Source organism: Labilibaculum euxinicum (assembly GCF_009795715.1).
In the GTDB taxonomy this organism is placed as follows: Bacteria; Bacteroidota; Bacteroidia; order Bacteroidales; family Marinifilaceae; genus Labilibaculum; species Labilibaculum euxinus.
In genome coordinates this window covers 57672-115342 of sequence record NZ_WTCR01000001.1, presented here as the reverse complement: position 1 = coordinate 115342, position 57671 = coordinate 57672, and the positions used below count along the sequence as shown (strand labels likewise).

The following is a 57671-nucleotide window of genomic DNA, read 5'->3' as shown; positions in this document are numbered from 1 at the left end:
ATACGTACTTGATTTTTCAGATAACTTAAACGAGCCAACCCTTTGGCCATACCTTCGTTTATCGGAATTATATCTAACATATGCCGAAGCGTTAATGAAAACCGGAAATTTTGGGGAAGCGATTGCTAAAGTGGATGAAGTTAGAGCCCGGGTTGGACTAAAAGGATTGGTAGAATCAAATCCTGATAAGAATATGTTTAGCGAAAGTGTACTAATGGAAGAAATTCTTAGAGAACGGGCTTGTGAATTAGGTTTAGAGGATGTACGTCTTTTTGATATGACCCGTAATAAAAGGGCGGATCTTTTTTCCAAGCAACTTCATGGTTTAAGAATTTATAGAGCTGACGGAATAGAAGATTCATGGTCTGATAAAAGTTCAGATACACGAGGCGATCGTCCTAGCGAGTTTACTTATGAAGTTTTTGAACTAACAAATGCAACCCGATCTTGGTGGACAAGTTTCTCTCCAAAATGGTACTTGTCAGCTTTTCCTCCCGAAGAAGTGAACAAAGATTATGGGTTAACACAAAATCCGGGATGGTGATAAATCAAAACTGCACATTAAAAAAGATGATTATGCGAATACAATATAGATATATCATACTGAGCTTGTTTGTGCTTTTGACCATGAAAGGATGGTCGCAAACAGGAGACACAACAGGAAAAATTATTGATCGGAATGGAAATCCAGTTTCAGGAGCTGTTGTTTCCATCGAAAGTAATCCGGAAAATAAAGTATATACAAATACTAATGGTGAGTTTAATATTTTTGTTCAAGATTCAGCAGGCTTAGTTGTTCAAACCTCAAATAATGGATTTAAAAAGGTTTCCGTTAAAAACAGGGAATCTATAACAATACAGATGGATTTTTTCTCTGAGGCAGTAGAATTAGGTTATGGAATTCATCAAACAATTGGGGAGTCTACAGGAGCTATTTCTTTAACTACTCATGAGCAAGTAAATCAGCGTTCTGCGTTTAGTGTGTCCAATGCATTATATGGTAATGCACTGGGACTAACAGCAATGCAAAATAGCGGACCTGTTTGGGATACAGGAGCTACTCTGTCAATCAGGGGCTTACAGACCTTATCGAATAATGGTATTTTAGTTGTGGTTGATGGAATAGAGCGAGATATTCAATACGTTGTACCCGAGGAGGTTGAATCGGTATCGGTATTGCGTGATGCTGCAGCTGTTGCATTGTATGGCTATAAAGGTATTAATGGAGTCCTTTCAATCACCACTTTGCGAGGTAAATACCAGACCAGCGAAATAAATGTTAGTTATGATCATGCCTTTAACTGGCAGTCACGCCTGCCAAAGTTTGCAGACTCATATACATATGCAAGTGCTGTAAATGAAGCATTGAGCAACGATGGTAAATCAGCTCGGTATTCTGAAAATGAACTTGGTGCTTTTAAAAGTGGAGAATATCCAAATTTGTATCCGAATATTGATTGGATGGACGAAGTGTTTCGCGAGAACGGTTGTTCGAATATGTATAATGTGAATTTTCGTGGAGGAGGTAAAAAAGTACGCTATTTTACTATGCTTAACTTACAGGGAAATCAGGGGTTTATTGATAATTCTGAACTGAACGATGGATATTCTACCCAAATGAAGTATTCAAAAGGTAATATTCGAACCAATTTGGATATTGATGTAAGTTCAACAACTACTGTTCAGGTTAATCTTATGGGAGTGTTAAATGAATTTTCACGTCCAGGGCTTGGATCTGATAATTTAATATCCAAGTTATATTCAACTCCATCTGCAGCTTTTCCAATTAAAACAAGTGAAGGAATATGGGGTGGAAGTGAAACTTGGGGAAGTAATATGAACCCTGTTGCATTAACACAGGCTCGTGGATACTCTAAAGGACATACTCGTTCATTATATGCTGATGTAAAATTAACGCAGGATCTTAAAACAATCACTGAAGGTTTAAGTGCTTCGTTGCGTGCAGGATATGATAATGTTGCGGCTTATTGGGAAGGACATACTAAAAATTATGCCTATGCCAGCGAGAATGTTGGCAGTTGGGTAGACGGTAAACCATCTGATGTTTCTACTTATTCTGCAGGAGCGGATAGTGGTATTGACTTTGGAAGCAAATTAGATTGGCAGGATCGTCATTCAAACTTGTTTGCAAATGTAGATTACCAAAAGGAATCAGGAAAAAACAAGATTTTTTCGTCTTTAATGTATTCGTACGAGCATCATGTGAAAAATAGTCAAAATCATACCTATTATCGCCAAAATGTTGCGGGATATATACATTACGTTTATAACAATCGTTATGTGGCTGATCTTACTTTGGCAACTTCAGGTTCTAATAAATTGGCTCCCGGCGAAAAATGGGGATTTTCACCAACAGTTTCAGCAGCATGGATTATCTCAAATGAGAATTTTATGAAAAATGTAAAGCCTGTTGATTTTCTTAAATTAAGAGCTTCCTGGGGAATTATTAATACCGATTATATTCCAACTGAAGATTACTGGGAACAAACTTTTGGCAGCGGTGGCTCATATCCTTTAGGAGGAAGTTACTCCGATTATGGTGGTATGTGGGAAGGACGTTTAGCTTCAACCAATACCAGTCGTGAAAAAGCGATAAAATATAATTTAGGTATAGATGCCGGTATATTAAATGGTGTGGTTATTACAGCGGATACTTACTTTGAAAAAAGAAAGGATATTTGGGTATCGGCCGGAGGAGCAAATTCTGCTGTTCTGGGAATATCATCGCCTTATACAAATGCAGGGATTGTTGATAGTTGGGGACTTGAAACCGGGGTAAATTATAATAAACAATTGGGTGATTTTAAAATATCTTTGGGTGGTAAATTTACTTTAGCTAAAAATAAAGTAAAGGAAATGCTTGAGGAACCAAAAGCCAATGAATATTTGAGACAGACAGGAAAATCTGTCGATCAGATTTTTGGACTTCAGGCTATAGGATTCTTTGTCGATCAGGCAGATATTGCTAATAGTCCGGCTCAACAATTTAATGAAGTAAAACCCGGAGATATTAAGTTTAAAGATCAAAATAATGATGGCGTAATTAATGACTACGATAATGTGGCGATGGGCTATAATACAAGCGTTCCTGAAATTTATTATTCTTTCGATTTGGGTTTTGAATGGAAAGGTTTAGGTCTTAGTGCTACTTTTCAAGGGGTAGAGCGATATACTGCAATATTGAATACACAAAGTGTGTATAGGCCATTGGTTGATAATACGACTATTTCAGAGCATTATTATAATAATCGCTGGACACCGGAAAATCCATCCGCAAAGTATCCTCGCCTGACAACAGAAAGCAACGACAACAACTTTCAAACTAACTCAGTATGGCTCGCAGATGCATCTTTTCTAAAACTAAGAAACTGTGAAATTTACTATAAACTGGCTGAAACTTATCTTTCAAAACTGAGATTGAAATCAGCTAAATTTTATGTGCGTGGTATTGATTTGCTCTGCATTGATAATATCAATTTGTCAGACCCTGAATCTGTAGGAGTGGCATACCCGATGACTCGTTCAATAAATGTAGGTTTAGCCATTGGGTTTTAATAATTCATTATTTAAATTTTTTCGAATTATGAAAATTAAATATATATTAATTGCTTTAGGTTTTCTCATAACGTTTAATGCGTGTGATGATGAAATGAACTATGACGAATTTGTTAGTTTAGATGAAGAGCAAGTGTTTTCAAGCTTCAGTCGTACGATGAGCTTTGTTTCCAATATTTATAATTATCTCGATTATGATTTTGGAAATTATGGAGGCGCTATGTTATCCTCGGCCTCCGATGAGTCTGATTATGTGTGGACTTCTTCTGATATTCATGATTTTTATAATGGTGCGTGGAGTGCCGGTAATGCTAAATCAAATATATGGAATAAGAGTTACGAAGCTATTCGTGCTGTCAATTTTTATCTGGATGCTTCAGAGGGGCAAACGTTCTCTGACTTTAAATACAATGAAGATTATAATGAGCAAATGGAACGTTATGAGCGTTACCAATATGAAGTACGTTTTTTGAGAGCTTATTTTTATTTTAATCTTGTGAGACAATATGGCGATGTTCCTTTGGTAACAAAAGTGCTGACGGAAGATGAAGCTAATTCAGTTCTTCGCACCGATAAGTCAGAAATATTTGATTTTATTGTTGCTGAGTGCGACAGAATTGTGAATAATTTACCTGTTACATATGAGGACTTATCTTACACTGAGACTGGTCGTGTTAGTAGAGCTGCAGTATTGGCATTGAAAGCTCGTACGCTTCTTTATCAAGCAAGTTCACTTTTCAATACGAGCAATGAGTCGTCTTTATGGTATAAGGCCGCTTTGGCGAATAAGGCCGTAATAGATTCTTGTTCACAATATGGTATTGTATTGGGCAAATACTCTGATTTATGGGGAACAGATAATTATAAAAATTCAGAAATGATATTCGTTCGCAGGGTAGGTTCATTAAATTCTTTGGAGTCTTATAACTTTCCTATTGGAGTTGAAGGGGGAAATTCAGGTAATTGTCCTACTCAAACTTTAGTGGATGCTTATGAAATGAAATCTACCGGATTATTGTGGAATGAAGATGGTAGTGGATACAATTCTAATAAGCCCTATGAAGGGAGAGATCCACGTTTTAATATGACTGTCGCTAAAAATGGAGATACTGGCTGGCCTACTTACTACAGTTCTGAATTGCAGATTTTTGAAGGAGGAGCAAATGGATCACCTATTTCAGGCGCTTCAACTACAGGCTATTATTTAAAAAAATATATGGATGCTTCTGTAGATTTGCGTTCAAATCATGTGACGGACAAGCGCCACTCATGGATTACATATCGCTTGGGTGAATTTTACTTAAATTATGCCGAAGCTGTTTATCATTATTTGGGATCTCCGGATGCAACAAGTGCTGATTTTGATATTTCTGCTGTTGATGCAGTAAATGTAATCCGACATCGATCAGATGTGAACATGCCTTCTTTGTCTGCAGGTTTAACAAATGTTGAGTTTGAAGCTAAATATAAAAATGAGCGCATGGTTGAATTAGCCTTTGAAGGACATCGGTTTTGGGATGTAAGACGATGGAAAGAAGGAGAAGTTTTAAAAAGTGTTACCTGTATGAAGATAGAACAAAAAGAGGATGAATCTTTTAAATACAGCAGATTTGAGAAAGAAAGATCTTGGGATAACAAGATGTATCTTTTTCCTATTCCAGATTCTGAAATTAGGAAGAATCCAAATCTAACTCAAAATACAGGATGGTAGTGCTAAGTATAAAAATTATAAACTAGTATCAATATGAAACGTCCGTGCCAAGGTGATTTTTACACACAGTGGGATGATTATTCCAGCATGGTATGTTCCATATAGCAACTAAAACAAATTATAATTATATGAAACAACAATCGTTTATATATGCAACAATATTGCTTGCAGCTGTTTTTTTTAGCAGTTGTGATAAAAAATTTGAGGTTTTTGAAGATACAGTGGATGGAAATGATCTTCCAACTAATGTTGAGTCTGTTACCTCGGAGGCATTGCCGGGTCAAATTTTGTTAAAATGGGATGTCCCTTTGGATTCCAATTATTATTATCTTCAAATGAGTTATTATGATCACTTAACTGAAAAAAAGGTATTTGAAGTGATATCTGTTTATGCTGATTCGATATTAATTGATAATACAAGAGCTAAATATGGAGATTATGAATTTGCATTTCAGGCGTTTAATAAAAACGGACAAGGAAGCGGTAAAATAAATGTTGTGGCTAAATCTGGTATTGCTCCAGCAACAGAAACCATTACAGCGACTAAAATAGAGCTGGAAGCATCTCAGTTGAGTACGAATAATCAAGAGCCAAAAGAAGGGCCTATTGCCAATTTAATTGACGGCAATTCAAGTTCTTTTTTTCATACTCGATGGAGTTCTCCGCAGATACCAATGCCACAGTACATTCAGATTGATTTGAATGAACCTATTGACGATTTTCAGTTTTATTTGGTGAACAGAGAATGGTCTCAGCAAGCGCCAAAAATAGTAGAGATACAAATTAGTAATGACGGAGTTAACTGGGAAACTGTTAAAACTATTTCTTCAGGGTTACCTTCTGCAGGAGGTGCTGATTATACTTCTGAAATTTTTAGACCTGGTCGTACGTTCTCTCATTTTAGATATAATTGTTTAGAAACTTTTAATAATAGAAATTATTTTAACTTAGCGGAATTTGTATTGTATGATGTCGATATTGATACATACGATCCTGAGTTGTAGTTAAAATTTGTATTATCAGCCTACTGCTATATTAATTTATAGCAGTGGGCTTTTTATGGTTATGAGTGGGCGCTTTTTATATGGAACGTTGGATTGTTTTTTGAATTCACTGTTTTAATTTGATTATTGATTCTGTTGGAGAAGAGAAAGAATCTCAAGTTATATTTCGTTAGATATATAATTGATGATTTTACTCTTTCCTAAAAAACGATAATGAGTTAGGTGCAGAAAGATGTTTAGGTGTGTTTTGAAGATTTAATAAAATAATAATGAAGAAATATGTTTTAATATTCCTGTTAGGATTGATACAGGTTCAATTGGCAACAGGACAAATTAACGATTGGGAAAATCCACGGGTTTTTGGCATTAATAAGGAAGCTGCCAGAGCTACTTTTTTGCCCTATCAAAGCAAAGAGGCTGCTATTGCTGATGATTGTCAAAAATCAGATTGGTATTTGTCTTTAAATGGAACTTGGAAATTTAACTGGGTGTATAAACCAGAAGACAAACCAAAGGATTTTTATACAGAAGAATATGATACTTCGGATTGGGGTGAGATGCCTGTACCGGGAAATTGGGAGTTAAAAGGGTATGGTACTCCAATTTACACCAATATTAACTATCCTTTTCCTAAGAATCCTCCGTTTATCGACCACAGTCACAATCCGGTTGGAAGCTATAAGCGAAATTTTACATTACCGGAAGGGTGGAAAAACCGCAGAGTGTATATTCATTTTGAGAGTGGAGCCGCGGCTATGTATGTGTGGGTAAACGGACAAAAGGTTGGATACAGTCAAAATACCAAAAGTCCTACCGAGTTTGATATCACAAAATACGTAAGAAAAGGGGAAAACAGCATAGCCATAGAGGCTTATCGATGGAGTGATGGATCTTATTTGGAAGATCAGGATTTTTGGAGGCTATCCGGCTTCGACCGAAGTATTTACATGTATAGTCCGGATCAAATTCGTATTGCAGACTTTTTTGCGAAAGCAGCTTTGGATGCAAATTATAAAAATGGATTACTGGATGTAGATATTGATCTTGCGAATAAGCTTTCCGAAACAAAGTTAGTTCGTGTAAATGTGAATTTGATTAATAACGCAGGCAAACAAATTTTATCGACCAGCTCTTCAGTTGAACTGAAAAGTGAGAGTGAACAACAAATTCATATTAAAGATAAAGTAAATAAACCGTTGCAATGGAGCAATGAGACGCCAAATTTATACACACTTTTAATTACATTATCGGATCGTGATGGAAAGCTAATTGAAGCTGCATCGTGTAAAGTTGGTTTCAGAAATGTAGAGATAAAAGATGCTCAGTTAATGATTAACGGAAAGTCCGTTTTGGTGCGTGGAGTTAATTTGCACGAGCACAATGCATACAATGGACATGTTGTTGATAAAGAAACGATGTTGAAAGATATCAAACTCATGAAACAGCATAACATTAACGCGGTGCGTATGAGTCATTATCCTCAAAGTCCTTTATGGTATAAATTATGCGACGAGTATGGACTGTTTTTAGTTGATGAGGCGAATATCGAGACTCATGCGATGGGTGCAGAATGGCAAGGTTGGTTCAATAAAGATGTACATCCGGCATACTCACCAGAGTGGGCGCCAGCACATAAAGACAGAGTGGAACGTTTATTTCAACGTGATAAAAACCATCCGTCGGTAATTATTTGGAGCATGGGGAATGAATGCGGAAACGGCCCTGTCTTTTATGATATTTACGATTGGTTGAAAAAGGCAGATCCAACCCGTCTGGTTCAGTTTGAGCAGGCCGGGCAGAATCGGAATACAGATATTGTTTGTCCAATGTATCCAGGCATGGAAAGTATGAAAAAATATGCTGAACGTACTGATGTAACCCGACCTTATATTATGTGTGAATATTCACACGCAATGGGGAATAGCAATGGGAACTTTCAGGAGTATTTTGATATTATTACTTCAAGCAAACAAATGCAGGGTGGTTTCATCTGGGATTGGGTAGATCAAGGTTTGCATGCTGTAGATGATTCAGGTAGAGATTACTGGGCTTATGGTGGAGATATTGGAGGTTACAAATATACAAATGATGAAAATTTTTGTGCCAACGGTCTTGTTTCTCCTGATAGAATACCACATCCAGGTTTAGAGGAAGTTAAAAAAGTATATCAGGACATATTATTTTTTAATCAGGATATTGAAAATGGTATTGTAACCATTCAGAATCGATTTCTAACTCGAAACTTAAAAGAATATGCTTTTAAATGGATACTGAAAAAGAATGGTGAGATTAGTGCAGAAGCTCCGTTTAAAGTCTCTTTAAATGCCGGGAAATCAAAAGAAGTTAAATTAAAGCTTCCTAAAATAGTTCCATCAAAAGGAACAGAATATACATTGGGTATTTATGCTTTTACGGCAAAAGAAGAAGCTTTACTTCCCGTTGGATTTGAAATTGCAAGGGAACAATTTGTTTTTAAAGGCAATGATTATTTCGAAAAAGAGCATGCAGTAACAGGAGATATCTCCTATGAGGACAAAAACAACCGGATTGTGATATCAGCTTCAAATAGTAAGATTACTATCGATAAATGGAGTGGTTTGTTGTCAGGATATCAATACAAAGAAACAAATTTGTTGAATGGAAGTGTTGAACCTGATTTTTGGAGAGCTCCAACCGATAATGATTTTGGAAATGGAATGCCTTCGAAATTAAATATATGGCGAAATGCAGGACAAAACAGAACCGTAAAAGATGTAAAAGTAACGCAAACGGATCATTTTGTTACGGTTGAGTCTGACTTGTGGTTAAATGACGTTGCAAGCCCATATCAATTAACTTATACCGTGTATGCAGATGGCAAAATCAAAGTAGATGTTAAATGGGTTGCAGGCAGAGAGGGACTTCCGGAAATTCCCCGTTTTGGTATGCAGTTAAAATTAGACAATCAGTTTGATCAGTTTAGCTATTATGGCAGAGGTCCATGGGAAAATTATTCAGATAGAAATACTTCAAGTTTTATTGGAATCTATTCAAGTACTGTAGCTGATCAGCAAGTTGATTATATCAGACCTCAGGAGAATGGAAACAAAACGGATGTGAGGTGGTTGACATTGACAAATAACGAGGGAATAGGATTAGAAATTAAAGGATTACAGCCTTTAAGCGTGAAAGTGTCTCATAATCCGGTAGAAGATCTTGATTCAGGTTTAACTAAAAAACAAAGACATCCAAGTGATGTTACTCCTCGACATCAGGTTTATCTGAATGTTGATTTTAAACAACGTGGATTAGGAGGTGATGATAGTTGGGGACGTTATCCGCATAAACCATATTTATTATTGGATAATACGTATAGCTATAGCTATACAATTAGTGCCGTAGAAAAGGCGAATTAAATCTATTGTTTGATCTCCCATATCTGCTTGCAAATATGGGAGACAACTTTAAATAGAAATTTTTGTAGAAGATAATTGTATTATCTGGAATAATTCATTTAGAAGTATTATGAAATTTAAAAATAAAAACATTTTACTGATAGGACTTGCAGCATTGTTTGTTGCTTGTTCTGCCACAGGTTCAAAGAGTAAGGATAATGCAGCAACTTTATCTAAAATTAAAAAAAATGATGTCGTTTCAATTATCAAAAAGGTAAATGATCATTGGCAATTGACCCATCAAGAATCTGGATGTGCTTTTTGGGACAATGCAGCTTACCATACTGGCAATATTGCGGCTTATAAGCTTACAGGAATAGAGAAATATAAAGCTTATTCTGAGGCTTGGGCGAATAAGAATGAGTGGAAAGGCGCAAAATCAGATAATAAGGCGAATTGGAAATATACATATGGAGAATCACATGAGTTTGTGTTGTTTGGCGATTGGCAAATTTGTTTTCAAACCTATATCGACTTATATAATCTTTCTGAGGAAAAGGATTCTTTGAAAATAGCCCGTGCCATCGAAGTAATGGAATATGAAATGAGCACAGAAAATAACGATTATTGGTGGTGGGCCGATGGTTTGTATATGGTAATGCCTGTAATGACTAAACTTTATAAAGTTACCAGTAATGAGCTTTATCTGGAGAAGTTATACGAATACTTTAAATATGCGCAAAGCATTATGTACGATGAAGAAACCGGATTGTTTTTTAGAGATGCAAAATATGTATATCCAAAACACAAATCTGTTAATGGATTAAAAGATTTTTGGGCAAGAGGCGATGGATGGGTATTTGCCGGATTGGCAAAAATAATTCAGGATATGCCTGATAGCTATGCACATAAAGCTGAATTTATTGATATTTATAAAAAGATGGCATCAACTTTAAAAGATTCTCAACAGCAAGAAGGTTATTGGACCCGAAGTATTTTAGATGCAGAGCATGCGCCAGGTCCTGAAACCAGTGGAACAGCATTTTTTACGTATGGCTTTTTATGGGGGATGAACAATGGAATTCTTTCAAAAGAGGAATATAGCTCAGTTGCTGCTAAATCCTGGACTTATTTAACCACGGTTGCTTTGCAGGATGATGGAACGGTAGGATATGTTCAGCCTATTGGTGAAAGAGCGATTCCAGGTCAGCAGGTTGATGAAAATTCAACATCAAATTTTGGCGTTGGTGCATTTCTTTTAGCTGCTTCTGAATTGGCAACTTATATCGAAAATTAATACAAATAATGCCCTGCCTGTTATGATTTATCTATATAGGCGGGGATTTTTAATGTAAATTGCATTTTTCACTTTTATTGAAAATGACAAATAAACCTTATTAAATGTTCCGTTATTATATACCCTTATTAAGTGTTTTTCTTTTATTTGCGAGTTGTAATGTTTGTGCTCAGAAATTAATTCCGGTTTCGAAGGGATGGTCTAAAAATTCGGTTAATGCAGTTGTATTTCGGCAGAATTCGTTGGTGACTCAGAACGGGATGCAGTTTATAGCTTACTATAATTCTGAAGGATTTTTAGAATTGGGGAAGAGGAAGTGTAAAACGGATCAATTTACAACCTATACTACCTCTTACAAAGGGAATGTAAACGATGCGCATAATTGCATTAGTATTATGCTGGATGGTGATGGTTATCTTCATGTTTCCTGGGATCATCATGGGAATCCTTTACGATATGCCAAAAGTATACAGCCCTATTCGTTGCAGTTAGGCCCTAAAATAGAAATGACTGGTAGTAATGAAACGAATGTAACTTATCCACAATTTTTTAGAATGCCAAATGGCAATCTCATATTCATGTTTCGTGACGGGCAATCCGGAAAAGGTAATTTAGCGATGAATTCCTATGATTGTAAAACTAAAATATGGGTTCAAATGCAAAGTAACCTTATTGACGGCGAGGGACAGCGAAATGCTTACTGGCAGGCTTGTGTCGATCAGCAAGGTATTATTCATGTTTCCTGGGTATGGCGCGAATCTCCTGATGTGGCTTCCAATCATGATTTGTGCTATGCACGGTCCAAAGATGGAGGAATAAGCTGGGAGAATTCTCAAGGCCAAAAATACTCACTTCCCATTACAGCAGCTACAGCAGAATATGCCTCACATATACCTCAAAACAGCGAGCTGATAAATCAAACATCAATGACAACTGATGAAAGAGGACAGCCGGTTATTGCAAGCTATTGGCGTGAGCAGAATTCTGATATTCCACAATACCATATAGTTAATTGTAGTAATGGTAAATGGAATACAATCAACCTAAACTTTAGGAAAACGCCGTTTTCATTAAAAGGAGCCGGAACCAAACGTATTCCTATTTCCCGACCTCAAATTTTAGCAAAAACAAAGCATAAAACATCCACCTTTTATCTGATTTTTAGAGATGAAGAAAGAGAGGCAAAGGTGTCAATGGCGATTGGGAATACATCAGAACAAGGAAATTGGAAAGTGGTTGATTTGACTGACTTTTCGGTTGGATCATGGGAGCCGTCGTTCGATACGGAATTGTGGAAAAATAAAGGAATAATTAATCTTTTTGTACAAAAGGTGGAGCAGATTGATGGAGAAGGAAAGGCTGATTATGAACCTAAGATGGTGAATGTTCTGGAAGTAAAGAAAATTGACAGATATTCAAAATGTGATACTGTGCCGGTAAAACTTAGAAAGTAAATAAGTTAAAAAAAGCATTGATTGATTGATTTTAATGAATTTGTCTTAAAAAAATCAGCAAACCTGCTTAAACCGAAACGTTATAATGTTTTAAAAATAGCTGCAAGTGTTGGCTTTAACGATTTCTTATACATTTCAAAATAAAAGCGATTCATACTTAAATATGAATCGCTTTTAATATTTATCTGTGTTTTTGTTTTACTTCGTGTTCTGATCGATAATCAGCTTAATAGCCCGTTGACAAGCCGGACAAAATTTATCGTGACGGGTAAACATGATACAATTGGGAGCGCTTCGGTATAAGCCTGTTGACTTGTATTGAGCTCCTTCAAAAGCACCAACTTTACCGCTGTATTCCATGTTTGCTAAAAGCTCATCATCCCACGATCTTTGCTTCATAAAGAAATTTTCCATTATTTTTTCATCAACCTTTGCTTTTCTTAGCTCAACTCTTTTTTTCTGAACAGCAATGCTGTGTTCATCGTACTTCTCCTTTTCCCAGGGAGTTGGTATTGGAGTGTCTGGTGTTACAATATCCTTCCATTTTATAGTTTCAGGATTCGTATTCGCAGTTACATTTAGTTCCCAAGGCTCCAAATGCTTGGCATCCATTTCGTAAGCCGTTGCCGAAGTGTAGTATTCATCAGCCAAATCAGCAAAATGGTGTCCGAATTCATGTACGAATAAATATTCCTGAAAAGCATTGTCAACAGCTGCTGTGATATACAAGTTATAGATACCGCCACCGCCATAAATAGAATCATTCATTAAAATAGCTGTAAATTCGTAAGGAACTGCCGCCGCCGCATTGCGAATTGTTTTGTTGTCGAAACCTAAAGCGTATCGTTCCGAATCGAAAGCACCGTAAGTAACCGAAAGTGCCGAACGTTTATGAATATCCTGATGAGGATGATTTACTCCTGAATCGGGAGATGGTGTTTCCACAGCTCTGATCGAAAATTTATCCTTAAAGGAAGCATATGGCTCTGTACTTAAAAGAACTTCCGCAAAACGTTGTGCGTCCTTTTTAAATTTACCCATATCTTCTTTGGCGTATCCTTCTCCCAAAACAACAATGTCAACTTGATTTTCAGGCTTACCATTCACAACAATATCAATCGTATTATAGTGATTTTTTACTGGGCTGGAGAAAGAACGGTAATGCTTTGGATTTACTTTATAGGTCCATACAGGATCAAAACCATTATTAATATTGCGTTTAAATACAGTGATGTCTACTTCATTTTTCGGCCATGGAAAACGAAGTGATTCCTGAAAACTTCCCCATTCGGTTTTTGCCTCGGGCGTAGTTTCCCATTCGCCGTAGATGCTTGCAAATCCTCGGGAATAAAGCAACTTACCTGTTATTGGATCTTTTACTTCGAAACAATATTTCCCCAGATTTAGTTCGTCGATTAGTATGGTTTTACTGCCAGACCATTCACCATCATTTACCATTTGATCGAAGGCGAAGTGTTCTTCACCTGAATTCCCTACATGGTTATAGTCAAGGCGCATAGTAGCACTCGTAAAATAATCAGCATATTGAGCCATTGATGAGAAGGAGATGCCAATTAGCATAAGAGTAAATACAAAAATCTTTTTCATATGATTATAATTTGTTTTTTTAGTGTTTCGCAGATGTTGCAAGTTAATGATTATCTGTTTTCCGAAAAATGCGATTCGTCATATCTGAACGGAGGTCTTAAATTTGATAATAAATTAGGAATTAAAAGCTTTCTTGTTTCAAATCATTGACTTTACTGATTTTCTATTAAATTTAGTTTTTCAAAAATAAAATCATTTTATGATAGGAACACTGGTTAATGTAATTGCCATATTGATAGGGGGAAGTTTGGGACTTTTGTTTCGGGCCAGGATTCCCGATCGAATGTTTAAAATTGTTTTTCAAGCCATTGGTATTTTTACACTTTACCTTGGCGTAAACATGGCTCTAAAAGCGAACGAGCTGTTGCTGATGGTGTTCAGTTTGGTGGTTGGATCATTAATTGGCGAGTTTTTACGTTTAGAGGATCGGGTTGAGTATTTGAGCGAGTTGTTGAAACGGAAAATAGGAAGTAAGGATGATAAATTTTCAACCGGATTTGTTACATCATTTATGCTGTTCTGTTTGGGAGCAATGACAATATTGGGAAGTATGGAAGAGGGAATGGGCAAGGAGCCGACTCTGCTGTTAACTAAATCGATGATGGATGGATTTTCGGCTGTGGCTTTAGCCGCAGTTATGGGAGTGGGAGTTTTATTTTCGGTAATTCCTTTGCTGATTTATCAGGGAGGATTAACCTTGTTGGCGGCCTTGTTTGGGGGAGTAATACCGGAAGCCATAATCACCGAAATGGCAGGTGTTGGCGGCGTTTTAATCATCGGATTAGGCATTAGTATTTTAGAAATAAAAAAAATAAAGGTTTTAAATATGCTTCCTGCCTTATTAGTGGAAGTGCTGCTGTGCTATATCTTTTTAACTTAGAATAAGTTTGATATTTGTACGGATAGGTTTTGAAAGATTAGAAGAGTAGCATATACCAGTCGGTATAAGATCTTTTCGTAGATTTGTAATCAGAAGAAAACGCTTTAGGCAATCAAAATACATACGATTTGAAAGAAGAAATAAAAACTGCTCTAATTCAGTTATTTGAAGAATGGGCTGATGACAGAGTAATTGAAACGGAAATTTTACCTCAATCAGGTTCCTATCGCGAATACATCCGGTTAATAGGAGAAAAGAGAACGGTATTGGGAGCTTTTAATGCTGATAAAAAAGAGAATGCTGCTTTTCTTAGTTTCAGTAGGTTTTTTGCAGAAAAAGGTCTTTCAGTTCCGGAAATTTACTGCGAAAATAACGAACAGGATATCTATCTTTTACAGGATTTAGGCAATACAACTCTGTTCGATTATATTTTGCATTTAAGAGTTGGAGAAGGTTTTGCCAACGATTTGGTGCAGATTTATAAAAAGATCATTTCTCAATTGATACGTTTTCAACTCGAAGGAGAAAATGGATTGGATTATAGTGTTTGTTATCCTCGGGATAGTTTCGATAAACAATCTATGATTTGGGATTTGCACTATTTTAAATATTACTTTTTAAAATTGGCAAAAATTCCATTCGATGAGCAGCTGCTCGAGAACGATTTTCAAAAATTCTCGGATTACTTGTTGGATGCTCCCCGTGATTATTTTTTGTATCGGGATTTTCAGTCAAGAAATATTATGCTGGTAAATGGTGAGCCTTGGTTTATCGATTATCAGGGAGGAAGAAGAGGAGCCCTGCAATACGATTTGGCTTCCTTGTTATATGATGCTAAGGCAGATCTTCCGCAGGATGTTAGAGATGAACTGTTAGCCTTTTATCTAAAGGAGATTCAGAAAGTACAGACAGTAGATCCAAAAGCTTTCACTTCCTTTTTTCAGGGATATGTGTTGGTTCGCATCATGCAGGCAATGGGAGCTTATGGATTTAGAGGTTTTTACGAAAGAAAAGATCATTTCTTAAAATCGATTCCATTCGCATTAAAAAATTTGGAAACCATATTGGGACGAATGAGTATTCCTGTTGAATTGCCTGAATTGGTGAAAGCACTAAAAGCTGTTATTTCTTCAGATTTTTTGAAAAGCGTAGGTAAGGAAGAAAAACCAAAACTTCATGTTGAAATAAATAGTTTTTCGTACCGAAGAGGAATTCCATTAGACAAAACAACCAATGGCGGAGGTTTTGTTTTCGATTGCAGAGCCATTCATAATCCGGGGAGATATCAGGAATATGTTGAGATGACGGGGAAAGATCAGCCGGTAATTGACTTTTTCAAGGAGCGCAGCGAAATGGATGAGTTCTTAGGTTCAGTATATAGTATTGTCGACATGAGTGTTGATAAATACATCAGTCGAAATTTTGCCAATTTACAGGTGAATTTTGGCTGTACCGGAGGAAGACATCGTTCCGTTTTTTCGGCAGAGAGTTTGGCAAAGCATTTACGGGAAAAGTTTGATGTGAATATCAGTTTAAGGCACATTGAACGAGAAATAGAAGGAAGTTAATATGGGCAATAAACGTTGTAAATTATCACCGAGGGAATACGCAGAAAAAGTATGCAATTCGGAAAATTTTGTTTGCAAAAAATGCAATCGGGTGGCTAAAAAAGCCAAAAGTTTGTGTGATGCGAAAAAGAAAAAGTAATAACTCTTCACTGATAATTGAAAAGATGTTGAATGCAATGATTTTTGCGGCAGGTTTGGGAACCCGCCTAAAACCTTATACCGATTCGAAACCAAAAGCATTGGTTGAGTTGGCAGGAGCACCTCTTTTGGAAAGAGCAATATTAAAATTAATTGAACTTAAGGTAGATCGTATCGTTATTAACGTGCATCATTATGCAGATATGATTGAGGGTTTTCTCCAAAAGAATAACAATTTTGGTGTTGATATTCGTATTTCAGACGAACGAGAAGAACTACTGGATACAGGAGGTGGATTAAAGAAAGCCGCTGATTTATTTATTCCTGACGCACCCGTTTTAATCTATAATGTAGATGTTTTTTCTTCCTTGAATTTATCTGAATTAATCAATTTTCATAAACTGACCGGGGCATTGGTAAGTATGGTTATGCGCGAAAGAACCAGCAGCAGATACTTGTATTTCAATAAAGATAATCAGTTAACAGGTTGGAAGAATTGTAAAACCGGTGAGGTTAAAGTTGCCAGGGAAGAGATGAATGAATCTGAACCAATGGCTTTTAGCGGAATTCATTTGATTAGTCCGAAACTATTTCCCTTAATTACAGAGGAAGGTAAATTTTCCATTATCGATTTGTATTTACGCTTGGCAAAGAATGAAAAGATTCTGGCTTTTAAAGACAGCTCAAAAATCTGGACAGACCTTGGTAAACCTGAAGATTTGGCTTGGGCAGAAGATCATCTGAAATAATTTGTCTATTTTTGGGCTCAATTTAATAAGAACTGGAATATCGATATCACTTCCTAACAGGAGATACTAGAGCCGTGCACCAATAATTTATATGGAAAAAATAAACTTACAGGATATCATTTTTGTTATCAATCCTCACTCCGGGACCAATTCGGGTAAGATTCTTGAGAAATTTAAAGAGCTTGCTCCTAAAGTTGATTATTTTGTCAGTAATTCTTTGGAGGAATTTGATGTTTTTTTGACCGCTAAAGCGGAAAAATACAAAGTACTTATTATTTGCGGAGGCGATGGTACCATAAATACGACACTTAAATATCTGATTAAATATTCCAAGCTAAAATTAGCTGTTTTACCTAATGGTTCAGGCAATGGTTTCGCCCGTGAGTTAGGTTTTGATGGCAATATTAAAAAATTACTGGATCAGATTTTAAAAGGTGGAACTGAAAAAGTTGATGTCATAAAGATAAACAATGAACTATGTGGCAACATGGCTGGTTTAGGCTTTGATAGTTATGTGGCAACTGAATTTGAAAAGATGCCTGCACGAGGACTAAAGACCTACGTGTATTGCACCATTCAAGCGCTTTTAAAATACAAACCCATACAGGCGAAAGTCAATGTTAATGGTTCTGTTATTGAGGGCAAATATCATATGATCAACATTGCTAATACCCGGCAATTTGGGAACAATGCTTTGATTGCTCCAAAGGCTGTCTGCAACGACGGCTTGTTCGATTTGGTTTTGATAAAAAAAATTCCTTTTTATGTAGTGCCAAACTTCGTAGTTCGTTTGTTTTTAGGAAAGTTGAAGAATTCAAAATATGTGCAGTTTGTAAAAGCCAGTAGTTTGGTAATTGATTCAAATTCTGAAACTTATCATGTAGATGGCGAGCCTAAAAAATTGAAGGAGACTCTAAGTATTGAAATTTTGAAACAGATTGAAGTGGTGAAAATGAAAATGTAACATTATAAAATAGAGAAGCATGTTAGATTGGTTGCTTAGTTTAGACAAAGAATTGCTGTTGTTTTTCAATGGCCAGCACAATCCTTTTTGGGATACATTCATGATGTTGACATCGGGGAAAGTAATTTGGTTTGTATTCTATTTTGTGATAGTTGCTGCTGTAATCAACACATTTGGCTGGAGAAAAGGAGCTTTAATCATCCTAAGCATACTTCTGGTAATTGTTTTAAGTGATCAAATTGCTTCGGGAGTGTTTAAACCTATTTTTAAACGATTCAGACCTTCCAGAGATCCATCATTTAGTCATTTAGTGCATATTGTAAAAGGATATACGGGTGGAAAATATGGTTTTGCATCATCGCATGCATCAAATTCATTTGGCTTGGCGGTGTTTGTTTCCTTGTTGTTTAAGAATCGGGTAACAAGTGTATTTGTAATTTTCTGGGCAGTTTTGGTATCCTATTCGCGAATTTATTTGGGGGTTCATTATCCTGGAGATATAATTGTTGGCGCATTAATAGGAACTTTATCAGCCTATTTTGTGTATTCATTGCTGCAAAAATATTCTAAGCCTAGTTTAATTTGCAAACCGAAGCAGCGAACTCATCCTATTGCGGGAATTCATCAAATTGCACTGTTGGGCAGTCTGCAAATTATAGTAATGCTTTTGTCGGTTTTTTATATCCTAAAATAACCATAAGCATATTTTTAAGTTGATTAATTGAATGATTTCATGAAAAATAGATTGTTTTATTTACTGTCAGCCGGATTGTTTTGGATGGCGTTTTTCTTTGTTTTCCGATTGCTGTTTGTATTGTATCAATGGGATTTGCTGGAGGGGCAGTCTTTTTTCGAAATAGCAAAGGCTTTCGTTTCCGGTGCACGTCACGACTTATCCTTAATGGGATATATTCTTCTTTTGAGCGGACTGATTTTGACTGTAACATTCTGGTTGCCGGCGAAAAAGTTAAAAGGTCTGTTTACCGTTATCTATTCGGTAGTTGGTCTTATTTTCATCATGATTTTGATTCCTAATTTGGAGTTGTATCGAAATTGGGGCTTTCATTTGGATGCAACAGTGTTAAGTTATCTGAAAACTCCAAAAGAAGCGATGGCTTCAACTACACTTTCAACACATTTACTGCTGTTTGTTCTGTTCATTCTTACATCAACAGCCTCATACATCTGTTTAAGGAAGTTTGTAATTGTAAACCTTGAAAAGATCAAACCGATCAATTACAAATGGATTCCCGTTCTATTATTCATTACCGCCGGTATGATTATCCCGATAAGGGGAGGTTTTGGTATTGCTCCTATGAATGTTGGATTTGTATATTTCTCTCAAAGTACTTTTGCGAACCATGTAGCGGTAAATCCGGTATGGAACTTTTCTTACTCATTAAAGAAGATTGGAAAAGATGGGAAACAGTTTAAGTTCCTGAACGAAGATCAGTTGAAAAGTACGATTGCCGGCTTAAAATGCAATCCCAATTCTGAACGGCTGCAGGTGATTAAAGGCAAGAAACCTAATGTTGTTGTGGTAATGCTCGAGAGTTTTACCAGTAAGGCAATTGGTTCATTGGGAGGATATCAGGGAGCAACGCCTAATTTCGATGAATTGACCAAAGAAGGTGTTTTGTTTTCTAATTTTTATGCAATTGGCGATCGTTCAAAAATCGGAATTGTTGGATTGCTGAGCGGATACCCATCCTTGCCGCAGCGCAGTGTTATTTCCTATACCAAGAAAACTCAAAGCATTCCAAGTTTATGCCGGAAGTTTACGAAGCAAAATTACTCTTCAGCATTCTATTATGGCGGCGATATTCGTTTTGCGAATATAAATTCATATCTCATGAATACCGGCTTTGATCGATTGGTTACCATGTTTGATTTTTCGGAGGATTTATACAATTCAAAATGGGGTGTGCATGACGAATATGTATTTGAAAGATTGCTAAAGGATATTAAATCGGAAACGAAGCCATTCTTTAAAGTATACTTCACCTTAAGCAGTCATGAGCCATTTGATGTTCCTATGGAAAAGGTGATTAAAGGAAACAGCGAAGATGAGCGGTTCTTAAATTCGGTTAATTATACCGATAAATGTTTGGGTAAATTCATTGCTGATTTCAAAAAAACAGAAGCCTGGGAGAATACAATACTGATATTGGTTGCCGATCATGGTACCAGATACATTGATAAAAGTGTACCAAGTGATTTTATAAAGTATCAGATACCCATGTTGTGGTTAGGTGGTGCTTTAAATCAAAAAAATCTTGTTGTTGACAAATTTGGATGTCAGCCGGATATGGCAAATACTCTCTTGTCTCAGTTAAATATAAATGCCGATGAGTTTATTTTTGGAAAAGATTTATTGGCCGCAGATCAGAAAGGATATGCCTATTTTGATTACAACAACGGTTTCGGTTACATCGACGAAAATGAAAGAAGTGTATTCGATTTAACTTCGAATAAATACATTCATGAAGAAGGTGAAAGTGCAGATAACAGAGAAAATTGGAAAGCCTTACTGCAGTATCTGAATGAAGATTTTCTGGCTAGATAGTAAGCCATACAGCAAACAAAAAAGCCGTTCAATTTGAACGGCTTTTTTTGTGTCTTATACCAGCTTAACTTTTGCCAACCGCCTGTTTCCGAAAGCTGTTTCCCAAAAAAAAATAAGGAAGAATTGGCCGTTGCTGAAAATCCTGCTTAAAATATCAGCTTGTCATGCTCTGACTATATACAAGCCGTTCTTGTCAGAGTATGAATTGATTTTAAAGGGACTATTTTATAAGATGAGTTTTGATCTGGATTTGGTATTTCGCATAGCTTGTTTCCCTAATGTTTCTATGTGTTGAATGTCTTTTAATGGATGATGAATTGACTTTTATTTCGCTTAAGTTGATAATTTGGAATTAATATTCGACCTGCATATTTGCATGTTAAATAAAGATGTATTAAGTTTAGGGGTGATCATAAAAATAATTAGTAGATAAGTAGGGGAGAAGGAGGATAAAGATTATTTGTAAGAGTTAAGAGGCGTGAGATGGATCGGATTAAGAGATTGGGATTACAAATCACTCACATAGGTGAGATTTTATTAATAATTTAAATCAGATAACAATGGCAGGTAAATTAAATGATGCGATGTCCTCCGAAGTGCACATAAACAGTGCGCTTCGTCATTCCCGAAGATGCAAACAAACAAAAGGAGCCACTGAATTGGCTGGTGCAATTGATCCTTTTATCACCGATTTGGAAACAAAAAGCAGCGAAACCAAAAAGGAAAAATTATTGCACGACAACTCTTATGATGATTTGGTGTTTAATTCGGGTGGGTTGGATGATCGGATCAGAACCATATCGGATACGGCCAAGCAATACGACAGGGAAAATCCAGGTCGTCCGGTTCATAAGCTATTATTTCCCAACGGAGGATATTCCACTATTCTTCGCTTTCCGATCACAAAAAAGGTAGATGCAGCAGAAGAAATACAAGAGCGCATCAAATCGTTGGGCGAAGAACATGTTTTGGTTGCTCAATTGCCTCTTTTAAGCGAAGCTATAAGCAAAGTGCGAACTTCCATCGCTGCATTACAGCAGGCCAATACCAAAGTGCGAACTGCTGTTGCCAACGAAGAAGTGGCACAGGCCAACTTGCGCAGGCAATATGAATTCAATTACCTCGATGCCATAAAGATGTTTGGCAAAACTTTTGCCAACCGCCTGTTTCCGAAAGCTGTTTCCCGAAAAAAAATTAAGGAAGAATTGGCCGTTGCTGAAAATCCTGCTTAAAATATCAGCTTGTCATGCTCTGACTAAATACAAGCCGTTCTTATCAGTGTATGACTTGATTTTAAAAGGGACTATTTTATAAGATGAGTTTTGATCTTAATTTGGTATAAGCTCTCAGAAAAAAAGAAAAGTATGCCGTGTAAACTTGCATGGCATACTTTTCAAAAATAAAATACCTCTTGCAAGTTTTCATAGCATACTCTCAAAAGTAAAAATGGCTCGTGCAGCATTACAAAGCCTATTTTAAAAATACAGAATGTTCGATGTAAGCTTACACGTTATACTTTTCAAAAAAAAAATAGTGCATGTAAGCTTGCACAGCATACTTTCCAAAATGAAAATGCACTGTGTAAGCCTACAAGTATAGCTTGATAAAAATAAAATGTGCTTTGTAAGCTTGCAGTTGGTGTTTGATAAAAAAAGATATTAATAATTAAAACAACTTAATGATGAAAAAATTATACTTGATACTAAGTCTCGTACTGTTTAGTTTTATTGCTAATGCTTCTATTACAGGCGAGAGTCAAGCTCGTTGTCCCAATTATAGTTATTTGTACAAATGCAATTATCAAAATGATGATTTATATGAATGGGTATGGACGATTAAGGGAGGCACTATTATTAGTGGCATGAACGATTCAGATGCTTGGGTTTCATGGAATGACTCCAATGAAGAACATTATGTAAGAGTAAGAACATATAGGATTGCGTACGATAATGATGGCAATAAGACTTTGCATGAAATAGGTAACAGTAAAAAGATAGTAAGAGTTATGTCGCTAAAAGATGTGCTTCCTGCGGGTTTCACAAAAGGCGACTTTAGCATTAATCCCGGTGATAATACTCCTGTTACATACACAATTCCACTTTTGTATTATCCTGAATGTTATGAAAATATTGAGAAACCAGTAAATGATTATGAATGGATAATTCCGGCTGGTTGGGAATACAACGGTACAATTAGCGATGGAACTACTCCAATAAAAACTCATAATATTAGTATTACAGTTATTCCAGATAATTGTACTGGAGGTAAAATAAAGGTTCGTGGTGTTCCTGAATGTACTGGCCAGTCTAAATCGGAATATAGATCAAAAACAATTATAAGAAGTGATAACAATATTGTAAGTTCCATCTCCACAACCGTATGTGGCAAACCAAAAGAAATTACTTTAAATATTGGAAGCGTTCCAAATGCAACATACCAATGGACAAAACCTGCAAGCTGGACTTGGACAAGTGGTACTAATTCAAATGTTGTTAAAGTAATGCCTGATGGTCTTTCAGGAGGAACTATATCGGTTATTGTGAATGGTTGTACTAGTTTGAAAGAAAGTAAAACAATCACGCTATATAATTGGGATCCAAATGAACCAGATCCATCGCTCTCAGGTTCTAATATGGTTTGTTCTTCTGGCTCAATATATAATTTAAATAATTTGCCTTCAGGAACAAGTGTAACATGGACTTCCAGTCCTACAATAAATTTTCCAAATGGTAATGTGGGAGAGACCGTAACTGCCAAACAAGTTGGTTTTAGTGGCACTGGTTGGATTGAGGCTACAATTAACAGCGCATGTGGTGAAGTTACTCTACCACGGAAAGAAGTTTGGGTTGGATCACCTTTAAAGCCATACGATATATCATTTTATCCCAATGAACCTTGTTTAAATCAAATTGCATATGCCATAGTAAGGGCAAATAATCCTCCAGAGTCCCAAGTTCATTACAATTGGCGTAATTACCATATTTATGTTGATCAAAATTCAACTGGTTCAGAGGTGCATTTTCAAACTAAAACGCGAATTCATTATACTACCTATGTAAGAGTGAAGGGTACAAATGAATGTGGATCCTCTCAAGAATATTCAAAGCTTTTGAGAGTAAAAGATTGTGGTGGCGGAGGAATAGAGCCAGTTCCCCTAAGCATTAATTCAGATCCATTAATTGTATCAAAAGTTGGCTTGTCTGAAGAAGGAAACTCTAAGCAACTTGCCGATACCCAAATGAATGTTGGATCTGCAATTACGAGTATTACAATTTTTCCTAATCCAGTAGAAGATATAGTTAATATTCAAATCCCTGGAAATTTAATTGCAGACAATAATTGCTCCATTGAAATTTACAATTCAACAGGAAAACTTTTACTTAAGAAAAAAGTTACAAGTACCACAAATTCTATAGATTTGAGTAATTCGCCATCTGGTACCTATGTCGTTAAATTAATCACAGATCAGGAAATCATTACAAAAAAAATAATAAAGAAATAATAGATTATACTATATTTAAAGAGGCTGTCCATTATTTTGGACAGCCTCTTCTGTATGTAATTGTTTTCAATTCTTTAGTCAATCACTCCTGAACCAATCAGTTCCCCTTCATCGTACCAGGCAGCAAATTGTCCTGAAACAACAGCTCTTTGTGGCTCATCAAAAAGTATGTACAAACCTTCTTGTTTGAAGTAGATGGTTCCTTTTTGCAAAGGCTGTCGGTATCTTATTCTGATATCGTATCTTCTTTCGCATTCCTCAGTTGGCCTTAAATCTTCACGAATCCAATGCACTTCATTTTTAGGAATAAATAAAGCCTTGCGGGTTAGTAACGGATGTCCGTGTCCCATGCCAACGTACACAATGTTTTTCACCACATCGGTTCCAATCACAAATAATGGCTCTTTTTTTCCGCCAACATTAAGTCCTTTTCTCTGACCAACAGTAAAGAAATGGGCGCCGTTGTGTTCTCCAACAACAGTTCCATGTTCCGGTTTAAATTGATAAGGAGCAGAAATAGCAGCCAAAGCTTCTGATTTTGGAATGATCTCATCAGCTTTGTCAGGCATAATTTCAATGATCTGTCCCTTCATGGCTTTCAGCTTTTGCTGCAGGAAAACAGGCAGATCAACTTTCCCAACAAAGCAAATGCCCTGAGAATCTTTTTTCTCGGCAGAGGCCATTTTTTCGCGACGGGCAATTTCCCGAACCTCAGGTTTTATAATGTGTCCGATAGGAAACATCGCTTTTGACAATTGTTCCTGCGATAACTGACAAAGGAAATAAGACTGATCTTTATTGTTATCAGCTCCGGCAATTAACCGATGAATCTCTTTTCCATCCTTTATAATGGTTTCCTTTTGGCAGTAGTGTCCGGTAGCCACATAATCAGCTCCCAGTTCCAATGCTTTTTTCAGGAATACATCAAATTTTATTTCGCGATTACAAAGTACATCCGGATTGGGAGTACGCCCTTTTTCATATTCCGAGAACATGTAATCGATAACTTTTGCACGGTATTCCACACTTAAATCCACAAAATGAAATGGAATTCCCAATTTTTTAGCCACCATTTGAGCAAACAGTACATCTTCTTCAAATGGACATTCTTCGGATTTTAACCCAACCGTATCGTTCCAGTTCTGCATAAAAAGCGCTTCCACCTCATATCCCTGCTCAATTAGTAAATGCGCAGCAACACTGGAATCCACTCCACCCGACAATCCGATTACAACTTTTTTCTTCATTCGTAATTTCTCCTTCTTTTCAGAGAGCAAAAGTATTCAATTTTTGGCTTAGTGCCAATTGTGCCTGATGAATTGCCTGTAATTTAACGCCTAAATTTAGTTATGTATTTTTTTCTGATAAAAAAATAAATTAATTTCGATATCGTGTTATGTATGGGGGTCTATTTTATAAATCCGCATTTATTTAGAATAATAAAAGTTAAAAAATATGAAAAAACTAAGCTTTACTTTACTGCTGATTTGTGCCGCTATATTTGTTTCCGCACAGGAAAAACAAGATACTTCTTACTGGAAAAAAGGCGGTCTTGCTGCAATTTCTCAAACATCTCTTACCAATTGGTCGGGAGGTGGTGATAATGCGATCTCAACGAATGCGCAGCTAAATTTGTTTTCGAATTATAATAAAGGAAAAAACAGTTGGGAGAACACTCTAAACCTGGAATACGGTATGGTTAAGCAAGGCGACCAAGGTATGCGGAAAAGTATCGATAAAATTGATTTTACAACCAAGTATGGTCACAAGAATGGTGGTGAATGGTATTACAGTGCTTTGTTGGATTTTAAAACACAATTTGCAAAGGGCTACAATTATTCAAATACTGAAGGAGAACCAGATGTGAAAGTATCTAATTTTTTGGCTCCGGCATACATTACTCTTTCTTTGGGTATGGATTACAAGCCAAGTGATGTGTTTTCGGCTTATTTATCTCCTGTTACTGGAAAAATGACGATTGTTAATGATGATGAATTATCTGCAGAAGGAGCTTTTGGTGTTGATCCGGGCGATAAATTCAGAGGAGAGTTTGGTGCGTTTACCAAGTTGGCTTTGAATAAGGATTTGGTTGAAAATGTAAATTTGAAGAGTACCTTGGGTTTATTTACAAATTATTCTCAAGACTTCGGAAATGTTGATGTTTTATGGGATGTGATGATTAACATGAAGGTGAATGATTTTTTAACAGCAACAGTTAATACTTCTTTGGTTTACGATGATGATGTAGAATATGTGAATAAGGATGGCGTAAACAAAGGTCCAAAAATTCAGTTCAAGGAAATTATTGGAATCGGATTGGCCTACAAATTTTAAGCTGAACTATTAATAGGGAGTACACTTCTTAAATGAGTAAAAAGCGGAAGAATCATTATTTGGATTCTTCCGCTTTTCTTATCGGCGAACTAATGATATGCCGGTTTTTTCTTCTACAAACTGAAAGTAATTGTACAGCTTGTAATTAATTTCGAAACCATAATCTTCCAAAGGATCATACTCTATATAATTGTCCATATTAGGATTCCCTAGCATGTATTGCTGATTCCACTCCAAAACGTAAATCTGATTCCAGTTTTTGTAATAGTTATTTGTATGTGCCGTTGCCATCATGTTTCTGGTTGTAAACCACGATTCAAATCCTGGATCTAAAATCAGTAATTCGTACTCTACACTATCCGTTACGGCAATTTCATTTTCGTTATCCTGAACAGGAACAGGAGTTTTGAATGCGGAATATGTTGAACACCCATAAACAATGCTAAGAATGAAAAATAAATAGATAATCTTTTTCATGACGAAACTAATTAAGAGATCAAACAGATCAAATCACAGTAATGAGAGAGTCAGTTATTTAGAGGATGTAATAGTTGTTACGTGTATGATAATTAATTTGTTACATTGTTTTGTGGGTAAAAAAAAGGACAGGCTTTTAAACCTGTCCTTGAATATGCCAATTCGAAGTGAATTTATAATTTAATTAACTTTTTAGAGATAATTTCATCACCATCTTCAATAGAAATAAAATACATACCTGAAGGTAAATTTGAAATATCAATTGAATTACTCTCCTGATCAAGAGTTAGAATTTGAATTGTTTTTCCTGTTAAGGAGCTTATCCTTACTTTTGATTGAATGTTGCCTTGAATGTAAAGGGTTACAAAATTCTTAGCGGGATTTGGATACAGCTTTAATTCCTCTATAGGAGGAGTTTCACTTAGCGGGTTGCCAAAGGCTAAGCCAGAAGATTTAGTTGCTGGGGCAGGAGCCGTGTTGCTTATGTCTACGGTATAATCCTCAACTTCTCCCTGACTAAATATCTCGCATCCGGATTTCGCAGCTCTTCTGTGTTTTAGCATAACTCTCATCCTGGTTTTTCCAATTGCGGCATTCGCAGGAATTGTTATGTTGGAAGATGAAATTCCTGCACTGGCAGTATAGCCTGAAACTATTATTTCATTACTGGTAAACTCACCATCACGGTTAAAATCAATATATATTCTCCAGTTTGCAGTATAAGACCTCGATTTGTATCCTAGAGAGAAATTCAGAGTATAGCTGTTTCCTGGTTTTACACTTGCAGTCATATTGGTATAGTCGCCGTAACCACCGTCATCACCCGACGGATTATTCATATTCGCCAGCTCTACCAAATCGATGTATTCATAGCGGGTAGCTTGTCCGTAGGATTCACAATAATCGGGCGTGGTTGATTCGGCAAGTGTAGTGAATGATTGAATTGAAGTATAAGCACTTGATCCGGAACTGTTACTGGCAAGAACCTGATATTCGTAGGTTGTTTCGGCCATAGCAGTTGAATAGTCGAAACTTGTTGCCGATGTGGTGAAAAGTTCCCAGTTACCACCTTGTTCTCTTATTTGAAGATCGTAATTGTCTGCAAATTCGATGCTGTTCCAGCTTAAACTAAAGGAATTTGATGTAATATTCGATGCAGCTAATCCTGTTGGTATTTCCGGTACCGGAATCTGATCCGTTGTTAATGATTCAATACTGGAATAATCACCAGAGCCGATTTCATTATTCGATCGAACCCGAAATTCGTAGTTGGTTGAAGCCAGGGCAGAGGTGTAATTATATGTGGTTAAGCTTGTGTTGAAGTTTGACCATGTACCACCTGTTACACGAATATCCAAATCGTAATCATCAGCATTGACAACAGCATCCCAACTAATTGTAAATGAGTTGTAGGTAATGTTTGAAGCCGCCAAATTAATTGGTGTTGCTGGTGCCGAAGGAGCAGCAAGAGTTGTTGCGGTTTCGATGTTTGAATAATCACTGGAACCAACAGAATTGTTTGCTCTCACTTGAAACTCGTAGTTTGTTTCAGCATTCAAACCGTTGTAATTATAGCTTGTTGTACTTAAGTTTATTGTACTCCATGTTCCTCCCGCAGGTCTTACATTTAAATCGTAATCAACAGCATCAGTAGTAACATCCCATGTAATGGTGAATGAATGATATGTAATGTCTGAGGCAGTCACATTTGCCGGAGCTGTGGGGGCAGTTGGCGCAGCCAAAGTAGTTGCAGATACCAAATTTGAATTAACACTTGAACCAATGGAATTATTTGCTCTCACCTGAAATTCATAAGTTGTTTCTGCATTAAGTCCGTTATAATCGTAATTTGGGTTGCTTAAATTTACCGTAGTCCACGTTCCGCCGACAGGTCTTACATCAAGATCGTAATTATCAGCATCTGTTACAGCATCCCAGCTAATGGAAAATGAATTATAAGTAATGTTTGATGCGGTAAGGTTTGCAGGAGCCACAGGCACAGTTGGTGCAGCTTCGGTTACTACAGATGCAATTGCAGAATAACTGCTTGATCCTGCGTCATTATTCGCTCTCACTTGAAATTCGTAAGTAGTTTCGGCAACAGCTCCGGAATAATCACAGGTAATTTGTGATGTATTGATAGTTTGCCATGCACCGCCTTGTTCTCTTATTTGAACATCATAACTAACAGCACCACTAACGGCATTCCATCCAATAGTAAAGCTGGTTTGAGTTACGTTCGAGGCGGCTAAACCAGAAGGAACAGATGGTAAATTATCATTGGTAAGTGCCTTGTAGGCATTTAGTCTGCCACTGCCAAGTTTACCGGCGTAACTAGTATTTAAATCGTCAATGGGGTCAGTATTGTCCACTAATTTAGTACGTAATTCGGCAGGAGTAATGTTTCCTGCATATTTTGAAACAACAAGAGCTGCAACTCCTGATACATGCGGGCAAGCCATTGAAGTTCCCTGGAATACTCCGTAAGTGTCATTGGGAAAAGTGCTAAGAACAGCCGTAGGATCCTCATTAGTTGTTTCCAGTTCTCCACCGGGAGCTGCAATATCAACCCATGTTCCGTAATTGGAATAGTACGCTTTTACATCATTTTTATTGGTAGAAGCAACTGCAAGTACATTGCTGTAGTAGGCAGGATAGTATCTGCTCTGAGAGTTGTCATTACCGGCAGCAAAAATTACAATACCGCCGTTCATCGGAGCATTTGCACCACCCGCATTGGCAATAAAATAGTCAATACCATCAAGAACAGCCTGGTCGTATTGATAAGGGGAAGTATAACTCCAACTGTTCTGCGAAATAACTGCTCCATTATCTGCCGCATAAGAGTATGCTTCAGCAAAACCACCGCTTGAGGCACTAAAAACATTACAAGACATTAATTTTACACCGTCATTGTTTCCGCTTCCGCCTGCAATACCACTAACTCCAATTCCGTTGTTGGATACAGCAGCAACTGTTCCGGCAACGTGAGTTCCGTGATCACCTACGTAAATGTCACCGGTATTGTCAGCAAAGTTATATCCGTAGATATCATCAACATATCCATTGTTATCATCGTCGATACCATTGCCGGCAATTTCACCAGGGTTTATCCACATGTTTGCGGCTAAATCTTCATGGTCATAATCGACACCGCCATCTTCAATTGCTACAATAACGTTCGGATTTCCTGTCTCTACCTGCCAGGCATCCAGTAAACTGATATCGGCACCTGGAGTTCCATTGTTCTGGCCTGTATTTTCGTAATGCCACTGATCAACAAAACGGGGATCATTGGTTCCTGCCGGAAGAGCAGTTGGGGCAGGAGTATTATTACGTTCAGGAAGTTTAACCCCTTCAATTTGTTTGGTAGCATTAATTCCTTCCGCCATCGAAATCTCAGCAACATTCTGATAAGATTTTATGAGTTGGGATACCGGAGTTGACGTATTAAATTCCACTTCGTACCAAAGGTGCAGGCCAAATTCTTTATGTTTAGCCTCAAATTTACCTGCATCACGAAACACACGACGCATTTTATTTGCCTTAAACTGTTGGTTTACTTTGTCAAGATTCGCGATGTTGGTGCGAACAAATTCTTCAGTACTTTTTGTTTTTGACTGACTTCTGTTTATAAGAAGTTGGTGTAACTCATTTACCTTTTTATCGGATTTGGGAGAGAATTTTATCCGGATAATTCCTTTGTATTTTCCATCATTGTCTATTTCCCTTTTTTGGGAATATCCAGAGGAAAGAATAAAAATACAACAAAGAAGAAGAGTAAAGATTTTTTTCATAACTATTGGATTATAGTGAATATTTTGATAATAAAGCAGAAGTTAGGAAAAATAAAAGATGATGTCAATAGTTATTTGTTATGATGAACGAACATATTGTTGTATTTGTATGTAATTATATTTTTATGTTAATATTATCTTTGTAAGAGATAAAACTTTTGTTTTGCATATAAATTAGCATGTTTAAATTTTTACCCGATGTTTTTAATGTTGTTTTAAATTAAACTGTATTTGTTATTAGGTTAACTGTAAATAATATTGCATTTGTTTATTATTTAGAATTGCAAGATGGTTTGGAGTTAAATGATTATTTTATTTTTGCATTGCTTCCCACCTCATAATTATTATTGCTATTTTCGGAATAAATAAAGATTAAAATATGTCCGAACTTTCCATATATCGAGCTTCTGCAGGGTCAGGAAAGACCTATACGCTTACCAAAGAGTATCTAAATCTAGTTTTTGAAGATCCTTTAAATTATAAAAGTATTCTTGCTGTTACTTTCACCAACAAGGCTACAGATGAGATGAAGTCTCGAATTGTAAAAGAAATTTATCTTTTGTCACAATCTGATGATTCGCCTTATGCCATAGAATTAAAAGAAAAACACAATCTGAATTCTGTTGAATTGGTTTCCAGAGCAAAAGAAATTTTAAACAGACTTCTTCATGATTATTCCCGGTTTTCTGTCACTACTATTGATAGTTTTTTCCAGAAAGTGGTTCGTTCCTTTACCCGCGAAATTGGATTACAAATGGGTTATAATATTGAACTGGACCAACGAAGGGTATTGAATGAGGCTGCTGATTTACTTTTTACTGATGTAGATAAGGATGGACAATTAAGATCATGGCTTACCGATTTTGCAGAATCGAAAATCAGAGAAGGAAAAAACTGGAATTTTAAACAGGAAATTTTAGACGTTGGGAATGAAGTTTTCAAAGAAGATTTTAAAAATTTCTCTGATAAATTAATTGACAAACTTTCGGATAAAAATTTCCTAAGTTCCTATCGTAAAATCTTAAAGGAGATAAAAGATGATTTTGAAGGGTTTTTCAACAAAATTGGAGACGAAACAAGGAAGGTTTTGGCTCAACATGCTTTGGATATTACTGAGTTTGCTTACGGGAAATCTGGTGTGGCAGGTTATTTGTCGGGTTTGGGAGCCGGAGGGAAAATGGAGCCGGGAATCAGAGCCAGGTCGGCTGTCGATACTCCAGAAAAATGGACAACAGGGAAAGCAAGTTCTTCAACGAAACAAGCTGTTGGAGAGGCTTGTAATGCTGGTTTGAATGATTTGTTGAAAAAGGCTGTTAATCATTACGATGAGCAGTCGATGTTGTATAAATCAACGGATAAAACCTTGAGTTATATTTATACTTTGGGCATATTAACAGACTTGTCAAAAAAAATACAGGAGTTTTCCGAAAGCGAAAACATATTTCTTCTGTCGGATGCGAGTCGTTTGCTCCGAAGCATTATTGGAGATAATGACACGCCTTTTATATATGAGAAAATTGGGAATGTTTACAAGCATTTCATGATTGATGAGTTTCAGGATACATCGTCGATGCAGTGGGAAAGTTTCAGACCATTGGTGACAAATTCTTTGGCCGAAGGGAATCACTCTCTGGTTGTTGGAGATGTAAAACAATCCATTTACAGATGGCGGAATGGTGACTGGAAAATCTTATCGGAACAATTGGATCAGGATTTTGAGGGTTTTGGTGTGAATGGCATGACTCTGAATTACAACTGGCGAAGCTCTAAAAATGTGATCAATTATAATAATTCAGTGTTTGCGCTTGGAGCGCAGATTTTGCAGAATGAATACAATGCCTCTATTCCTGCTGACATTTCGGAAGGATTAGCAGAGGAGCAGGAGAAAATTACAGGAGCTTATCAGGACGTTTATCAGCACTTTCCGGAAAGTAAAGAGAAATTTCCTGGATACGTAAAAGCCCATTTTATTGAAAAAGAGACTGATTCAGATTGGGTTGAGAAGGTGCTGGAAGATTTGCCGTTAAGAATTGAGCATTTTCAGGAAATGGGTTATCAGGCAAGAGACATTTCCATATTGGTTCGAAATGGAAAAGAAGGAGGCCTGATTGCTGATACTTTAATGGCGTATCGCGCAAGCGAAAATGCAAAAGAAGGAGTCAATTACGATGTGATCTCAAACGATTCACTCTATTTGAAGAACTCTTCAGTTATTAGTTTTCTAAGTCATTTACTGACTTACTTTGTATATCCTGATAATAAAATAAATCTTGGCTTTTTAAAGCAGGAATATCAGGTTTACATTCAAAATCAGCAACAGGAAGATAAGGATAAATTGTACACAGTTTCTAAAGATGAAAATACATTTGAATCTGTTTTCCCCGATGAATTTACGGCCAATATTCCTGCTTTAAAAAGGCAGGCTTTGTATGATTTGGTTGAGAAATTAATTCATATTTTTAAATTGAATGAGCGTGCTCAGGATTTCCCTTTTTTAGAGGCTTTTCAGGATTTGGTTTTGGGATTTACAAAGACAGATGCTCCGGATTTGAATTCTTTTGTGGATTATTGGGCTGAACGAAAAGACAAGGAAGTGATTTCGGTTTCAGATCAACAGGATGCAATTCGAATCATGACGATTCACAAGTCGAAAGGTTTGGAGTTTAAGGTGGTGATTTTACCATTTTGCAATTGGGATCTGGACAATGCACGGCACACAAACATACTTTGGTGTCAGCCTAAAGTAGAAGGTTTTAATGTTTTGGATGTACTTCCTGTTCGATATAGCAGCAGTTTGAAGGAAACCATCTATTATCAGGAATATTTCACTGAAAAGTTGCAGTCATATATTGATAATCTGAATCTTTTGTATGTTGCCCAAACCAGAGCCGAAGAGGTTTTTATCAGTTATTCACCACTTTCGGCCAAGAGAGATTTGAAAAATATTTCGGACTTACTTTTGTTCATCTTCGAAAACTCAGACAACTATTCTTCTGATTTTAATGGAAATAAAATTGTGTCTTTAGCTCAGAATTGGAACAAGGAAGGTAAATATTTCGAATTGGGTGAATTGAAAGTCAGAGTTTCCGAAGGGCCTCAAAAAACAAAAGAGAAGAGGAGCGAGTATCCTGCTTCTTTGCTCGATGACCGGTTAAAGTTACGGGCGCATTCGGCAGATTATTTTGATTTCTCGGAAGCAGAATCGGTTGAGACCTTTTCACCGGTAAGCAGAGGAAATATTCTGCATCAGCTGTTTCAACTGATAGAATACAAAGAGGATGTTAACAAAGCGGTGAGTCAATTGCAATTTGAAGGGAAACTGGATCAGATTCAAGCTCAGGAAGTTTCACTTTTTGCTAAAGAATTATTAAATGGCCCAATTGTGTCTGAATGGTTTTCGAAAGATTGGACGGTGGTTAATGAGAGAGATATTCTTTTGGGCAAAGGGGAGGTGCAGCGACCAGACAGAGTTATTTACAGAGGAAAAGAGGCAGTTGTTATCGATTTTAAGTTTGGTAAGAAAAAAGAAAATAGCCACAAAAAACAGGTTTTGGCTTATAAAAAATTGATTCAACAACTTGGATTCGAAAAGGTGAAAGCATTTGTTCTCTATGGAAAACTATCTGAAATAGAGGAAGTATAATTATTATTGCTTCCAAATTGAAATCCTGTTACCTTGCACAGTCAAAAAAAATATCGATGAAAAATATTGTATTACTGATAAGCGTTTTACTCCTACTTAATTCCTGTGATTTACTGACGGGGAGATCGAAAGAACAAGCAGATAGTAAGATGATTGAAACAAAGGACACTGTTAAGTCAAACGTGAAAAATGGAATCAAAAAGTATTATTTTGGGACTGGGGAATTGAAATCCTTCGTAGAGTACAAAGACAATAAAAAAGTTGGTGTCAGTAAAACCTTTTATAAAACGGGTGAAAAACAGTATGACATTCCCTATGTAGATGGGATGAAACACGGCGCTGTTTTATGGTATTATAAGGATGGAAAAGTTTATCGGGAAACCAATTACGAGAAAGGAAAAAAGAATGGATTTCAGAAGAAATTCTGGGAAAACGGGAAATTGAAATCTGAACTTTTATACAAAAATGATATGCTTTGTGTGGGCTTGAAAGAGTATGCCAAGACAGGGAAGGAGAAGTCGGAACCTTACATTAAAGTGGAGAAAATTAATCTTTTAAAAACAAAGGAGGAATATGTTCTTAAATTCCGGTTGAGCAATGGGCGGAATAAAGTACAATTTTATCAGGGTAAATTAATCGATGGGAAATTTTTGCCAATTGGTACCCGAGGTCTTGTTGAATTGAAAACCACTGCAGGAGTAGGCGAATTAAGAATTCCTATTTCTAAAGGTTTTAATATTGAAAAGAACATTTCTATTGTGGCAGTGGAAAAAACCACGTATCAAAATGATCGGCTTTTAAGTATTATAGTTCCTGTTTCCATTCGAAATCCTAACTAAAGATTAATTTTGTTATTGATATAAAGCTCCTTTAGGGGCTTTTTTTGTTGAAATAAACACTGATTTTCCTCATAAGATAATGTTTGTAATTTGGTATATTTAAGGTGATATATCACACTAATACCAATTTAATTTCAAAACAGACTTTAATTAAAATGAATTAATTTTTAGCTGTATCTAGGAAAAAAAGTAAAGCACAGCCATGTTACGATGCATCTTTTTTAACGAAGATATAGCTGAAAAGAAACATTTTATAAGGCATGTTTTGATGTTAATTTGGTATAAACTTACAAAACAGAAACTTATGACCAGGAGAACTATTGTTGCTATGCCCGGTGATGGAATAGGCAAAGTTGTACTTAACGAAACCATTAGGATCTTAAATTCTGCGGGATTTGAAGCAGACTACGTAGAAGGTGATATCGGCTGGGAATTTTGGTGTAAGGAAGGGAATCCTCTTCCTAAGCGGACGGTTGAACTGCTCAAAAAGCATAAAATAGGATTGTTTGGTGCCATAACGTCCAAACCAAAGGATGATGCAGCGAATGAATTGGCTCCGGCTTTGCAAAATAAAGGATTGGTGTACTCAAGTCCAATTGTAGGTTTGCGTCAGTACTTCAACCTCGATATCTGCATTCGTCCCTGCAAAACCTATAAAGGAAATCCGTTAAATTTTATCCGCAGAGGCAAAGGAGGGGCCATTGAAGAACCAATAGTTGATGTCGTAATTTTCAGACAGAACACAGAGGGTTTGTACGGCGGGGTAGAATGGTCAAATCCCGATAATATTGTTTATGCAGCACTAACTTCACATCCTAAATTTGTGAAGAATTTTGGCAGTGTGCCAAGGGAAGATTTATCCATTTCCACAAGAATTTTCACGAGAACCGGTACCACCAGAATTTTAATGGCAGCTTTCGAGTACGCCAAAAAGAATGGATATAAATCGGTTACGCTTTGCGAAAAGCCAAATGTTATTCGCGAGACTTCAGGAATGATGTTTAAGCTGGCACAGGAAATTCAGAAGAAAAAATTCCCTGAAATTGAACTTTGGAACACAAACATTGATGCTCAAATGATGTGGTTGACCAAAAATCCTGAAAATTACGGAGTGATTGTCGCGGGGAATATGTTTGGAGATATTGTGTCTGATGGATTTGCAGGACTTATTGGAGGTTTGGGATTTGCGTGCAGTGCACAAATGTCTGATGAAGGAATTGCTGTATTCGAGCCAACTCATGGTTCTGCTCCCAAATATGCCGGTTACTCGGTTTCCATAGTAAATCCTATTGCGATGGTAGAATCAGCTTGTATGATGTTGGAGTACCTGGAAGAAAAGGAAACAGCTGCAAGAATTAGAAAAGCGGTTGCTGAAGTAATTGAAGAAGGAAAGGTACAAACCTATGATATGATGAAGATGACAGGCAGTGCAGATGTGCTTGCTAATGGTGCTGCATCCACTCATCAAATGGCAGATGTAATTATCGAAAAGTTAAAAACGAAATATTCCAACAATCCTGATTATGAATATGAGAAAAATAGTTAAGGAATTGTGGCCCGAACTCAATTGGATTGAAGATGAGGTGCTAAGAGAAAAAACGACTAAAGTATGGGAGATTGCTTTGGAAAGAAGTGTACTGTCCGCTGAAGATCTGGAACGAATTCCTTTCACGCTTTTATGTGGACCTGATCTTAAAGTGAGTTTTATGGATCACAAGCAATGCGTAGTTCATATAGCAAAAGAAAGCGGCGAAAAAATGAATTCCTTTTTTAAAGACGAGTTGCCTGTGGATATGGATGTTTTACTTTCCGGAGCCATACTTTGCGACGTAGGTAAGTTGTTGGAATATGTTTTGGATGAGGAAGGTAATGCAGTTCAGGGCACATATGGAAAATACATCCGTCATCCGTTTTCAGGGGTTTCATTGGCTGAGGAGTGTGGTATTCCACCCGAGGTTTGCCACATTATTGCAACCCATGCAGGAGAAGGAAATATGGTGAAAAGAAGCACCGAAGCTTACATTGTTCACCATGCCGACTTCATGACTTTTTTGCCTTTTAAAGAAAGATTAAAAGTGTAATGCCAATTTAATTTCAAAATAGACTTTAATTAAAATGAATTAATTTTTAGCTGTATCGAGGCAAAAAAGTAAAGCACAGCCAAGTTACGATGCATCTTTTTTAACGAAAATATAGCTGAAAAGAAACATTTTATAAGGCATGTTTTGATGTTAATTTGGTATAATTGTCTAAGAAATAAAATCATACAAATAAACTCCGGCCAACTAATTTGCCGGAGTTATTTTTTTAATATAGCTCCAACACTGCTTACAAAATCAGGTATTTGATCTTTCGAAGCCCATTGCAGTTCGTGTTGAAACAGATCGGTCATTATTTTGCTTACGTTAAAACCAAAGGCAACCAAATTGTAACGCATTTTTTCCGGGATATGACATTCCTTTCCCAAAGCAAGCCCGCAGGTAGAGCAAAGCTCACAACTATTTGCAGCAATCATTTTTCCATTCGCCGGCTCAATTTTTCGAAGATAGGTTTGCAGTTCTTCTTTAATGAAATTGTAAGAGTACAGGGCTTTGTCATCATTTTTTTCAAATTGATGAGGCGAGGTGTAAAATAAGTAAAGAGATACAATAGAATAATCTTTGGAATAATTTTCAAAAGTTGGACAGTTTGGTGGGCAAGTCCATTTTTGAGAATGATTTGGACAGCCGTTTTTGCAATAAATATTAAATTCTTTCGGATTTAGATAGGAAAGAATTTCGCTTGTTTTGAGGTCAAGTTGCTTGTAATGAATTGTGATTGTGTTGTTGTGAAATTGTTTCTCAAAGGTGCCTGTTTGGTAATTATCCATATTTGATTTGTTTTAAGCCTTACAAATTTAATGGTTTTGATAACTTTTAGTCGGGTGGCTTGAAGGTTTATGAACAAAAAATTGAACAGTTTAATAATTCAGGTGTGCAAAGGATTGAAAAATGAGCTTTCAGCTTACAGTATTTTTGTATCTTCGTACCTTAAACTCAATCCAAAAACCTTATTTATGCTCTCATTTAATGCGATCGTTGTATTAATCGTGTTGGTTTTTATTCTAATATCATTCTATAAAGAATGGGTTGGGCCTGCTTTTACTTTCCTGATTGGAGTTGTTGTTCTTGGGATTTTTGGGATTCTTACTCCTTCAGAGATACTTGGTGGATTTGCTAATGATCAGGTTTTTGTCATTTTAATGCTCTTGTTGATTGGAGACATTATCAGGGATCTGGGTATTGTTGAAACCCTATTTGATAAGGTATTTCAAAAAGCCACTACTTATCGGCAATTCATGGCACGAATGATATTTCTGGTGGGAGCTTTTTCAGCTTTTTTAAATAATACACCTCTTGTTGCCGTTATGATGCCATATGTGCATAATTGGAGCAAGCGCAATAATATTTCTCCATCGAAATTATTAATTCCATTATCATACGCAGCTATATTAGGAGGATGTATAACTCTAATTGGTACATCCACAAACTTGATTGTCAATGGTATGGTTATCGATCAGAAAATTATACCTGCATTGGGTTCTCTTGATATGTTTAGTTTTGCATATGTCGGAATTCCAATGATGCTTATTGGGTCGATTTACCTTTTATTGGTAAGTAAGAAATGGTTGCCGGAAAAAGAGGATGTGTTGGGCGAATTTTCTGAAAATTCACGAAAGTATATTGTTGAAGCGCATGTCAAATCCAATTCTGGTTTAATTGGAAAATCAATTGAAGAGGCTGATTTAAGAAATTTGAAAGGTCTTTACCTTTTTCAGATCAACCGGGGTGATGTAAGAATTGCGGCAGTTTCGCATGAATACAGACTGGAAGAAGGCGATCGTTTATTGTTCGCTGGCGATACCGAAACCATTGCCGATTTGGTGCTTCCCAATTCAGGATTAACGCTTCCTACGGTTGGGATGCTGACTCATAAAAAGCATATAGAGGTGGTTGAAATTGTAATTTCTCATAACTCAACTTTGATATCCAAAACAGTTAAAGAGGCTAATTTTAGAGGTCATTTTGATGCTGCAGTTATTGGTATTCATCGAAATGGAGGTCGGGTAAGTGGTAAAATCGGAGAAGTAAAACTTCGTGCCGGTGATGTATTATTGCTTTTAGGAGGAGACGATTTTGTTGATCGTTCTCATTTGGTTCAGGATTTCTATTTTATATCGAAAGTAAAAGAATTCAGAAAGCAGGAAGCTTATAAAATATGGTTGTTGCTTGGAGGAACTGTGTTGGCTGTTGTCTTGTCAGCACTAAAAATTGTGCCTTTGTTCATGACTTTAATTGTGATGATTATTGTTATTCTGGCTTTAAAAATTTCTAATCCTAAAGATATTGCATCGAGAGTTGATTTTAATCTGGCTTTAATTATTTCTCTTGCCTTGGCATTTGGCACAGCCATGATAAAATCCGGATTGGCGGAGATCATTGCGGACCTGTTAATTTCAGTCTTTATTCCGTTAGGAAGAGTCGGAGTTTTATTTGGAATTTATTTAATTACATCGGTACTTGCTGCCTATATAACCAATAAGGCTGCTGTTGCTATTGTATTTCCTATATCGCTTACAATAGCTTTAAGTCTTCATTTAAATCCGGAACCTTTTGTATTGGTTGTAGCATTTGCTGCAGCCGCAAATTTTATGACTCCAATTGGTTATCAAACCAACTTAATGGTATACGGACCAGGAGGATATACCTTTAAAGATTTCTTCAAAATAGGATTTCCTCTGACCATTATTTATATGCTGGTTACTGTATTGATACTGTCATACATCTATTTTTATTAATTGATAATTCCACAATCCTTAGGGATTGTTAAGCATAAAAACCTATGAATTTTAGTAAAAGAAAAGAACTTCTTTTTGCGGCGATAACTACATCGTTAAAAGCCGGAAAAGAGATATTGGAAGTTTATAATTCCAAAGATTTTGAGATTCAAATTAAATCGGACAATAGTCCGTTAACAATTGCTGATCAAAGGGCGCATCAGGCTATTGTGTCGATATTGGATGAGCTGGGTTTACCTGTTTTAAGTGAGGAGGGAGAGCATTTGGGTTTCGAAATTAGAAAAAACTGGGAATATTGTTGGATCGTTGATCCGCTCGATGGCACGAAAGAATTCATAAAAAGGAACGATGAATTTACTGTGAACATTGCTTTAATTGAAAATGGAACATCAATTGCGGGTGTTATTTATGTACCTGTTTATAAGCAATTGTATTTTTCCGATAAGGAATTGGGAGCATTTAGAATGGATGATATTGTGGATTGGTCTGGTGATTTAGATTCATTAGTCGTGCACTCCATAGCGCTGCCTCTTTCTCAGGATCGAAAGTCTATTCGGGTGGTGGGATCTCGTTCTCACATGAATCAGGAAACGAAAGATTTTATTTCGAAGCTGCAAGAGGAACATGATAATGTTGAGTTAATATCAAAGGGAAGCTCTTTAAAACTGTGTATGATTGCAGAAGGAGAGGCTGATGTTTACCCTCGGTATGCTCCTACAATGGAATGGGATATTGCTGCGGGACATGCAATCGTATCGGCTTCAGGAGGAAAGGTTTTGCATTTAAACTCCGATGATGAGATCTCATACAACAAGGAAGACCTTTTAAATTCTTGGTTCATCTGTAAAAGAGAATACTAAACAAACAATACATACAAACACAACGAATTTAGAAATGAAAAAATCAATACTTGCCATATTGTTTTGTCTGTTTATTGGCAGCTTATTGGCACAAACAAATAAAATTCCATTAAGTCATGCCGATTATGATCATTGGAAAAACCTTAAAAATCAACAGATATCTGCTAACGGAGAATGGATCACTTATGAAGTAAATCCTCAGAAAGGAGATGGATATCTTTACCTGTATCAGGTAAGTACGGGGAAGTTGGATTCTGTAGCCAGAGGATATCAGGCGATATTTTCGCCGGAAAGTGAAATTTTAAGTTTCAATATTAAAGCTCAGTTTGATACCATTCGACAAGCGAAGGTGAAGAAGATTGAAAAGAAGGATTTGCCAAAAGATTCGTTGGGGATATGGAATTTGAAGGAGAATAGCATTTTGCATTTTGCGGAATTGGAATCATTCAAAATACCTGAAGAGAAGGGTGAATGGATGGCCTTTTTATTGAAAATGCCTAAGGAAAAAAAGGATTCTTTGGCTAACGATTCAATTGAAAAACCTGAAACGAAAACTAAAATTGAAAAAGGAGAGCTCGTAATCTTAAATTTCCTGTCGGGAAAAGAGTATCGATACAAAGATGTTTCCGATTATGCCTTATCTGAAAATGGAAATGCTGTTTCTTTTGTTCAGGTTGAAGGGGATAGTATTCAAACCTCGAAGGTGAATTGGTTTACTGCTAATAAGGAGCAGGTTAAAATTGTATTTGAACAAGAAGGAATTGCAAAGAAAACATCTTTAGCACCTAATGGTGATCAGCTTTCTTTTATTTTTTCTGCTGATACACTCAAGAATAAAACTTTTGCTTTATACTATCAAAATATAAAACTTAATGAGCTAAAGGTTTTGGTGGATACCTTAAGTAAGGATATTCAGAAAGATTGGACGGTAAGTGAGAATGGAGAAATATATTTCTCGAAAAATGGAGAGAAATTGTTTTTTGGAGTAGCTCCCAGACCGATTAATGAACCAAAAGACACTTTGCTTGACGAGGAAAAATATCATGTTGATGTATGGAACTGGAAAGATCCTTTGTTGCAGCCTCAACAGAAAGTACAAGCCGAAAAAGAGAAGAAAAGAACTTGGTTAGCTGTATATAATCCATTGGAAAATAAAGTTTTGCAATTGGGAAATGAAAATTTACCTGAGGTGAAACTGTATGATGATGGAAATTCAAAATTAGCACTCGGATCTTCGTCATTGCCTTACCAGCAATTGACTTCGTGGGATGATTGGTATTCCGATTACTATGTAATAGACACAAAAACGGGAAAGAAAGACATGGTGCTGGAAAAGAAAAATTCACGCGTGAATATTTCCCCTGCTCAGAAGTTCTTGATCTGGTTCGAGACTCAGGATAGTATTTGGTATTCGTATCAAATTGAGAATCGCAAAACGGTGGCATTAACAAGGAAGATAAAAGCTAATTTTTACGATGAAACTCATGATACTCCGAGTGATCCCAGTCCGTATGGAGTAGTGGGATGGACAAAAGGAGATGAGGAGGTAATTATTAGTGATAGATATGATTTTTGGAAGTTGGATCCGACAGGAGTGAAAAGTTCTGAAAATATTACCAATAGCTTTGGTCGTAGAAATAAGATTCGCTTTGATTACGTGAAATTGAATGAAGAGGAACTATTTATTGATTTGAAAAAGCCGGTTCTTTTGAGTGCATTTCATGAGTTCACAAAAAAATCGGGTTTTTACCGCTTACAGCAAGATGAAGAACCCGAAGAATTGGTTTTTGAGGATGCAGGTTTCAATAGTCCTCTGAAAGCAAAAAAAGCAAACCAATTGATATGGAAACGATCTACTTTTAAAGATTATCCAAATTTGTGGACTGGTAACATGAGGTTTACAAACCCAAAACAAGTATCGGATGCGAATCCACAGCAGAAAAATTACCTGTGGGGAGATGTTGAGTTGGTGAAATGGACTTCGGGTGATGGCGAAGAATTGCAAGGTTTATTGTACAAGCCTGAAAATTTCGATCCAAATAAAAAATATCCAATGTTGGTTTATTTTTACGAGAGAAGTTCCGATGCATTGCATCGTCATCATGTACCGCAACCCAATTGGTCAATTATCAACCCTAGCTATTGTGTAAGTAATGATTACCTGATTTTCATGCCTGATATTACCTATCATAAAATCGGCTATCCTGGCGAATGTGCATATAGTGCTGTTGTAACGGGAACTCTGAGCATGATGGATCGTTATTCTTTTATCGACAAGGAAAACATTGGCTTACAAGGGCAAAGCTGGGGCGGATATCAAATTGCTTATTTGGTAACAAGAACAAATTTATTCAAATGTGCAATGGCCGGGGCTCCCGTATCAAATATGACATCGGCTTATGGTGGAATTCGTTGGGGAACAGGTATGAGCAGAATGTTTCAGTACGAGCACACACAAAGTCGTATTGGAGGAACTCTTTGGAACAGCACATTGCAATACATTGAGAACTCGCCGATATTTTATGCACCAAAAATTGAAACTCCCTTACTAATGATGCACAATGATCATGATGGTGCAGTGCCTTGGTATCAGGGAATAGAATTGTTTGTAGCAATGCGCCGTTTGCAAAAACCTTGTTGGTTGTTATCTTATAACGATGAAGATCATAATCTAAAAAAGCGACCAAACAGAGTGGATTTATCCATCAGAACCATGCAGTTTTTTGATTTCTACTTAAAAGGAAAACCAGCTCCAGAATGGATGGTTGATGGGATTCCGGCTGTTGAAAAAGGAATTACAGATGGTTACGATTTAAAGAAATAGATTTATTAAAATAGTTATAATGCGTTCTGAAAAGGACGCATTTTTTGTATTCTGATATTTCTATCAATTGAAACATGGAAAAACGCCTCGATTCCGGATGGAAAAGAGGCGTTCGAATTAGTGTTTGTAGGTGTGTTGTTGTGTGTTTGTTGTTGTTTTACTTCGGCTGTTAACCTATATTTTTAAGATCAACTATTTACAAAAAAAACTGATGTTTGCATTCGTACTATTTGCTAGCAAAGTAAAGATGTTTCCATATTATTTCATATATTTCTTAAATAATTAAGTAATAATTATTGAGAATGTAAGTTTTAGACCTTTTTTTTACTAAAGGTGATTGTGCAAACGTTGTAAAAGGAGTAATTTTTTCTGATATGGAGAATTTAGATCAAACGGATAAAACAATTCTGAGAATACTTCAGAATGATTCAAAGAAGACAGCCAAGGAAATTGCGGCGATGCTAAATATTACGGTATCACCTGTTTACGAGAGAATTAGGAGGTTGGAGAATCAAGGCTTCATTAAAAAATATGTGGCTATTCTTGATAAAATGAGAATAGGAAAGGCAGTTACAGTAATGTGTCAGGTTTCCATGCGATATCATAATGAGGCTTTTATTGATGAATTCGAAGAACAAATTCAGGATTTACAAGAAGTTCAGGAATGTTATCATGCGGTTGGTCAGGTCGATTTTATTCTTAAAATTCATGTCGGAAGTCTGGAGGAATATCATGAATTTTTACGTTATAAACTTTCTAAAATTAAAAACATAGGAGTACTGAATAGTATATTTTTGATTAAGGAAATCAAACAAACATCTGAGTATTATATATAATAGGTACTGTTGGGCTAAAGAATTTATACTTATTTCTAATAAATTCCTGATGTTGTTTTAGTAACTTGTGATAAGCTAATTCGGTTTTATTAGGTAATATCTTAATTTATGACTGATAACAATCAACATATGTCCCATGATGCATTCGAAAGAATACTTTCCGAATATAAGGAAAGAATTGCTGAGTTGGAAAAGCAGGTTGGTAAATTGAAAAAGGAAAGAGATCATTACTCTAAAAGCCTTAAAAAAACAGATGCTGTTAATAGGGCTGACCTTCTTTATAATACTACAAATCAAGGAATAATAATTCGAAATAAGGAAGGGAAAATAATTTATACCAACCCTTCTGCATCAAGAATTTTAGGTGTTGAAAAGGAATTTTTACTCAATATTGAAAGTTTTGAACCAAGAATTAAGAACATCCTTGCAGATGGTTCTTTAATGACCGCGGAAACACATCCTGCAAAAATTGCCTTGATGACGGGTAAAGAGGTGACTAATTCAATACTTGGTGTATATAATCCTCAAAAGCAGGTGTACATCTGGATTAGTATTACTGCAACACCTTTAATGAATAAGGAGACTGGATTCAGTGAAGAAGTCTTTACCATATTTGAAGACATCACCGAAAGGTTAGCTGCAGAGAAACGTTTGAAAGAAAGCGAGGCAAAAGCAAAAGCCTTGCTGGAAACAATTCCTGATTTAATTTTAAGAATATCAAGGGATGGAAAGGTGATAGATCTCCATGGTGAGGAGAAAGGTTTATTCCGAAATGAAGAATCAATTGTTGGTTTGGATATCCGAAAAGTATTTGAGGAGAATTTGACTAATGAGTTTATGCATTCTTTGGAGGCTGCTTTAGATACCGGAAAGGTACAGGTTTTTGATTATCGGCTTAGAATTGAAGAAAGAGGCGTTTGTTATTTTGAGTTCAGAATCAGCAGCAGTGGAGATAGAGAAATTACCGCAATTGTAAGGAATATTACAGAGCAAAAAAAAATGCAGCGTAAATCCATCGAGGCCACCAGAAGGTTATCTACTTTAATGGGTAATCTTACGGGTATGGTTTATAGATGTTTGGCAGATGAGTTTTGGACCATGTTATACGTTAGTCAGGGAGGCTTAAACTTAACTGGTTATGCGCCCGAAGAACTTAATTATAATTCACATGTTGCCTACAATGATATAATACATCCTGAAGATCGGGATTTTGTTGCACAAGTTGTAAATGAAGCAAGCTCAAAAAATAAAAGATTTACAATTGAGTATAGAATCATTAGTAAAGGCGGGATACTTAAATGGGTGTTTGAGCAGGGAATTGCAATAAAGGATAAAAATAATAAACCTTTATTTATTGAAGGCTATATTGCTGATATTACGGATAGAAAGATTGCTGAGCAGAATTTAATACAAAGTGAAAACAAGTTTAGAATACTCTTTAATTCTTTAAACGATGCTGTTTTTGTTCATCCATGGCATGAATCTAAATTTCAAAAATTTGTTGAGGTTAATGACGCCGCTATTAAGCGTTATGGTTATTCCCGGGAGGAGTTTTATCAGCTTACTCCTGAAAATTTAAGCGTAAAAGGCGAAAAGTTAGACAAGGGGATGAATACCATAAGAGAGACTTTGGGAAAAAAAGGAAAAGTCTCTTTTGAAACGAATCATCTAACCAAATCGGGTGAAATTATTCCAGTTGTGATTAATTCTAATTTAATTGATTTAGATGGGACCAGATTCGTTCAATCTATTGTTCGGGATGTTGGTTATCGGAAGATATCAGAGGCCCGGTTAAAACATAAAACGGAAATAGAAAAATTGCTGATTGATATTTCTGCCGATTTTATTGGTTCATCTTTAAGTGATGTAGATCAGTTAATTGACCGTGCATTAAAGAACATAGGTGAATTTACGAATACAGATAGAAGTTATGTGTTTTTGTTTGAGGAAAATAGAATTACATTGAGTAATACTAATGAATGGTGTCGGGATGGTGTTGTTTCCAAGAAAGAGATTTCTCAGAATTTGGCTGTTGAAAATTTCGATTGGTGGATTGAGAAGTTTAATCAACGGGAACACCTTTATCTTCCTTTATCTAAACTTTCATTAAAATCGATTCAGAAAAAGATTGGTAATTTTCATTCCGATCTTAAATCATTATTAGTTCTTCCAATATTATCCCATGAGTCCTTATTAGGTTTTGTGGGCTTCGATTCCGTTTTTCATGATAAAGAATGGGATTCGGAAGACATCAATTTACTCTATACCTTCGCTGATGTGCTGGCTGGTGTAATCAGCCGGAAAAAATTTGAGCAGAAACTCATATTTGCAAAAGAAAAGGCTGAGGAAAGTGACCAATTAAAATCTACATTTTTGGCATCTATGTCTCATGAATTAAGAACCCCTTTAAATGCTATCATAGGATTTAGTGGATTGGTAAACTCTAAGTCTTCTATTGATAAAATAGTAAAACGCAATGAGATCATAAAATCAAGTGGACAACATTTGTTGAAAATAATCGAATCGATATTTGATGTATCGCTTCTTCAGGCGAAAGAAGCTAAAGTTAAAAAAGAGGATTTTTCTCTGTCTGAGTTGTTCTTAACATTACAGCAATATGTAAAGTCAGAGATAAATAAGAGCAATAAGTTTAATTTAACAACGCGGTTAAAATGCATTCCCGATGATGATAGTCTGTATTTGTATTCGGATAAAACGAAATTGATACAATTGATAACTAATCTTTTGAATAACGCAATAAAGTATACACAATCAGGAATAATTACATATGGATATCAGATTGAAGGATCGGATATTACCTTTTATGTGTCAGATACTGGAATTGGTATTTTACCGGAGCACACAAAAATTATTTTTGATATATTCAGACAGATTGAGGAAACTGCTGTGGGCATGCAGTCAGGTGTAGGTTTAGGATTGGCAATTTGCAAGGAGATTTCGAACTTGTTGGATGGAGAATTATGGCTTACCTCAGAAAAGGATAAGGGAACAACTTTTTATTTTAGATTAAGAAATGCGGTTCATTCACAAATTGGAAAAATTACAAGCTTCGAAACCGGACTTGTACCACCTTTATTGAAAAATGAAACGATTCTTATTGTTGAAGATATTGAAATTAATTATCATCTGTTAGATGAAATTTTAACACCCACTTCTGCCAAAGTGATCTGGGCAAAAAATGGAATGGAGGCTGTAAAAATTATAGAAGATAAAACAGATGTTGATTTAATATTGATGGACGTTAAAATGCCTGTCATGGATGGGTATAGGGCATCAAAGCGGATATTAAAGATGAACCCAAATATTCCGATAATTGCTCAAACTGCATATGCTTTGAAAGAAGATAGAGAGAAGATGATCAAGAAAGGTTTTAAAGGATACATATCAAAACCAATCGATAAAGATGTCCTATATAAGCTTTTGTATGAGTTTCTTCAGCCCGGGATGATGTCGGAGAAGAAAAAATAAAGAGCAGACTTTTAAAGCCTGCTCTTTTTAGATTATACAGTCCGCTATTTAGCTGCAATGCATTGAGTGTCAATATTTAGTTTTGGCTCGAAAAGATTTGCTATTTTTTCCCATCGTACCATTTTAAAGTTCTGGGCAATTGATTTTTCATCCTTTTTATTAAACCCATCCTGAACAACAAACATCCCTGCCGGGAATTTTTCTCCGAGATTTAGATTAATGGCCTCAACACCGTCTGTTTCTTCTGCACCATCAATCACCCCGTCACCAATTCTAAAACTTCCTAAATAGTTGTGAGGTGCTTTTCTTTCAAATACAGCATAAGAATAGTTTCCCTGACTGGAGGCAATTAAGTATCCGGATCCATTCGATTGTTTGTAAATGCACAAACCTTCGATATCCTCATAAATGTTTTCATTTTTATCTACCGTACTCTGGGAAAGAAGCTCAAATCCTTTTGTACTGTTTGGATCTATTAATATTTTCCAAATTCCTTTGGCTTCCTCTCCTATAAAAAGTATACCAGCCTCGTCGTCGGAAACCATTCCTTCTGTTTTACTGGCAAGTTTTAGTCGTCGAACCAATTTCGCGGAAATCTTTTTGCCTTCCGGCACGATTTTCCATTGTTCAATATTTCCAAAAGTGCTGTTCACAAAGGCGTAAAGTTGATCCTGATTTTTAGACAGGCAAAAACCATAAACTTCATCTTTCATTTCAACAGGAATGGCATTTTCAAATTGATGTAAACTGCCGTCTTTTTCGATGCTGTAGAAATCCAGAGTGTTTGAGCTTCGGTTCGAACAGGCTGCAATGTCAATTGAACCCTGCCCAGTTTTAATATTTTGACGGATGTCAACATTATTCATATTACCATCTGCATAGTAAAATAGTTCATTGCCATCTAAATCATATACAGCTAAACCGCCTTTTTTATCTGTACCTATAATTCTGCTTTGTTCTGGAGAGTCATGGTTTACCCATATTGCAGGATCATCAGCAGCATCTTCAGTTGCCAATCTATTTTTCAGTGCATCCGTTTCGCCGTCTGCTTCAGTAACTTTTTCAATCAGTAAAGAAGCTTTTCTCGAACCTTCGCTTGAGCGATTGCATGAACAGGCAATTAGGAGCGATGCAGTTATCCCTAGTAGAATTATTGTATTTGGTCTTTTATGCATAATAAAATTTGTTTTTGCTTAGAAATTCATTTTTAAACCAATATTCGCTTTAGCGCCGTAGTATTCAGCTTGCTTGGTGTGACTCTTGTCTCCTTGGTAGTAGCGTAAAGGTTCGTTTAAGATGTTGTTTACCGATGCGAAAATGCTGAAATTGGAATTGATGTTGTAGCCAGCGCTTACATCCATATGTGTTACTTTATCATAGTAACTGTCGTAAAAAGCAGATTCTCCCCACTCATCAATAAAATCATCAGCATATTGCAATGATACACGTACATTTAGTTTTTTACCTTCGTAAAATAAAGATAAATTAACGTTGTTTTCTGGTGTTCCTACTATCGATAAATCTTCATTTTCTCTACCCGAAATATTCACGTTTTTCATTTTTGAATGAGTGTAGGTATAGTTGGCATAAAATCCCATATCACTTAAGAAACCAGGTAGAAAATCCAATTGTCTTTGAAAAGCAAACTCAAAACCATAAAGGTCAGCATCACCAACATTAATAGGTTGGTAAAATTTGTCCCAGGTCTTCCCACTGTAGCTGAAATCTCTGTGTTCAATGGTGTTCGAAATATCACTTAACGATTTGTAAAAGAAACCACCGGAAAGTAATCCAACATTTGAGTAGTAATGCTCAGCCATTACATCAAAGTTCATTGAGTTGGTTGGATCCAGTTTAGGATTCCCTATTTCAATTTCATTATCTTCCTGTTTAATTTTGCTGTGCGGAACCAAATCGTAGTATTTCGGGCGTGAAATAGAGTTTGTCCAGGCTAGTTTTAGTTTAGTATTCTCGGATAGCGACAATTTTGCAATTACACTGGGAAGAATGTTGGTATAGTCGTTCTTTTCTTTTGCAGTAGTGCTAATCGTTGGATCGCCGTCAGCAGGGATATCCAAAATTCTACCTGAATATTTTAATTTTGTTTGTTCTGCACGAAGACCAAAAATCATTTTAAGTTTTTTTCCAAAATCCTGATCCAAACGAACATATCCGGCGTAAACATCTTCTTTTGCTTCAAAGTTACCGGCTTCCTCTTCAACATTTCGGGTTTGGTTATACTGATTATCGAAATTTAATCCTCCAAGAAATTGTTTGGATACAAAGTGTCCGGCAGCATAATCTCCGGCCATAAAATCACTTTTACTGGCATCATATTGATTATTTAAGGCATTACTTATAAAGCCGTTTTCATCATTTGGCTCAATATCATTAAAGCTGTTGTCTCTGTTTTTCTCTTTGCTTTTTAATCTGAAACCAGTTTGAAGAGAGTTCTTGTTTTTTCCGCTGAGGATAGGAAATTTGATATCAACTTTTAAATTTTTATCAATATCCTCTGTGTATTGAAATTGTTCTGTAAGTTCTTTTAAACCAAATTCGCTGCTTAAATCTGCTAATTGAGGATCGTTTACTGAAAATGCTGGTTTTTCTGTAAGAGATAAATTAGGTGTAATCGCAACTTTTTTAGCCCGTAAAGTAACGTAACGTTCATTGGGGCGATCTTCAGAAGCCTTGGAATAACTACCTTTCCAATCAATTTCGATAGCTCCAAAGTGGTGTTCTCCATTTAAAGCAAAGTTCATTGTCTGCTGATCTTCCAGTCTGCGGTTCTTGTTGGTTCCCCCTTTGGTTTGGCGACGAACTTCGCTAATCCAACTTCCATCTTCTTTTTGCTCAATGTCTTTGTATTGTAAACGAAAACGGTTCTCCCAGTCTTTTCTGTGATTGTAAATGGCTTTGAATTCGATTTTATGATTTGGGTTAAAATTGTAATCAAAAGAAGAAGAATAACTTTGGCGAATCCGCTGAACGTAATAGGTTCTAATCTGAAAATCGGATGCGTAAATGGCTCCCTTGTCATCCTTTTCCCACTCAGTTTCAATATTGTCCGATCCCAATTGATTGTCCTGGTATGAGGCAGAGAATACCATACCAAGATTTGATTGTGTTCCTGTTTTAAAACGGTTGCCATATAGAGCCGAAAGAATTAATTGAGGATCATTACTTAAAAAATTATATCCGGTTCCAACACGTGCAGAAATTTGTTGTTTAAAAGGATTCGAGCGGGTGATAAGGTTTACAGAACCACCAATTGCATCAGCTTCCATATCCGGAGTTATCACTTTGTTCACCTCAACAGTTTGAATCATATCCGAAGGAACAAGGTCAAGCTGTACCGATCGAATTCCAGCTTCGGCAGAAGGGATACGTTCGCCATTAATGGTAACTGAATTGTATTCTGAAGCAGTACCGCGAATGTGACCAAACCGGGCTTCTCCTTGATCGTACTCCACGTTAATACCTGGTATTCTTTTTAGGGCATCCCCTATATTATTATCAGGAAACTGCCCAACCTGATCCGAAGAAACTATATTGGTAATGTTTACGTTGCTTTTTTGCTGATTCAAAGCACGTGATTGTTCTTTTAGGAGTCCTTGAATCACAACTTCCTGCAATGCTACACCTTCCGAAAGACTAAAGTTTTCGGTTAGGGTAGTTGATTCTTCAAATACTATTTTTTTCTCAACACTTTCATAACCAATGTACGAAATCTTAAGAGTGTATTCTCCCGGGATGATATTGTTGATGCGATAAACTCCGTTATTGTCTGATGCAACACCTTGGTTTGTCTCTTTTAATACTAATGTTGCCCCTGGTAATGGGTAGTCTTCAGAATCGATAACACGACCGGTTATTGTTGCTGTTCTTTTTACGTTAATTGCATTGTTTTCGGCAATAGTGCTTGTGACCGAAAATAAGAATACAACAAAGAGATTTAAAGTAATAAATAATGTTTTCATTTTAAAGATTTTAATTTATTGATGAGCTTATTAGATATTTTTCCATAGATTTTTAAACACTCAAAACTAGGTTTTGATTTACGGGTAAGGATTAGCTTAGTATAATTATTTTGTAAACTTATTGTGAAATGAAAAATACATTCATTAAGAGAATGTTATCAATTTGGAGGTTTTTAACTGATCGATAGGAGCGGGAGAATTGTTGGTGTTAATTCTAATTTTGAGAATTCATTTATTTTGAACAGATTTGTTATGTTCTAATATTAATTATATCGTGAAATATTTATTCTATTCCAGTTTATTTTCATTTCTGTTTTTAGGGGCGTGTCGTTCCAACAAATCAATTAATGAACAATTGAAAGTTTCTAATGCTTTAATTGTTTATCAACCCGTTTTGGTTTCTGATTCTCTGTCGGTTAAGGTAAATGAGCAGTCGGGCTTGATGTGGTACAATAATTTGTTTTGGATAAACAATGATAGTGATTGTGAACCAATGTTATATGCCTACAATAGGGATGGAGTAATTAAAAAAGAGTTTGAAATCACTAATGCTAAAAACATTGATTGGGAAGACTTGGCTGCAGATCAGAACTACATTTATATTGGGGATTTTGGTAATAACTTTGGTAATCGTAAAGATTTGCGTGTATTAAGACTAAAAAAAGAAGATCTGGGAACTTCTGAATTTTCTAAAGCCGAAGCTGATGTGATTGGAATTGAATGGGCTGATCAAGAGGATTTTACCAGACACTTACAAAAACATGATTTCGACTGCGAAGCTTTTTTATCATATGGTGATTCTCTTTTCTTTTTCACAAAAAACTGGGCCAATTACAAAACCAGATTGTATTCGGCTACTAAAAATATTGAAGCTCAGAAATTAAAGGTAAAGGCTGAATTTAATGTAAATATGTTGGTTACTGGTGCTGATGTCAGTTCGGATGGAAAGTTGTTGGCGTTGGTAGGCTATAAAGATTATTTAAGTTATATAATCTTATTTTATGAATTTGAAGGCACTAACTTTTTTGGAGGGAAAAGTTTACGCATAGATCTAAGTCCTCTTGGTGGAGCACAAACCGAAGGTATTGTTTTTGGTGAAAACGACTCTTTGTATATCTCTACAGAGCAAACTAAATTACCCCAATCAATTTATAAAGTGGAGTACGAGCAGTGGATGAAAAACTAAAATGACCAAAGTTATTACCTTGATCATTTTATATTTTATTGTTTGTAAAACAATTATTTCATTCTAAAGTAACGGTCGCAAACAGGATAATCCACCTGGTTGTTAATATTTTGCAGATAAGAAATCACAGTTTCTGCATCTGTCATGTTTTGAACTTGACCAGATTCAGGGAAGTATTTGTCATATACTGCCGGAACGTAATCGTTTAGTCCAAGTTTTAGTATTGTGTCATCAGATAATCTTTGCCCTTGCATATTTCTTATTTCAATTTCTTGATCAACCTGTTGAATCTGAATGCCTGAATAGTAAAATCCTGATCCGCTTCCTGCCAGAAATTTTTTAATGTCAAGAACTGTCATTTCATAAATAACTGTTCCGTTGCTAAAAGGAGTAATTTCGTAAATTTCTCTTTTGGTGATATCGCCTTCGTTTAAGTTTGACCGAATTCCGCCAGTATTCTGAAAACAAACATCAACACCCATTTGAATTCGTAATGCATCCGTGTAAAAACAGCCAACCATACTAGTATTATGATCTCTTTTTGAAACCCCGATTACTTCTGTTAAATAGTCTTGATTGTTGTATCCATCAATTGTTGTTTTTAATTCAGAATCATATTCTTGATATGTGTTTAAATTAATTAGTTCGTCGGTAATTGATTCTATTTTTTTGTTGACAATGGTAACTGATATCTTTCCAAGATAATTTAGATTGCTGCCAGCCTGATAAATAGGTATCCCATTTACTTTAGTGTTAATTTTATCGTGACTATGTCCTCCAATAATTAAATCGAAATAGGGAAACTTGTTGGCTAGCTGAACATCTCCTAATATTTGGTCATTGCCATTGTATCCTAAGTGACTAAGAGCAATATATATATCTGATTCCTCCTCATTTTTAACGTTTGAATAAAGAGAAACAATGTCTTCAGGCCGGTCGAAATGAAATTGTTTAACTCTCCATGGATGAGTTGATGGGATTGTTGCATCTTTTTTTCCATTGGTTTCAATTAAACCCAGAAAAGTTATTTTGATATTTTCCTTGGTAATGGTTTTGTATTCAAATGGCTCAGGAATATCTGTAGTTCCCTTGTCTACATTTGCACAAACCCAGTAAAAATTGGACTGTTCCATTCTGTCTTTTAGAATTTCGGGCCCGTAATCAAACTCGTGATTCCCCAATACGGCAACATCAAACCCAATTTTATTCATCACATCAATCATTGGATATCCTTTTTCAGGATGATTGTCAACAGTGGGATTTCCTGAAAACAAATCACCACCGGAAACTACGATCACATTGGTTGATTCTCTCTCTTTGTCAACGATTTGTTTAATTTTTGAGAAATTATCCAATTGACCGTGCGCATCATTTATACAAAAAACGGTCAATTCCTTTGGCGTAAAGTCAGTAGGATTATCTGGCGAATTACTGTCTTTGGAACAAGATGCAAACGCGAGAATAAGCAGGTAGAGAAATAAGAATTTAATGTTTTTCATTGTGTGATTTGATCTGTAAGTATAATTGTGTGTTATTTTTTGTAAGATTAAAGAAAAATTTAAACTAATCATAATGATTTAGTCTTTAAAGAATATATTTAAAAGCATTTTTTCTAAACGAGAATCAGTTTAAATAATATTCCTATTTGATTTTGAAATCCTTAAAAAGCGTGTAATTTTGTAGCCCAGTTTACTGAACAACCAAAAATTAGGATTTTATCATTGGTTAAGAAGAACGATTTGAAAGACAAGTACAAAGAAATATTCGATAAAGGAACAGATTTACCTCTGGTTGAGGATTTCTATACCATACAAGGTGAAGGATATCATACTGGAAAGCCAGCTTATTTTATTCGCATTGGAGGATGTGATATCGGTTGCCGGTGGTGCGACAGTAAGATTTCATGGAATCCGGCAGAACATCGCCTTATTTCTGTTGAAGAAGTCGTTCGAAAAGCTGTTGAATCGCCTGCTAAAGCAGTTGTTGTTACAGGAGGAGAGCCTTCGCTGTACAACTTGGAACCGCTGTGTACTGAATTAAAAAAGCACAATATTGAAAATTTCCTGGAAACTTCCGGAGCATATGAGATAAGTGGAGAGTGGGATTGGATTTGTTTGTCGCCAAAGCGAAATAAATTGCCTGTACCATCTTCTTATGAAAAAGCAAATGAGCTGAAAGTTATCATTTTCGATTTGGAAAAAGATTTTGAATGGGCTGAGGAGTTATCAAAAAATGTAGGAGATGATTGTTTGTTGTATTTGCAGTCGGAGTGGAGTCAGTATGTTCACAATATAAAGCCAATTGTAGAATACGTAAAGAACAATCCAAAATGGAACATTTCCTTGCAGTCGCATAAGTTTATGAGAATACCGTAACGGGCAATATAGGATATTGAAAAAGCTGAATCAACAATTGATTCAGCTTTTTTAGTTTTGATAAAGAAATACAATTCGAAAAGTTAATTGAATTATTTTTTCTTGACTACTAATTAGTATAGGACAATAAAATAGAAAAAGGCAATCAGAAAATCTGACTGCCTTTTTACCAGCTTCCAAAGAAGCTTCACTTTGGGTTAGTGTGGTTATGTGGTTAGAACGAAACTCCAAATACAAGGAATAGATTTTCTGCCATTGGGTTAGCGATAACAGAAGCTGATACTGGTAAAGAGAATTTATCGGTAATTGCAATTTCTTTTGATGCAGTGAATCCCATGTTTACAAAACCTGCAGTATCTCCGTAAAAACCTGACTCACCTTTCGATTCGTCGGCATCTATTGGAGTAAAACCTGCAAATAAATCAATAGCTACTTCTTTATATTTAAAGCCATAGCCCAATTCAATATAAAGTGAGTTTTGCTGATCACCATTTGTATCTTGGTCAGCACCCCAGAAATTCATGGCAGCTAATATGCTAATTGGAAATCCGTCACTCCCGTTAAAAGCTAAAGTAGCTTCCATGATATGTCCGGTAGATGCTTTTTTGTAATCAAAATAACTGTTGTTAACAGCAATTCCATCGGTTGGGAAAAAATAGTCAGTAACAGTAGCAGTGAATAGATCGTCTGCAAAAGTGTAGGATGCATAAAGATCGGCTTCGGCTCCGTCAGCACCATTCTGTGCGTAAGATCCCCAGGCGCCAAGAGCAAACCCGCCGTTGCTGTATTCAACAGAAGGCTGGATTACGGGGCCTGTTGAAAATTGAGTTCCTCTCCAAACATATCTGTTCATTAAATCCGCTCCAAACGAAATTTCTCCGTTTCCTGATCCTTCCTGTGCAAACAGGCTTCCTGTTACTACAAGAGTACCTATAAGTAATGCGAAAAATTTTCTTGCTTTCAACATAGTAGTAGATTTTAGATTAATAAATGTGGTAATAGTTAATATGAATAAAATGTGGTTTCTAATTGTTTTATGAATTTTGCTAACCCACCCCCTCTTTTGAAGGGGGTGGTGTTGGCTTGAATCAACTAATTTCTATCCTAACCCTATTATGATGGGGTTTCGATTTCAAAAGTATGAAAAAAAATTACAATTACTATTTTAAAAGGGGGTGTTTGTTGAAAAAAATGCAATTTTTTCAATGCAAAGGTTTTAAATGAGGGGGTGCTGTTGAAAAAAAGTATTTTAATCAATTGTGGGGTGTTTTTAGGATTAAAATTGATTAGCTGTTGATGATGTTCAGGGGAATGGGTTAATTAAGTTTGTGCTTGTGGAACTTTTATTTTGGGTTTGTTTTGGTGCAGGACTAAAATTGAAGTTTAGGAGAGCCTTATTTTTTATTGATTATAAATTATGATGTTTTAGCAGGAATCTTTATTGTGTCTTGTTAAAAATCAAGATATTCGTATAGTGAAACTATATTCAATAAATAGAAACAATGGAAAAATCGATTAAAGGAACTCAAACTGAAAAGAACTTATTGAAAGCTTTTGCTGGAGAATCTCAGGCAAGAAGCAGATATACTTATTTTGCAAAGCAAGCTAAGAAGGAAGGGTATGAGCAGATTGCTGCTTTGTTTTTGGAAACAGCAGAGCAGGAAATGCAGCATGCAAAACGATTCTTTAGCTTTTTAGAAGGAGGAGATGTAGAGATTACAGCTTCTTATCCTGCAGGAAAAGTGGGAACTACAGCTGAAAATCTAAAGGCCGCTGCAAATGGGGAAAATGAAGAATATACAG

General features: G+C 36.1%; 37 protein-coding genes (2 of these 37 cut by a window edge). 28 read left to right on the top strand and 9 right to left on the bottom strand.

What is annotated here, in order from left to right:
* The 7 genes from GQR60_RS00385 to GQR60_RS00355 all read left to right on the top strand — a co-directional run.
* Positions 1 to 544: the 3' portion of a RagB/SusD family nutrient uptake outer membrane protein gene (locus tag GQR60_RS00385; protein ID WP_124991047.1), read on the top strand. It extends 1340 nt beyond the left edge of the window; only the last 544 of its 1884 coding nucleotides appear in the window; its start codon lies off the left edge, out of view; it ends in the stop codon at positions 542 to 544.
* Positions 545 to 576: 32 nt separating this feature from the next.
* Positions 577 to 3576, top strand: a complete 3000-nt coding sequence (locus GQR60_RS00380) for a SusC/RagA family TonB-linked outer membrane protein (RefSeq protein ID WP_124991046.1) — start codon at positions 577 to 579, stop codon at positions 3574 to 3576.
* A gap of 28 nt (positions 3577 to 3604) precedes the next feature.
* Positions 3605 to 5287: a RagB/SusD family nutrient uptake outer membrane protein gene (locus tag GQR60_RS00375; protein ID WP_124991045.1), complete on the top strand. Its 1683-nt coding sequence runs from the start codon at positions 3605 to 3607 to the stop codon at positions 5285 to 5287.
* A 128-nt stretch (positions 5288 to 5415) separates the two neighbouring features.
* Positions 5416 to 6291, top strand: coding sequence for a discoidin domain-containing protein (locus GQR60_RS00370; RefSeq protein WP_124991044.1), 876 nt, complete (start codon positions 5416 to 5418; stop codon positions 6289 to 6291).
* A 269-nt stretch (positions 6292 to 6560) separates the two neighbouring features.
* Positions 6561 to 9686, top strand: coding sequence for a glycoside hydrolase family 2 TIM barrel-domain containing protein (locus GQR60_RS00365; protein ID WP_124991043.1), 3126 nt, complete (start codon positions 6561 to 6563; stop codon positions 9684 to 9686).
* Between the two features lie 109 nt (positions 9687 to 9795).
* On the top strand, positions 9796 to 10962 hold the full coding sequence (locus tag GQR60_RS00360; RefSeq protein ID WP_124991042.1) for a glycoside hydrolase family 88/105 protein: 1167 nt from the start codon (positions 9796 to 9798) through the stop codon (positions 10960 to 10962).
* Between the two features lie 104 nt (positions 10963 to 11066).
* Positions 11067 to 12416, top strand: coding sequence for a BNR repeat-containing protein (locus tag GQR60_RS00355; protein WP_124991041.1), 1350 nt, complete (start codon positions 11067 to 11069; stop codon positions 12414 to 12416).
* Positions 12417 to 12614: 198 nt separating this feature from the next.
* On the opposite strand, the gene GQR60_RS00350 is transcribed toward GQR60_RS00355, so the two are convergent.
* Positions 12615 to 14024 (bottom strand): M64 family metallopeptidase, encoded by a 1410-nt coding sequence (locus GQR60_RS00350; RefSeq protein ID WP_124991040.1) that lies wholly within the window; start codon positions 14022 to 14024, stop codon positions 12615 to 12617.
* 199 nt (positions 14025 to 14223) lie between these two features.
* Here GQR60_RS00350 and GQR60_RS00345 point away from each other — a divergent pair, with 199 nt between their 5' ends.
* The 8 genes from GQR60_RS00345 (at position 14224) to GQR60_RS00310 (ending at position 24391) form a co-directional block, all read left to right on the top strand.
* Positions 14224 to 14904 (top strand): DUF554 domain-containing protein, encoded by a 681-nt coding sequence (locus GQR60_RS00345; RefSeq protein ID WP_124991039.1) that lies wholly within the window; start codon positions 14224 to 14226, stop codon positions 14902 to 14904.
* Positions 14905 to 15032: 128 nt separating this feature from the next.
* Positions 15033 to 16472, top strand: coding sequence for a RapZ C-terminal domain-containing protein (locus tag GQR60_RS00340; RefSeq protein ID WP_124991038.1), 1440 nt, complete (start codon positions 15033 to 15035; stop codon positions 16470 to 16472).
* Between the two features lie 119 nt (positions 16473 to 16591).
* Positions 16592 to 17359, top strand: coding sequence for a nucleotidyltransferase family protein (locus GQR60_RS00335; RefSeq protein WP_197092631.1), 768 nt, complete (start codon positions 16592 to 16594; stop codon positions 17357 to 17359).
* Between the two features lie 91 nt (positions 17360 to 17450).
* Positions 17451 to 18323: a diacylglycerol/lipid kinase family protein gene (locus GQR60_RS00330; RefSeq protein ID WP_124991037.1), complete on the top strand. Its 873-nt coding sequence runs from the start codon at positions 17451 to 17453 to the stop codon at positions 18321 to 18323.
* Between the two features lie 19 nt (positions 18324 to 18342).
* Positions 18343 to 19017: a phosphatase PAP2 family protein gene (locus GQR60_RS00325; RefSeq protein ID WP_124991036.1), complete on the top strand. Its 675-nt coding sequence runs from the start codon at positions 18343 to 18345 to the stop codon at positions 19015 to 19017.
* Positions 19018 to 19056: 39 nt separating this feature from the next.
* Positions 19057 to 20889, top strand: coding sequence for an LTA synthase family protein (locus tag GQR60_RS00320; protein ID WP_124991035.1), 1833 nt, complete (start codon positions 19057 to 19059; stop codon positions 20887 to 20889).
* A 560-nt stretch (positions 20890 to 21449) separates the two neighbouring features.
* Complete coding sequence (locus GQR60_RS00315) at positions 21450 to 22121, top strand: hypothetical protein (protein ID WP_124991034.1); 672 nt, start codon at positions 21450 to 21452, stop codon at positions 22119 to 22121.
* 449 nt (positions 22122 to 22570) lie between these two features.
* Positions 22571 to 24391 (top strand): T9SS type A sorting domain-containing protein, encoded by a 1821-nt coding sequence (locus GQR60_RS00310; protein WP_160463373.1) that lies wholly within the window; start codon positions 22571 to 22573, stop codon positions 24389 to 24391.
* A 74-nt stretch (positions 24392 to 24465) separates the two neighbouring features.
* Here the strand turns inward: GQR60_RS00310 and mnmA are convergent, their stop codons facing one another.
* Positions 24466 to 25638: a tRNA 2-thiouridine(34) synthase MnmA gene (gene mnmA, locus GQR60_RS00305; RefSeq protein WP_124991032.1), complete on the bottom strand. Its 1173-nt coding sequence runs from the start codon at positions 25636 to 25638 to the stop codon at positions 24466 to 24468.
* A gap of 208 nt (positions 25639 to 25846) precedes the next feature.
* On the opposite strand from mnmA, the gene GQR60_RS00300 reads away from it, so the two are divergent.
* Positions 25847 to 26725, top strand: a complete 879-nt coding sequence (locus GQR60_RS00300; RefSeq protein ID WP_124991031.1) for a DUF3078 domain-containing protein — start codon at positions 25847 to 25849, stop codon at positions 26723 to 26725.
* 78 nt (positions 26726 to 26803) lie between these two features.
* Here the strand turns inward: GQR60_RS00300 and GQR60_RS00295 are convergent, their stop codons facing one another.
* Positions 26804 to 27202, bottom strand: a complete 399-nt coding sequence (locus GQR60_RS00295; protein WP_124991030.1) for a DUF6146 family protein — start codon at positions 27200 to 27202, stop codon at positions 26804 to 26806.
* Between the two features lie 173 nt (positions 27203 to 27375).
* Complete coding sequence (locus tag GQR60_RS00290; RefSeq protein WP_124991029.1) at positions 27376 to 30999, bottom strand: fibronectin type III domain-containing protein; 3624 nt, start codon at positions 30997 to 30999, stop codon at positions 27376 to 27378.
* Positions 31000 to 31378: 379 nt separating this feature from the next.
* Between GQR60_RS00290 and GQR60_RS00285 the strand changes: the two genes are divergently transcribed.
* From GQR60_RS00285 to GQR60_RS00270, 4 genes are all read left to right on the top strand, one after another.
* Positions 31379 to 34642: a UvrD-helicase domain-containing protein gene (locus tag GQR60_RS00285; RefSeq protein ID WP_124991028.1), complete on the top strand. Its 3264-nt coding sequence runs from the start codon at positions 31379 to 31381 to the stop codon at positions 34640 to 34642.
* Positions 34643 to 34698: 56 nt separating this feature from the next.
* Positions 34699 to 35481: a toxin-antitoxin system YwqK family antitoxin gene (locus GQR60_RS00280; RefSeq protein ID WP_124991027.1), complete on the top strand. Its 783-nt coding sequence runs from the start codon at positions 34699 to 34701 to the stop codon at positions 35479 to 35481.
* Between the two features lie 304 nt (positions 35482 to 35785).
* Positions 35786 to 37027 carry an isocitrate/isopropylmalate dehydrogenase family protein gene (locus GQR60_RS00275; protein ID WP_124991026.1) on the top strand — a complete coding sequence of 414 codons (1242 nt, stop codon included), beginning with the start codon at positions 35786 to 35788 and terminating at the stop codon, positions 37025 to 37027.
* Complete coding sequence (locus GQR60_RS00270; RefSeq protein WP_124991025.1) at positions 37011 to 37562, top strand: HDIG domain-containing metalloprotein; 552 nt, start codon at positions 37011 to 37013, stop codon at positions 37560 to 37562. The genes GQR60_RS00275 and GQR60_RS00270 overlap by 17 nt, the downstream gene beginning before the upstream one ends.
* Before the next feature lie 218 nt (positions 37563 to 37780).
* Here the strand turns inward: GQR60_RS00270 and GQR60_RS00265 are convergent, their stop codons facing one another.
* Complete coding sequence (locus GQR60_RS00265; protein WP_124991024.1) at positions 37781 to 38350, bottom strand: DUF2284 domain-containing protein; 570 nt, start codon at positions 38348 to 38350, stop codon at positions 37781 to 37783.
* A 186-nt stretch (positions 38351 to 38536) separates the two neighbouring features.
* On the opposite strand from GQR60_RS00265, the gene GQR60_RS00260 reads away from it, so the two are divergent.
* The 5 genes from GQR60_RS00260 to GQR60_RS00240 all read left to right on the top strand — a co-directional run bounded on the left by GQR60_RS00260 (position 38537) and on the right by GQR60_RS00240 (position 48327).
* Positions 38537 to 40318 carry an SLC13 family permease gene (locus GQR60_RS00260; protein ID WP_124991023.1) on the top strand — a complete coding sequence of 594 codons (1782 nt, stop codon included), beginning with the start codon at positions 38537 to 38539 and terminating at the stop codon, positions 40316 to 40318.
* 44 nt (positions 40319 to 40362) lie between these two features.
* Entirely contained in the window at positions 40363 to 41178 is an 816-nt protein-coding gene (gene cysQ / locus GQR60_RS00255) for a 3'(2'),5'-bisphosphate nucleotidase CysQ (protein WP_124991022.1), read from the top strand.
* A 34-nt stretch (positions 41179 to 41212) separates the two neighbouring features.
* Positions 41213 to 44002 (top strand): alpha/beta hydrolase family protein, encoded by a 2790-nt coding sequence (locus GQR60_RS00250; RefSeq protein ID WP_124991021.1) that lies wholly within the window; start codon positions 41213 to 41215, stop codon positions 44000 to 44002.
* 374 nt (positions 44003 to 44376) lie between these two features.
* Positions 44377 to 44838, top strand: a complete 462-nt coding sequence (locus tag GQR60_RS00245) for an Lrp/AsnC family transcriptional regulator (RefSeq protein WP_124991020.1) — start codon at positions 44377 to 44379, stop codon at positions 44836 to 44838.
* 108 nt (positions 44839 to 44946) lie between these two features.
* Positions 44947 to 48327 (top strand): PAS domain S-box protein, encoded by a 3381-nt coding sequence (locus GQR60_RS00240; protein WP_124991019.1) that lies wholly within the window; start codon positions 44947 to 44949, stop codon positions 48325 to 48327.
* 44 nt (positions 48328 to 48371) lie between these two features.
* Here GQR60_RS00240 and GQR60_RS00235 read toward each other — a convergent pair whose 3' ends face one another.
* Entirely contained in the window at positions 48372 to 49502 is a 1131-nt protein-coding gene (locus GQR60_RS00235; protein WP_124991018.1) for a phytase, read from the bottom strand.
* Positions 49503 to 49520: 18 nt separating this feature from the next.
* Entirely contained in the window at positions 49521 to 52307 is a 2787-nt protein-coding gene (locus GQR60_RS00230; RefSeq protein ID WP_124991017.1) for a TonB-dependent receptor, read from the bottom strand.
* Between the two features lie 274 nt (positions 52308 to 52581).
* Here GQR60_RS00230 and GQR60_RS00225 point away from each other — a divergent pair, with 274 nt between their 5' ends.
* A complete protein-coding gene (locus tag GQR60_RS00225) occupies positions 52582 to 53493 on the top strand; it encodes a hypothetical protein (protein ID WP_124991016.1) in 912 nt (303 codons plus the stop codon).
* A 53-nt stretch (positions 53494 to 53546) separates the two neighbouring features.
* Here GQR60_RS00225 and GQR60_RS00220 read toward each other — a convergent pair whose 3' ends face one another.
* Positions 53547 to 54992: a bifunctional metallophosphatase/5'-nucleotidase gene (locus GQR60_RS00220; protein ID WP_160463372.1), complete on the bottom strand. Its 1446-nt coding sequence runs from the start codon at positions 54990 to 54992 to the stop codon at positions 53547 to 53549.
* 240 nt (positions 54993 to 55232) lie between these two features.
* On the opposite strand from GQR60_RS00220, the gene GQR60_RS00215 reads away from it, so the two are divergent.
* Positions 55233 to 55868 (top strand): 7-carboxy-7-deazaguanine synthase QueE, encoded by a 636-nt coding sequence (locus tag GQR60_RS00215; protein ID WP_101308995.1) that lies wholly within the window; start codon positions 55233 to 55235, stop codon positions 55866 to 55868.
* A 214-nt stretch (positions 55869 to 56082) separates the two neighbouring features.
* On the opposite strand, the gene GQR60_RS00210 is transcribed toward GQR60_RS00215, so the two are convergent.
* Positions 56083 to 56835 (bottom strand): TorF family putative porin, encoded by a 753-nt coding sequence (locus GQR60_RS00210; protein WP_124991014.1) that lies wholly within the window; start codon positions 56833 to 56835, stop codon positions 56083 to 56085.
* Positions 56836 to 57370: 535 nt separating this feature from the next.
* Here GQR60_RS00210 and rbr point away from each other — a divergent pair.
* A protein-coding gene (gene rbr / locus GQR60_RS00205; protein WP_124991013.1) for a rubrerythrin crosses the window boundary here: on the top strand, positions 57371 to 57671 show its 5' portion. Its footprint extends 278 nt past the window's final position; only the first 301 of its 579 coding nucleotides appear in the window; its start codon is at positions 57371 to 57373; the stop codon falls past the right edge of the window.

What these genes read in the sequence shown, in the direction of transcription:
- GQR60_RS00380 (WP_124991046.1), top strand. Translation starts at nt 577, where the DNA reads ATGCGAATACAATATAGATATATCATACTGAGCTTGTTTGTGCTTTTG.
- GQR60_RS00375 (WP_124991045.1), top strand. Translation starts at nt 3,605, where the DNA reads ATGAAAATTAAATATATATTAATTGCTTTAGGTTTTCTCATAACGTTT.
- GQR60_RS00370 (WP_124991044.1), top strand. Translation starts at nt 5,416, where the DNA reads ATGAAACAACAATCGTTTATATATGCAACAATATTGCTTGCAGCTGTT.
- GQR60_RS00365 (WP_124991043.1), top strand. Translation starts at nt 6,561, where the DNA reads ATGAAGAAATATGTTTTAATATTCCTGTTAGGATTGATACAGGTTCAA.
- GQR60_RS00360 (WP_124991042.1), top strand. Translation starts at nt 9,796, where the DNA reads ATGAAATTTAAAAATAAAAACATTTTACTGATAGGACTTGCAGCATTG.
- GQR60_RS00355 (WP_124991041.1), top strand. Translation starts at nt 11,067, where the DNA reads ATGTTCCGTTATTATATACCCTTATTAAGTGTTTTTCTTTTATTTGCG.
- GQR60_RS00350 (WP_124991040.1), bottom strand. Translation starts at nt 14,024, where the DNA reads ATGAAAAAGATTTTTGTATTTACTCTTATGCTAATTGGCATCTCCTTC.
- GQR60_RS00345 (WP_124991039.1), top strand. Translation starts at nt 14,224, where the DNA reads ATGATAGGAACACTGGTTAATGTAATTGCCATATTGATAGGGGGAAGT.
- GQR60_RS00335 (WP_197092631.1), top strand. Translation starts at nt 16,592, where the DNA reads ATGCGAAAAAGAAAAAGTAATAACTCTTCACTGATAATTGAAAAGATG.
- GQR60_RS00330 (WP_124991037.1), top strand. Translation starts at nt 17,451, where the DNA reads ATGGAAAAAATAAACTTACAGGATATCATTTTTGTTATCAATCCTCAC.
- GQR60_RS00325 (WP_124991036.1), top strand. Translation starts at nt 18,343, where the DNA reads ATGTTAGATTGGTTGCTTAGTTTAGACAAAGAATTGCTGTTGTTTTTC.
- GQR60_RS00320 (WP_124991035.1), top strand. Translation starts at nt 19,057, where the DNA reads ATGAAAAATAGATTGTTTTATTTACTGTCAGCCGGATTGTTTTGGATG.
- GQR60_RS00315 (WP_124991034.1), top strand. Translation starts at nt 21,450, where the DNA reads ATGGCAGGTAAATTAAATGATGCGATGTCCTCCGAAGTGCACATAAAC.
- GQR60_RS00310 (WP_160463373.1), top strand. Translation starts at nt 22,571, where the DNA reads ATGAAAAAATTATACTTGATACTAAGTCTCGTACTGTTTAGTTTTATT.
- mnmA (WP_124991032.1), bottom strand. Translation starts at nt 25,638, where the DNA reads ATGAAGAAAAAAGTTGTAATCGGATTGTCGGGTGGAGTGGATTCCAGT.
- GQR60_RS00300 (WP_124991031.1), top strand. Translation starts at nt 25,847, where the DNA reads ATGAAAAAACTAAGCTTTACTTTACTGCTGATTTGTGCCGCTATATTT.
- GQR60_RS00295 (WP_124991030.1), bottom strand. Translation starts at nt 27,202, where the DNA reads ATGAAAAAGATTATCTATTTATTTTTCATTCTTAGCATTGTTTATGGG.
- GQR60_RS00290 (WP_124991029.1), bottom strand. Translation starts at nt 30,999, where the DNA reads ATGAAAAAAATCTTTACTCTTCTTCTTTGTTGTATTTTTATTCTTTCC.
- GQR60_RS00285 (WP_124991028.1), top strand. Translation starts at nt 31,379, where the DNA reads ATGTCCGAACTTTCCATATATCGAGCTTCTGCAGGGTCAGGAAAGACC.
- GQR60_RS00280 (WP_124991027.1), top strand. Translation starts at nt 34,699, where the DNA reads ATGAAAAATATTGTATTACTGATAAGCGTTTTACTCCTACTTAATTCC.
- GQR60_RS00275 (WP_124991026.1), top strand. Translation starts at nt 35,786, where the DNA reads ATGACCAGGAGAACTATTGTTGCTATGCCCGGTGATGGAATAGGCAAA.
- GQR60_RS00270 (WP_124991025.1), top strand. Translation starts at nt 37,011, where the DNA reads ATGAGAAAAATAGTTAAGGAATTGTGGCCCGAACTCAATTGGATTGAA.
- GQR60_RS00265 (WP_124991024.1), bottom strand. Translation starts at nt 38,350, where the DNA reads ATGGATAATTACCAAACAGGCACCTTTGAGAAACAATTTCACAACAAC.
- GQR60_RS00260 (WP_124991023.1), top strand. Translation starts at nt 38,537, where the DNA reads ATGCTCTCATTTAATGCGATCGTTGTATTAATCGTGTTGGTTTTTATT.
- cysQ (WP_124991022.1), top strand. Translation starts at nt 40,363, where the DNA reads ATGAATTTTAGTAAAAGAAAAGAACTTCTTTTTGCGGCGATAACTACA.
- GQR60_RS00250 (WP_124991021.1), top strand. Translation starts at nt 41,213, where the DNA reads ATGAAAAAATCAATACTTGCCATATTGTTTTGTCTGTTTATTGGCAGC.
- GQR60_RS00245 (WP_124991020.1), top strand. Translation starts at nt 44,377, where the DNA reads ATGGAGAATTTAGATCAAACGGATAAAACAATTCTGAGAATACTTCAG.
- GQR60_RS00240 (WP_124991019.1), top strand. Translation starts at nt 44,947, where the DNA reads ATGACTGATAACAATCAACATATGTCCCATGATGCATTCGAAAGAATA.
- GQR60_RS00235 (WP_124991018.1), bottom strand. Translation starts at nt 49,502, where the DNA reads ATGCATAAAAGACCAAATACAATAATTCTACTAGGGATAACTGCATCG.
- GQR60_RS00230 (WP_124991017.1), bottom strand. Translation starts at nt 52,307, where the DNA reads ATGAAAACATTATTTATTACTTTAAATCTCTTTGTTGTATTCTTATTT.
- GQR60_RS00220 (WP_160463372.1), bottom strand. Translation starts at nt 54,992, where the DNA reads ATGAAAAACATTAAATTCTTATTTCTCTACCTGCTTATTCTCGCGTTT.
- GQR60_RS00210 (WP_124991014.1), bottom strand. Translation starts at nt 56,835, where the DNA reads ATGTTGAAAGCAAGAAAATTTTTCGCATTACTTATAGGTACTCTTGTA.